We start from the raw sequence: 43,698 nt of genomic DNA, 5'->3' as shown, positions 1-43,698 counted from the left end.
GCGCGGCGCTGGCGCTGATGCCTTGGTCGTTCGCCCGCCTTCGGAAGACCGCAGGCCCCGTCATCGTCACGATCAACTTGGCACGTTTCCGCGCGGGGGAGGCGTCCCTATTCGTCTGGGAGGCGTTCGTGTCCGGCCTCGGCAAGGGAACCTCGCATCACGACGATGCGCTCCTGGCGGTGCAGGCCTTCGTCGCCCGCTGGCCCAGCCTGACTAGCGACATCCTGCCCGAACCTGCGCTGAACCATGCGGTGTCGGCAGCCCTGGCGTCCGGGCTGCGGGTCGAGGTGGCGGAGATCGCGATGCCTGCCGTAGTGGTCGGGGTTACCCCGATGACCGTCGCCGATCCAGCGAGAACCTGAGGGACGGCGGCCTTCTCCGTTCGGAGGCCGCGGGCGGACCTATCTCTGTGCCGGATCGTACGTCCGGCGCGGGCTGAACGGCGCATTTAGCCCCCGCTGCAGATTGAGATGGTCACCGCAATCGCGCCGGCCAAGTTTCTGTGAGATCGCGGGTGCAGAAGTCTACAATTGTAGACGGTCGGTATTACGTGGCATCATCTGGCTGATGTAGCAGGTTCTAAAAATTTTGATTTGCCTCATTCTGAAAAAACTGCTTCAAAGTCTTGAAGGTTTGCTTGGCGGCAAGCCTCCCGACACGCCAATGTCGGCGCCCGGCTGAAGATGTGACGCTCCCTTCGTCACCTCTCGGCCGGGCCTTTTCGAAGGGGCTTCATCAATGAAAAACATGCTGTACGCCGCCGCGGCGCCGTCAAACGCGAACGTCATTTCGCTCGCAGAGGTGCGTGCGCATAAACCGGACGTTCTCATAGACGTGCGCCGGGACTTGTCCCTTGTAAAATTCCAAGGGGGGACATCTGCCAATCCCGAAAATGCGAGCCGAAGCAACGGTTTGGAGTCGGCAACGTCCCCGATAGTACCTCGTTCTGCGAAGCGCGCCCGTGTCCCTCATGCTCCAAGAAGGAATGGCGCGACCAGCGCTCCGAGTGACGCTCAAGTCGGCCGTGCGGAATTAGTCGCATACATCGAAGGGAAGACGGATCGGACGCTCAAAAAGCTCTTTCCGAAGACTGCTAAGGAGCACCGGACCATTCGGGATAAAACCCGTCGGAAAAATGCCAAGTTTAGCCTCGATCGAAGTCTGCACGAATTCTCGGCTTTTTTACTCGAGCTTGGCTCATGCCCAGACGATAGCTTCTCCGTCGATAGAATTGATGTGTTGAATTTGAGGTATGAGCCGGGAAATATCAGATGGGCTTCTCCGCGAGCGCAGGCAAACAACAGAGCAAACAACGTCCGCATCACTTGGAGAGGCGAGTCCCGCACCCTTGCCGACTGGGCGCGCAGGACAGAGATCGCGTACGAGACACTTAAAAAGCGTTGGCAGCGTCGGACCGAAGGCGATCAGCTTTTCCGTGGAAGCAAGGTCCTGAAGTACCGCGTCGATGAAGTTATCGCTCCTCCGGTACTTACCACAGCCTGCGTTGTGGAAGCTGCATCCAAAGTAACGAACCCACCGCCTATCGCAGGTCCGTCCTGCGTGGGGGTCTCAGTACCTGAACAACCCAAGATCGGAAGTGATGGGTGGCCTGAGGGCATCCAAGGGATGAGATGGGATGCTGGCTATCAGCGATTTGTCTCAGAACTCAAACGGCGAAACGGTCGAGCCAACTTCACTAAGGCTGAATTCTTTGCGTGGATCGTCGGCTGCCAAGTAAATGCTGCCCGGCGCGGCATACTCGCCCGCTATCCCTATATATTTTTCCGTGACCAGCTTTCTGCCGAGGATCTGATGCAGCTTGATAGCGTGGCCCGACATGACTCATGTGTAAAGGCCTTCTTCCAGCTTACGCCTTACCTCAAGTGCGCGCTGCTCCAGTACGTCAAAGAGCGCCCCGCTGACTTCAATATGGCACTGCTCCGAGGCTTGCAGATCAGTAAACCGTGTATCGACCCACACGATGCCGTTAGCATCTTTCCAAAGGAGGGGTCGAATGACTGATCCCTCCCGTGCTCTATCGGTGATGACACTCCTTCACCGGTTAGCCGACGCCACAGTGACGGCGTACAACCGTGACCGTAGACAGAACCCGGAGCGCTTCGTCGGCTGCACGGACGGATTAGGCCCTGATTTTCTCTTTGTGGAAAACGTCGCGCGTCTTCTCGGCTGTAACGTAGATCACGTTCGCCGTGTACCTCGCAGCGAACTTCCCGCATCGAAAATTGGCCAGCGTCTTGTCTACGCCCGGGCCGACGTCGAGGCGTACATCCGCTCTAAACGCGACACCGGCACAGCACGACATGTCGCCACCCGTGGTCCGCAAAAATTGCAACTGGTTGCAGCGGATCAAGCCACACGAGCCACCCCCTTTGATCCTGTCGCTCGTGCCAAGCGATTGTTGAAGGAAGGTCAACCTGGATGACGAAGGCCAAGAACGAGTCTCTAAAGATCGGTCCCTTCCGCATTGCCCCCCACGTCCGTGCCGGTGCGTTGACTGGCGCTTGGCTGATTGACCTTCCCCCTCATGTGTCACCAAGTGGAAAGCGGGAGCGCAGGTTTGTCGAAACGAAGTCGGCCGCGACTGCTGAGGCGAAGCGGTTGCTTCGAGATCTCCAATTGGACGAGGCTCTTTCGGGGATGGGGAGAAAGGCGGCTGGCATCACATTGGCAGAACTGTCTGAACGATGGCTCCAAGAGCAAGCTGACCGCGTTGCAACCGGGAAGAAGCGTGCTCGGTCGTTGGAAAGCGACGCCCAGCGGATGAGGAACCTTCTCGTCCACCTCGGTCTGAGGGACGTGGAGCACATCACTGCCGCCGAGATCGTCAGGTATCAGAAGGCAGCACTCGAGAAGCGCTCTCCAGCGACCGTCAACGCCGAAGTGCGCTTGGCGAAGACCCTTCTCCTATTCGCCGCGGACAAAAACCTAATTGGCCGTGCACCGAAAGTTGAGCCCATTCCCGAACCGCGAAAGCGGCTCAACCTCCCCACAATCGATGAGATGAACGCAATCCTAGCCCATCTGCCCACCCGCACAGGGCTTCTTGTCCGCTTCCTTGCCGAGACTGGCTGCCGGAAGTCAGAGGCGTTCAATCTGGAATGGAGCGATCTTTGCCCCGAACAGGGGCTGGCGATGATTCGATCAAAGGATGGATGGACGCCGAAGACAGCGCATTCCGATCGGGACGTATTTCTCGCACCAGCACTCGTGCAAGCCCTTCAGGAAGCGCACAGAGACGCAAGAAGTGCCGCGTTGGCTCACGGCAAGCAGATCTCTCGATGGGTCTTCCCAGGGCGAGGAGGGGTCCGCATCACCGACTTCGAAAAAGCCCTCGCCGCGGCTGTGAAACAAGCAGGCGTTTTCCGCGACGGCAAACCGATGCACATCACTCCGCACATGCTGCGCAAGGCCAATGCGACATGGCTGAAACAGAGAGGGGTGGATGATGGCCTTCTTCAGCCTCACCTTGGCCATGCGCCTGGCAGCCGGGTCACCGCACGAAGCTACGTTCACCTTCCAGCGGATGCACTCCGAGCAACAGTGATCGACCTGGATAAGGAGCGACGGCGGAGCGAGAACGGAGCGAGGAGCCGAGCCGTGAAATAGCGCTTTTCCGCTGCTCCCAAGTTGGCAGCATCTGGCAACCAAGCTCGAAAAGCTGCCTGCGGATATCCGCTAAGTGTTTGTGAAGAATGGCGCGCCCGAAAGGATTCGAACCTCTGACCCCCAGATTCGTAGTCTGGTGCTCTATCCAGCTGAGCTACGGGCGCCTGTCGGACTGGGCTGGCTTCAGTGCCGCCCCGGCCGTGAGCGGGTGTCTAAGGGGTCGTATCAGGCTTGGCAAGCCCCTTTCTCGCAGAGGCCGGGTTTCGGTTTCGATGCAGCGCCAAGGGCCATTATGGGTCGCCTCGATCGCTGTCTTGCGGGGTGCGCGCGCAGCCCACGGATGAGAATTGAGCCCATTCGCCCAGGCGGCATGTCCGGGATTCCGGCACGCAGTAGGGACCGGGACGACGGGACGCCGAGTGGCGCTTGAAACCGCGGACGATCTATCCTTCGATGCAGATAAGGAAATTTCAGCTCTGGCGCAGGCCGTGTCCTCGGGTATCGTAGGTGGAACAGCATCCGGCCAAGCGCACGGCCGGAACGGTTGCGAGCGAGTCTGATGGTGCTTGTCGACGACAGACGAGAGGAGGCGGATCCAGCACGCGATCCGCTGCTGCTCGACAACCAGCTCTGCTACGCGCTCTATGCGGCCGCCCACCGTATGACGAAGGCCTACCGCCCGCTCCTCGAGCGCATCGGCCTGACCTATCCACAATACCTCGTCCTGCTCGTCCTGTGGGAGCAGGACCGCGTCACCGTCTCGGAGATCGGACGGCGCCTGCGGCTTGATTCCGGCACGCTGACCCCGGTGCTGAAGCGCCTCGAAGGGGCCGGCCTCCTGCTGCGCAACCGGCGCCAATCGGACGAGCGCGAGGTCGAGATCGCGCTCACGCCGGAGGGCCGCGGTCTCCGGGACGAGGCCGCGCAGGTGCGCGAGAGTGTGATGTGCCAGCTCGCGCTGAGCGAGCCGGAGGTGCGGGCGCTGCGCACCGACCTCAACCACCTGATCGAGTGCCTCGGCGGGAACGACTGAGACGCCGCGGGCCGCCCGCTCGCCCCCGGGTCGGCTCAGGCGAAGGAAAGCACGGCCCAAGCATGGGGCGGCACGAGGACGCGGGCACCGGCCGCGCCGGGATCGATCACCTGCCCGTCACCCGCCTCGACAGCCCGCCCCCGCGGGGCCGGCAGGGCGGCCGGCGCGTCGTCGAGGTTGAGCGCCAGCAGGAGCCCTTGGCCGTCGGCCTGCGGACAGGCCACCATCTGCCGGTTGGCCAGATGGTCGATCCGGATGCGCGCCCGGTGCAGCCAGGGATGGGCACGCCTCAGCCCCGCCAGTTCCCGGTGCAGGCGATAGAGTGGCCAGCCCTCGGCCGGGAGCTCGGCGGGCGTCGCCGGAAATTCCGGCCGGATCGCGTCGTCGCCGCCCGCCCGCTCCTCCTTGATCCCGACGAATCCCTGCTCGTCGCCCGCGTAGATCGCGGGCACGCCGCCGCAGGTGAACAGCACGGCGAGCGCCGCGCCCAGATGGCGCGGGTTCGCCAAGCGGCTGGCGATCCGTGTCACGTCGTGGTTGCCCACGAAGGTGAGGGGCACGAAGCGGTCGAGGAAGCCGTTATGGCGCTCCAGCGCGTGGGCCAGCTCGTAGAGGTTGCGGTCGTTCAGGGCGCTCCAGATCGCCTTCCAGAGCTCGTACTGGGTCACGGCATCGAGGCCGCTCTCCGCCACGAACCCTGCGTAGTCGCCGTGGATCACCTCGCCGACCAGATAGGCCTCCGGGTGGGTGGCGCGCACCCGCGGCAGGATCCGGGCCCAGAAGGCGGGCGGCACCGCGTAGGCGGCGTCGAGCCGCCAGCCGTCGGCGCCCCGCGCCAGCCAGTGCGTCATCACCCCCTCGACATAGGTCGCGACCTCCGGCTCGTCGTGGTTCAGGGCGACGAGCTGCCGGTGCCCTTCGAAACAGGCGTAATCCGGCTCCGCGCCGGGCCCGCGCGGCCAGGACAGGCGGAACCAGTGGGCCCGGGGTGCTTCCGGGCCCAGGCGCAGCACCTCGGCGAAGGCCGGGAAGTCGCGCCCAACGTGGTTGAACACGCCGTCGAGCAGCAGGCGCAGGCCGCGAGCGCGGGCCGCCGCCACCAGCGCGTCGAAATCGGCGTCGTCACCGAGCCGCGGATCGATGCGGAGATGATCGATCGTGTCGTAGCCGTGGGTCGAGGCGGCGAAGATCGGGCCGAGAGCGAGGCCGGTCGCCCCCATCTCGGCGGCATAGTCGAGCCAGGCCTCGAGGCGCCGCAGCCGGGGCACCGGCTCGGCCTGCTCCGGCGCCGCGCGGGGGGCGCCGACGAAGCCGAGCGGGTAGACGTGCCACCACAGGGTAGTCTCGATCCAGGCCGCCACCTCACCTCCGCGCGTCGCGATCCCTGGGCGCAGAAAGATGCGCGGAGCGGGTTGGTTGCCGTGATTGGCTTCGAAAGGCCGTTACGGTCGCGGCTTCATACGATCGGGATCCCCCTTCCGATCCCGACGGCTCCCCCGATCCCAGCGCCTTCGGTGGTCCGGGCCTTTCAGGCGCCCAGCATCTTGCCGGGGTTCATGATGCCGAGTGGATCGAGGGCGCGCTTCAGGGCGCGCATCGCGGCGAGAGCCTCCGCGCCGTGCTCGGCCTCGAGGAAGCGCATCTTCTTCTGGCCGACGCCGTGCTCGCCGGTGCATGTGCCGTCCAGGCCGAGGGCGCGGGCGACGAGCCGGTCGATGAAGCCGGTGGCCCGGGCGACCTCGTCGCCATCCTCCGGGTCGACCAGAAGCTGGGCGTGGAAATTGCCGTCGCCGACATGGCCGACGATCGGGGCGAGGAGACCGCTCTCGGCGATGTCGCGCTGGGTCTCGGCGACGCATTCGGCGAGATGCGAGATCGGCACGCAGACGTCGGTGGCGACCGCCCGCGCGCCGGGCCGCAGCGCGAGCGCCGCCCAGTAGGCGTCGTGGCGCGCCTGCCAGAGGCGGCTGCGGGCCTCGGCCTCGGTTGCCCAGCTGAACGCGCCGCCGCCCTCCGCCGCCGCGATTTCCCCGAAGCGCTCGGCCTGCTCGCGCACGCCGGCCTCGGTGCCGTGGAACTCGACCAGCAGCAGCGGCGTCTCGGGCAGGCTCAGCTTCGAGTAGGCGTTGCTGGCCCGCACCTGTACGGCGTCGAGCAGCTCGATGCGGGCGACCGGCAGGCCGGACTGGATCGTCAGGATGGTGGCGTCGCAGGCCGCCTTCACACTCGGGAAGGAACAGTGCCCGGCGGCCGTCGCCTCCGGGATGCCGCTGAGGCGCAGGGTCAGCTCGGTGATGATGCCGAGCGTGCCCTCGGCACCGACGAGGAGGCGGGTGAGGTCGTAGCCCGCCGCCGATTTCCGGGCGCGGCTGCCGGTGCGGACGATCTCGCCGCTCGGCAGGACGGCGGTGAGGCCGAGCACCGCATCCCGCATCGTGCCGTAGCGGACCGCGTTGGTGCCCGAGGCCCGCGTGGAGGCCATGCCGCCGAAGGAGGCGTCGGCGCCCGGATCGATCGGGAAGAACAGGCCCTGGTCGCGAAGGCTCAGGTTCAGCGCCTTGCGGGTCAGCCCAGCCTCGACCACGCAGTCGAGATCCTCGGCATGGACCGCGCGGATCCGGTCCATGCGCGACAGGTCGATGCTGACCCCGCCGTAGGGCGCGTTGACATGGCCCTCCAGCGAGGAGCCCGTACCGAACGGGATCACCGGCACGCGGTGCGCCGCGCAGAGCCGCACGATCGCCTGCACCTCCTCGGTCGTGTGCGGGAAGACCACGGCGTCCGGCGGCTGGCTCGGCGCCCAGGTGAGCGTGCTGGCGTGCTGCGCCCGCAGGGCTTCCGCCGTCGAGAGGCGCGCGCCGAAGCGCTCCCGCAGGCCGGCGACGACGGCGGCGAGGGCGTCCGGAGCGGGGCGACGCGAAGAGAGGGGGACGTGTGCGGTCATCGATGATCGGGGCCCGTGGGCGCGGCTGTCGGTCTGACGGGTGTAGAGCGGATAACCGGCGCGGGGAAACCGCACCGGCGCCGGCGTCAGTGCTCGGCGATCCAGCGGCCGAGGGCGTTCGCGGCGTTGAGCATGTGGGCGCGCATGCGGCGGGCCGCGGCCTCGCCGTCGCCCTCAGCCATCGCGGCCAGGATCTCCCCGTGCTCGGCGTGGGAGCGCGCCATGCGGGCGTCCTGGCGCAGTTGCGTCCGGCGGAAGGCGACGAGCCGGGTGCGCAGGGCCAGCGCCTGCTCGGCCATGAAACCGTTGTGGGTCGCCCCGTAGAGCGTTTCGTGGAAGACGAGGTTGTGGGCGTCGTAGGCGTCGAGGTCGCCGCGCGCGATCATCTCCGCGGCGTGCTCGTGCAGTTCCATCAGCCGGCCGCGCTCCAGAAGCGTCATCCGGTAGGTGGCCAGCCGGGCGCACATGGCCTCGAACTCGGCGGTGGTCTCGAACATCTCGGTGATGCGCTCCGAGGTCATGCGCGTCACCACCGCCCCTTTGCGCGGGCGCACCTCCACGAGGCCGTTGAAGGCGAGCTGGCGCAGGGCGTCGCGCACGGGGGTACGCGAGGCGCCGAAGCGGTCGGCCAGTTCCTGCTCGTCGAGGGCGGTGCCGGCGGCGAGGTCGCCGGAGACGATCGCGTCGGTGAGCGCGTTCCGGATGCGATCCGAGATCAGGCCGCGCTCCTCGACACCGGCGCTGTCCATGACTTCCTCCTGCCGCGCTTCGACATGCATGTTCTTGACATCGGAGCGCTTCGGAATACCGATAGCGTTTGTTCGAGGCCTTGTGAATGCACAAACGCCAGTTTACGCGCAGTGTGAATGCGAGAGGCAGGGCAGGCAGCGATGACCGACTGGCGCAGCGAGGCGAGACTCCGCGACGACCGCATCGCGGCAGGCCGTGCCCAGGCGGACGGCAAGGTGGTGCCGGCCACGCGGGCCGTCGACCTGCTGGAGGCGGTGCTGCGCCCCGGCGACCGGGTCTGCCTGGAGGGTGACAACCAGAAGCAGGCCGACTGCCTCGCTCGCGCGCTCGCGGCCTGCGACCCGGGCAAGGTCCACGACCTGCACATGGTTCAGTCGGGGATCGTGCTCCCCGAGCACCTCGACGTGTTCGAGACGGGCATCGCGCGGCGCCTCGACTACTCCTATTCCGGCCCGCAGGGCGGGCGCATCGCCCGGATGCTCTACGGCGGGCAGATCGAGCTCGGGGCGGTGCACACCTACCTGGAGCTGTTCGCCCGCTACTTCGTGGACCTGACGCCGAACGTGGCGCTGATCGCGGGCGTCTCGGCCGACCGGGAGGGCAACCTCTACACGGGCCCGAACACCGAGGACACGCCGACGGTGGTGGAGGCGACCGCCTTCAAGAACGGTGTCGTGATCGCGCAGGTCAACGCGATCGTGGACAAGGTGCCCCGCGTCGACATCCCGGGCGACCGGATCGACTTCGTGGTCGCGGCGGATAAGCCCTTCTACGTCGAGCCGCTCTTCACCCGCGACCCGGCCGCGATGACCGAGACGCAGGTGCTGATGGCCATGATGGCGATCAAGGGCATCTACGCGGAGTACGGCATCCGCCGGCTCAACCACGGCATCGGCTTCGGCACCGCGGCGATCGAGCTCCTGCTGCCGACCTACGGCGAGCGGCTAGGGCTGAAGGGCCGGATCGCCACGCACTGGGCGCTCAACCCGCACCCGACCCTGATCCCGGCGATCGAGTCGGGCTGGGTGCAACAGGTCCACTGCTTCGGTTCCGAAGTCGGCATGGACCGCTACATCCGCGAGCGGCCGGACATCTTCTTCACGGGCCGGGACGGCTCGCTCCGCTCGAACCGCGCCTTCTGCCAGACGGCCGGGCTCTACGCCTGCGACCTGTTCATCGGCTCGACGCTGCAGATCGACCTCTCGGGCCATTCCTCGACGGTGACGCAGAACCGGGTGGCGGGCTTCGGCGGCGCGCCCAACATGGGATCGGACCCGCACGGGCGGCGCCACCCTTCCGACACCTGGATGAAGGCGGGGCGGGAGGCGCAGATCACGGGCGACCCGATGCTGATGCGCGGGCGCAAGCTCGTGGTGCAGCTCGTCGAGACCTTCGGCGACAAGCTGGTGCCGACCTTCGTCGAGCGCCTGGACGCGATGGAGCTGGCGAAGAAGACCGGGCTCGAACTGGCGCCCGTGATGATCTACGCCGACGACGTCACGCACATCGTCACCGAGGAAGGCATCGCCAACCTCCTCCTCTGCCGGGACGCGGACGAGCGCGAGCAGGCGATCCGCGGGGTCGCGGGCTACACCGAGATCGGGCGCGGGCGCGATCGGGCCAAGGTCGAGGATCTGCGCGCCCGCGGCATCGTGCGCCGGCCGGAAGACCTCGGCATCGAGCCGCTCGATGCCGACCGGGCCCTGCTCGCCGCCAAGTCGATCAAGGACCTCGTGCACTGGTCGGGCGGTCTCTACGAGCCGCCGGCGAAGTTCCGGAATTGGTGAGGCCGCCATGGAATCCCTGACCTTCCGCCACACCACCGCAAAGCCGCTCGCCGGCACGGTGCCGAGCACGATCACGGGCGTGGTCGCCTCGGGCAATCTCGAGGTCCTGCTGGAGCGGGTGCTGCCACCCGACACCTGCGAGGTCGCGATCGAGACGCCGATCGCCGGGTACGGCCCGGTCTGGGAGGCGGTGGTGGCCGATTTCGTCGCCCGCGCGCAGCCCGGCGGCATCCGCATCAGCATCAACGACGGCGGGGCGCGGCCCGACACCGTGTCCCTGCGCCTGCTCCAGGGCGCCCGGCTGATGGAGGCCTGATCATGGCTGCACAGATGGCCGCGAGCACCGACCCGCAGGCGCTGAGCTGGTACGAGGCCACCGCCCGACAGCGCGTCGTCGCGCTCGCCGATCCGGGCACGTTCACCGAGTTCCTGCCCCCGACCGAGCGGCGGATGAGCCCGCACCTGCCGCTCTTCGACCTGCCGCGCGCCTTCGACGACGGCATCGTGGTGGGGCGGGCGAGGCTCGACGGGAGGCCCGTCCTCGTCGCCGCCCAGGAGGGCCGCTTCATGGGCGGCGCCTTCGGCGAGGTGCACGGCGCCAAGCTGATCGGGCTGCTGCGCGCCGCGCTCGACGTGCGGCCCGCCGCCGTGCTGATCCTGTTCGATACGGGCGGCGTCCGCCTGCAGGAGGCCAACGCGGGCGAGACCGCGATCGCCGAGGCGATGCGGGCGATCGCGGAGGTACGTTCGGCGGGCGTGCCGGTGATCGGCCTGATCGGTGGCCGGGCGGGCTGTTACGGCGGCGGCGGGCTCATCGCCGGCACCTGCTCGCGGCTCGCCGTCTCCGAGGGTGGGCGCATCTCGGTCTCGGGCCCGGAGGTGATCGAGACCAACCGGGGCGCCGAAGAATTCGATTCCCGCGACCGGGCGCTGGTCTGGCGCACCATGGGCGGCAAGCACCGCCGGCTCATCGGCGGCGCCGACGCCTTCGCGGCCGACACGGTGGCGGCCTTCCGGGCCGCCGCCCTCGACCTGATCGGCCGCGCGCCCGCCTTCGACCTCGCGACGCTGGAGGCCGAGCAGGCGCGGCTGGAAGCCCGGATCGCGCGCTTCGGGGATTGCCGGGACGCCACCGAGATCTGGGCGCGCCTCGGCGTCAACGATCCGGACGCGGTGCCGGCCATGACCACGGCGGCCTTCGACGAGACGGTCGCGCGGGTGGAGGAGGCGCACCATGACGCTCGCTGAGATCCTCGCCGCCCTCTTTCCGGGAGGCCACGATGTCCGGGTCGCGGACGGCCTCGTCACGGGACGCGCCCCCTTCGGCGGGACCGAGGCCACGGTGATCGGCATCGACGGGGACACGCCACTCGGCATCGAGGGTGCGCTCACGCTGTCGCGCAGCGTGCTCGACGCGGTTCGGGCGGGCACAAAGGGCCCGATCCTCGTGCTGGTCGATTCCGACAGCCAGCGCATGAGCCGGCGGGACGAGTTGCTCGGGCTCAACGAGTGCCTCGCCCACCTCGCCAAGGCGCTGCTGCTCGCCGACAGGTCCGGCCACCCGACGGTCGGGCTGCTCTACGGCCATTCGGCGGCGGGCGCCTTCATCGCCACGGCGCTGGCGACGCGGGTCCTGGCGGCGCTGCCCGGCGCCAACCCGAGCGTGATGGACCTGCCCTCGGTCGCGCGCGTCACCAAGCTGCCGCTGGAGACCCTGCAGGAGATGGCGAAGTCGACCCCGGTCTTCGCGCCGGGCCTCGACAACATGGTGGCGACGGGCGCGGTGCACGCGGTGCTCGATCCCGCCCGTCCGCTCGACGGGCAGATCCGCGACCTGATCGCCGACCTGACGACCGAGGATGTCCGCGACCGCCTCGGCGCCGCGCGCGGCGGGCGGCCGGTGGCGCAGGCCGTCGCCGCGCAGGTCGCGGCCGAGGCGCGGCGTGGCTGACGGCTTCCGGCGCCACGACCTCGTCCGGGTCGAGGCGAGCGCCTTCGCGCATCTGCTGCGGGGGCGGCCCGACCTCGACGGCGCCCCGGACGTGGCCGACTGGGCCGTCCGCGGCCGGCCGCTGATCGTCCGCCGCTACGGGCCGGGCGAGGACAGGTCGCTGGTGCCCCTCGGGTTGCCCCTGCCACCGGCGGCGGGCAAGCGCCGCATCGGCCTCGCCCTGCCCTTCCCTACGCTCGCGCCGCTGCCCGCGCCGACCCTGGCGCAGGCGCGCGGGAGCGCGCCGGAGGCGTGGCAGCCGACGATCGAGGCGCTCCTCGCGCTCGGCACGGCGAACGGCCTCGTGCCGCGCCCGTTCGGGGCGCTGCTCTGGCAGGCGCTGACAGGGCTCGCCTATCTCGCCCCGACCTCGGACCTCGACCTGCTCTGGCCGGTCACGGAGGTGCCGCCGGGCTTCCTCGCCAGTCTCGCACAGATCGCGGCGGCCGCGCCGATGCGGATCGACGGGGAAGTGATCCTGCCGGACGGGGCCGGGATCCACTGGCGGGAGCTGCACGAGGCGGGCGGCGCGGTGCTCGCGAAGCATCGCGACCGCCTGGAGATGCGCGACGCGGCGGGACTGCGCGCGCAGGTGGCGGCATGACGGGCGCGGCCTTCCCGCGGGACGCGGCGCTGTCCCGCACCGGCGCCCTCCCCTCACCCGCCGTCCCGCCAGGCCCCCTCCCCTCCTCCGAGGCGGGCTTGCCCGACTCGGAGATGTCGGGGCGGGAGGTCAGCGGCGCGTCCTGCGCGCGGCTCGCCGCGCTGGCCGTCGCGGCGCTCCGGCTCGAACTCGACACATATCCCAAGCCCGGCCTCGTCAGCCGGGTCGACAGCGGCAGCCACGCCGACATGGATGCGGAGACCTTCGCGGCGAGCGCGGACACCCTCGAACCCCACTTCGCCGCCCTTGCCCGCGCCGGGGCGGCAGGCCTCGCCATGCCGGCCCTGCGCCGGATCGGCCTTGAGGCCGAAGCCGCGATGCGGGCGGCGACGGGGGGCGTGAACACCCATCGCGGGGCTATCTTCGGCCTGGGGCTTCTCGTCTCCGCCGCGGGGGCGTTGGGGCCGGACGCGCGACCGTTGTCCGCGGGGGCGCTCGGCGCCCATGTCCGCGGCCGCCACGCGGCTGGAATCCTCGACGGACCGGAACTCCTGCACGCGCCGGGCGCCCGCGCGCGGCGACGCCACGGGGTCGGCGGCGCCCCGGCCGAGGCGGCCGCGGGCTTCCCGACCCTCTACCGGATCGGCCTGCCGGCGCTGCGGCGCGCGCGCGCCCTTCGTCCCGGCGACGGCAACGCCGCTCGGGTCGGCTGCTGCCTCGCACTGGTCGCCGCGCTGGAGGACACCAACCTGCTGCACCGGGGCGGCGCGGCGGGCTACCACTTCGCGCGCGAGGCCGCCGCCCGCTTCGATCGGGAGGGCGGCCTCGCGCGCGCCGATTGGTTCGCGCGGGCGGAGGCGCTGCACCACGCCTTCGTCGCCCGCCGCCTCAGTCCCGGCGGCGCGGCCGATCTCCTCGCCATGACGCTGTTCGTGGACGCGATCGAGGCGGCTGCGTGACGCTCGCGCTCCTGCTCTCCGGCCAGGGCGGCCAGAACCCGGAGATGTTCGCCCTCACCGCCGATGCCCCGGAGGCCCGCGCGGTCTTCGAGGGCGCGCGCCCGCTTCTCGGCGGGGTCGATCCGCGGGACCTCGTCCGGCAACCGGGCGCGGACCTGCACGGGAACCGGACCGGGCAGATCCTGTGCTGCGTCGCAGCGCTCGCCGGCTGGCGGTTGATCGCCCCGGTCCTGCCCGCCCGCACGATCGTGGCCGGCTACAGCATCGGCGACCTCGCCGCCTGGGCTCCCGCGGGCCGCCTCACCCCCGAGGCGGTGCTGCGGCTCGCCGCCGCCCGCGCCGACGCGATGGATGCGGCCTCGGGAGCGGGATTCGGGCTCGCCGGCATCCGGGGCATCGCCCTCGACAGGGTCGCGGCGATGGCCGGGCGCCACGGCTGCCATCTCGCCATCCGCAACGCCGCCGACAGCGCCGTGGTCGGCGGCCCGCGCGACGCCCTCGAAGCGCTGCGCGTCGAGGCGCTGGCCGCCGGTGCGCAGAGGGCGGTCCTGCTCGACGTGCGCACGCCCTCGCACACGCCGCTGCTTGCGGCAGCGAGCGCGCGGTTCGCCGAGCAACTCGCCTCGGAGGTGCCGCTTCGTCCCGCACCCGGCGCGCCGCGCCTCGTCGCCGGCCTCGACGGCGCCGCGGTGTTCGCGGCCCAGACCGGTCTCGACAAGCTTGCCCGCCAGATCTCCGAGACGATCGACTGGGCCGCCTGCCTCACCGCCGCCCGCGAGTTCGGCGCCGACGCCGTCCTGGAACTCGGCCCGGGCCACGCGCTCGCCACGATGGCCCGCGACGCCCTGCCGGAGGCGCGCGTGCACGCGCTCGCCGATTTCCGCTCGGCCGACGGGGTGCGGGACTGGATCGCCGCGTCGCAGCATGCTTGAAGCCCGCCGGACGCGAGCGCGGGGGCATGTCCGGCGATGAGCGCGGCGCGCGTGGGGGACCCGGCCTGTCCCCTTGAGATCATCCGCCGGATGCCGGTCCGAGACCGCGGCCGGCCCCGGCTGCTGTTCGTGCACGGCATCTCCGTCGGCGCCTGGATCTGGGACGAGCACGTGCTGCCCTGGTTCGCCGAGGCCGGGTTCGAGGCCTGTGCCCTCAGCCTGCGGGGGCATGGCGCGAGTTGGGGCCAAGACGGCATCGCCGAGTGGCGGCTCGCCGACTACACGGCCGACCTCGACCAGGTCGCCCGCAGCCTCGGCGGGCCGCTCGTGGTGGTCGGCCACTCCCTCGGCGGCGCGGTCGTCCAGAACTGGATCCGGACCGGCGGCCGGCCGCTCGGCATGGCGCTCCTGGCCTCCGTGCCGCCCTGGGGTCTCGCGCTCTCGGCCCTGCGCATGGGCCTGTCGACCCCCGCCCTGTTCCGCGCGGTGCTGGCGATGAGCCTGCACGGGGCGCGGGCCGCCGATCCGGCGATCCTGCGCGCCGGCCTGTTCTCGGACGACGTGGACAAGTCAAGTTTCCGCCGCTTCGTGGCCCGGGTCGGCGAGGAATCGCGGCTGGTCGGCCCCGAGTTGCAGGGCTGGCCGCCCTTCGCGCCCCTGGCCTGGCAGGCGCCCCGCAGTTTCGTGCTGGGCGGGGCGGACGACCGTTTCATCCCGGCCGACGAGGTCTGGCGCACAGGCGCCTATTACGGCTGCCGCCCCCACATCGTGCCGCGCCTCGCCCACGCGCTGATGCTCGAGCCGCGCTGGCAGGACGCCGTGCTCCCGTTGCGGGATTGGCTGCTCACCCTGCCGCGCGGCTGAGGCTGGCCGGCACGGGCGCGCGTGATCCCGGATCCCAAAGGTCGTGACCTTCGGCGGGTCCGGGGTGAGCCCTGAGGGGAGTCTCGGTCAGGCGGGCTTCGGCAGGCGTACCTTGAGCTGATCAATCACCCAGAGCCAGCGCCCCTCCGGCCCGCATCGGGCGACCTCGACCGAGAGGGCGCCGTTCGGCAGGGTGGCGAAGGTCAGCGCGAGGTCCCCCTTGCGGACCGGCGGCAGCACCGTGGCGGCCGGAAACTCGGAGCGGCGCGCCAGCAGGTCCGTGTAGAAGCGCCGGATCTCGGCGTGGCCGGTCGCCACGACGTCGCCGGCCGCGAGCACCGCATCGGGCTCGTAGAGCGCCACCAGCCCCTCGACGTCGCCCGCGTTGGCCCGCTGGTTGAACAAGGCCGCGAGCTCTTCCGGCGCCCCGGCGCCCGATCCTGCCTGCTGCATGGTGCGTCTCCCTCACTCCGTCGCGTCTTCACCGAAGCCCGTCGCGTGCAGGCGTGTTCCACCGCTGTCGCTGACCGAGACGGCGACCGGGATGCCGGCCTTCACGCTCTCCGAGACGGTGCAGAAGCGCTCGAATTGTTCGAGCACCCGGTCGATCCGGTCGAGCGCGCGCGCCTCGGCCCCGAGCGTGATCGCGACGTCGATGCCGACGATCCGCAGGCGGCCCTCTGCGTTGCGCGCGATCCGGCAGCGGGCCCGCGTCTCAAGTCCTTGGGCCTCCTGGCGGAACTTGCCCAGCGCGAAGACGAGGCTTGCCGAGAGGCAGTTCGCGACGCCCGCGACGAGCAATTGCTCCGGGCAGGGCCCGGCACCGCGACCGATCGGCTCCGCCTCGTCTACCGTCAGAGCCGGGAGCGCGCCCCCGAAATCGAGCTCGAACCGGTAGGCGGAGACCTGACGAAGGATGATGCCCGGTCCTTCTTCCATCGCAGCTTCCCGTCAGCCCATGTTGTGGGATACAGTCCACCAACGCGCCGACCACCGCAAGGTGGCGCGAGGCGGCCGCGTGCATGGTGCATTGCGACAAGCTCTCGCGAAGTAACCGGAGCCGTCAGCGGCTCGATTACAAAACCCTGCAAGTCTTACATCAGCTCCGTCGAAGCTGCCTTGACCACCCGGACCATTCTGGCATACCACATTCCAATCGGTTGGGGCGATACACCGGCCCTGCACCGATCCGAAAGCGGCCCGCATCTCAGAGAAGCGTGGCATGGACCGTCACACCAGCGACGATCCCGGCTAGCGCCTCCGTAGCGGCCCACACGCATAGATCCGGCCGGACGCGAGCAAGCGCCCGCCCCACACGACGGCAAGCACGCGACAGCGGAGGCAGGATGAGCCGCGACGTCGATTACGCACAGGTCGTGGCGGCTTCCGGTGACGCGGTCGTCGTTTCCGATCCGGAGGGCGTCATCACGGTCTGGAGCCCGGCCGCGGAGCGGATCTTCGGCTTCTCCGAGGCCGAGGCGCTCGGGCAGACCCTCGACCTGATCACCCCGGAGCGCCACCGCCGCCGGCACTGGACCGGCTACGCGGAGACCATGCGGACGGGCGTGACCCGCTACGGCAGCGAGGTGCTGCGCGTGCCGGCCCTGCACAAGGACGGCCGTCCGCTGTCCATCGCCTTCACGGTCGGCCTGATGAAGGCGGCCGACGGTGAGGTGATCGGCATCGTCGCGGTGATCCGCGACGACACCACCCGCTGGGAGGAGGAGCGCAAGCTCCGGCGCCGCCTAGCGGAACTCGAACCGGTCCCCGCCTGAGGGGCCGGTCTGACAGGGCACGACACGAACGCGGACGGAGCCGCCGGGTACGATTCGGAGCACCAAGACTTCGATTAATCCACGTTTTCGTAGTCAAGCACTCGATAAACAATCGCTAGGGAGACGCTTCAGATGAGCAAGCCGCTCGAGGGGATCAAGATCATCGACTTCACCCACGTCCAGGCGGGACCCGCCTGCACGCAGCTCCTGGCCTGGTTCGGGGCCGACGTGATCAAGGTGGAGCGGCCGGGCGCCGGCGACGTGACCCGCACGCAGCTGCGCCACGTGGACGATGCCGACGCGCTCTACTTCACGATGCTGAACTCCAACAAGCGCTCGCTGACGCTCGACACCAAGACGCCCCAGGGCAAGGAAGTCCTGGAGAAGCTGATCCGCGAATCCGACGTGATGGTCGAGAATTTCGGCCCCGGCGCACTGGACCGCATGGGCTTCTCCTGGGCGCGCATCCAGGAGCTGAACTCCGGCATGATCCTCGCCTCGGTGAAGGGCTTCTCGGACGGCCACCACTACGAGGACCTGAAGGTCTACGAGAACGTGGCCCAGTGCGCGGGCGGCGCCGCCTCGACCACCGGCTTCTGGGATGGCCCGCCCACCGTGTCGGCCGCGGCGCTCGGTGACTCCAACACCGGCATGCACCTCGCCATCGGCATCCTCACGGCGCTGCATCAGAAGAACAAGACCGGCCAGGGCCAGAAGGTCGCCGTCTCGATGCAGGACTCGGTGATCAATCTCTGCCGCGTGAAGCTGCGCGACCAGCAGCGCCTCGACGCGCTCGGCTACCTCGAGGAGTACCCGCAGTATCCGCATGGCGAGTTCTCGGACGTGGTGCCCCGCGGCGGCAACGCGGGCGGCGGCGGTCAGCCGGGCTGGGTGCTGAAGTGCAAGGGCTGGCAGTCGGACCCGAACGCCTACATCTACTTCACGATCCAGGGCCATGCCTGGGCCCCGATCTGCAAGGCGCTCGGCAAGCCCGAGTGGATCGACGATCCGGCCTACAACACGCCGCGCGCGCGCCAGGACAAGATCTTCGAGATCTTCGCCTTTATCGAGGATTGGCTGGCCGACAAGACCAAGTTCGAGGCGGTCGACATCCTGCGCAAGTTCGACATCCCCTGCGCGCCGGTGCTCTCGATGAAGGAGATCGCCGCCGATCCGTCGCTGCGTGCCAGCGGCACGATCGTGGAGGTCCCGCACCCGAAGCTCGGCAAGTACCTGACGGTCGGCAGCCCGATCAAGTTCTCGGGGATGGAGGTCGAGGTGAAGGCCTCGCCGCTGCTCGGCGAGCACACCAGCGAGGTGCTGCAGGACCTCGGCTACACGCTCGAGCAGATCAAGTCGCTGCAGGAAGCGCGCGCCGTCTGAGCCCGCATCCGCAAAACGGCCCACAAGGCGCGTGAGACCAAGGCGGCGCGTCCCTACGGGACGCGCCGCTTTTTTCTGCCCCTGCACTCTGGATGCCCGCATGCCGCCCAGCCTGCGCCACCTCATCCCGGACCTCGCGCCGATGCCGGCCCGCGAGCGCCTGCGCGCGGCGGTCGGCGCGCTTGTGGGCATCCTCGCGACGGGATTGATCGGCCGGGCAGCGCTCGGGCCGAGCTCCGCCCTGCCGGCTCTGATCGCGCCGATGGGCGCCTCGGCGGTGCTGCTATTCGCCGTGCCGGCGAGCCCCCTGGCGCAGCCCTGGTCGATCCTGGGCGGCAACCTGATCGCCAGCCTGGTCGGGGTGACCGTGGGTCGGCTGGTGCCGGATCCGGCGCTCGCCGCCGCGCTGGCGATCGGGGTGGCGATCGCGCTGATGGCCGCGCTTCGCTGCCTGCACCCGCCGAGCGGGGCCGTGGCGCTGACCGCGGTGCTCGGTGGATCGGCGATCCACGACCTCGGCTACGGTTTCGTGGTCTGGCCGGTCGGGGCCAATTCCGTGCTTCTGCTCGCCGCGGCGCTGCTGTTCAACAACCTGACCGGCCGCACCTACCCGCACCGGCCGGCTCAAGTCCCGCGCGACCACGGCACCGCCGACCCGGCGCCGTCGACCCGCACCGGCTTCTCCTCGGCCGACCTCGATGCGGTGCTGGCCGAGTACGGACAGGTGCTCGACATCGGCCGCGGCGATCTGGAGGCGATCCTGCGCCGGGCGGAACTCCGCTCCTACCGGCGCCGCTCGGGCGGCACGACCTGCGCCGACGTCATGTCCCGGGACGTGGTCGCCGTGGCGCCGGGCGCTTCGCTGCACGAGGCGCTCGACCTGCTGCGCCGCCACCGCATCAAGGTGCTGCCGGTGACGGACGAGCGCGCCCAGGTGCTCGGCATCGTCACGCAGACCGACCTGCTCGACAAGGCGGTGTGGGACCGGGGCGGGCCGCGGATCGGCCTGGCGCGTCGCCTCGCCCTCACGCTCAGCCGCGGGCGGGCGCCCTATGGCTGCGTCGAGGACATCATGACCACCGCCGTCGAGACGGTGCGACCCGAGACGACGGTCGCCGAGGTGGTGCTGCGCATGGCGGATGCGGGGCTGCACCACCTGCCGGTGGTGGATCGCTGGGGCAATCTCGCGGGCATCGTCTCGCAGTCGGACCTGGTGGCGGCGCTGCTGGCCGAGGCCGCCGAGGAGCCGGAGCCGGAACAGGCCCGGCTGCCGGCGCTGGCGGCGACCCCGGCCTGAGCGCCAGCGCCGTCATACGGCGGCGGTCTCAGCAGGGGCGTCCAGGAAGAAGGATACGGCCCGGGCCACCACCGCCGGGTCGTAGGCGTGGGGCCCGTCATACTCGACATAGGTGAGATTGTAGCCGGCCTCCCGCAGGAGCCGGGCATGCCGGCGCGCGCTGCGATCGATCGGGATCTGCTCGTCGCGGGTGCCGTGCGAGAGGAAGATCCGGGGCGCGCCTGCCTGGGCCTGCACGGAGAAGAAGCCGGCCGAGGACACGATGAGGTGGCGCGCCAGATCGCCGTTGGTCAGCCCGAGCGAGAGCGCGTAGCTGCCCCCGTCCGAGTGGCCCGCGAAGGCGATCCGGGCGGGATCGAGGAGGAAGCGGGCGCCCACCGCGTGGAGCGTGTCGTCCAGGCGCTCGCGGTCCGGCCCGTTGCCACCGATCACGAGATCCCAGGTCGGGAACAGAGATTGCGGCGCGAGCAGCAGGAAGCCGCGCGTGCGCGCGTGCCCCTCCAGCATCGGCAGGATCTTCTCGGCGCTGCCCCCGCCGCCGTGGAACAGCACGCAGAGCGGCGCGGCCCTGTGCGGGTCCAGGCCGTCGGGCACGCAGAGCACCGCGTCGCGGGTCTCGAACAGGCCGAGCGCGTGGCGGCCGGGGGGCAGCGGTGGTTCGGTTGGCAACCGGGGGCGGAAGCTCAGGCGGCCGGCGAGGCCGGGATCGAGCAGCGGACCGTCGAGCATGAAGCCGTCTCCACAAACGGGCGCGCCGCGGCTGGGGACCAGCCGCGGCGCGCGAGGATCAGGGTTCGGATCGGCCCGTCAGGCCTTCTTCTTGAGCTGGCTCTGCGGGTTGAGGCTGCCGATGTTGCCGCTCTCGCTGCCGGCCTGGGGATCGATCACCGCGTTGATGAGCGTCGGGCGGCCCGAGTCCATCGCCTCATCGACGGCCCGCTTCAGCTCGTCCGGAGTGGTGACGTTCACGCCCACGCCCCCGAAAGCCTCCATCATCCGGTCGTAGCGCGAGTCCTTCACGAAGACCGTGGTGCCGGGATCGCGTCCGGTCGGGTCCGTGTCGGTGCCGCGGTAGATGCCGTTGTTGTTGAAGACCACGATGCAGACCGGGAGGTCGTACCGGCAGATCGTCTCGACCTCCATGCCGGAGAAGCCGAAGGCCGAGTCGCCCTCGACGGCCAGCACCGGCTTGCCGGTCTCGACGGCCGCGGCGATCGCGAAGCCCATGCCGATGCCCATCACGCCCCAGGTGCCCACGTCCAGACGCTTGCGCGGCTGGTACATGTCGATGACGCCGCGGGCGAGGTCGAGGGTGTTGGCGCCCTCGTTGACGAGGATCGCGTCTGGCCGCTCCTTGATGACGGTCTTCAGGGCGCCGAGCGCGCCGTGGAAGTCCATCGGCGCCGCGTTGCGACGGAGCTTCTGCTCCATCTTGGCGACGTTGGCCTCCTTCTTGGCCTTGAGCGTGTCGAGCCACGCGGCTGGGGGCTGCTGCCAATCCTTGCCCATCCCGTCGAGGAGCGCCTGCACGCAGGAGCCGATATCGCCGACGACCGGGGCGACGATCTCGACGTTGGAGTCCATCTCCTTCGGCTCGATGTCGATCTGGATGAACTTCTTCGAGCCCGGCGCGCCCCAGGTCTTGCCCTTGCCGTGCGACAGGAGCCAGTTCAGGCGGGCGCCGACCAGGAGGACGACGTCGGAATCCTTGAGCGCCGTCGAGCGGGCGGCACCGGCCGAGAGCGGGTGGGTATCGGGCAACAGGCCCTTGGCCATGCTCATCGGCACGTAGGGGATGCCGCTCTGCTCGACGAGAGCCCGCACCGCCTCGTCGGCCTGGGCGTAGGCCGCGCCCTTGCCGAGCACGATCAGGGGGCGCTCGGCGGTCTTGAGCACGTCGAGCGCGCGCCGGACGGCGTCCTCGCCCGGGCGCTGGGCCGGGGCCGGATCGATCACCTTGACCAGCGACTTCTCGCCGGCCGCGGCGTCCATCACCTGCGAGAACAGCTTGGCGGGCAGGTCGAGATAGACGCCGCCTGGGCGGCCCGAACAGGCCGCGCGGATGGCGCGCGCCACACCGATGCCGATGTCGCAGGCGTGCAGCACGCGGAAGGCCGCCTTGCAGAGGGGCTTGGCGACGGCGAGCTGATCCATCTCCTCGTAGTCGCCCTGCTGCAGGTCGACGATCTCGCGCTCGGAGGAGCCGGAGATCAGGATCATCGGGAAGCAGTTCGTGGTCGCGTTGGCGAGCGCGGTCAGGCCGTTGAGGAAGCCCGGAGCCGAGACGGTGAGGCAGACGCCCGGCTTCTTGGTGAGATAGCCAGCGATCGCCGCGGCGTTGCCCGCGTTCTGCTCGTGGCGGAAGGAGACCACCCGCATGCCGCGGCCCTGCGCGAGGCGGCCGAGATCGGTGATCGGGATGCCGGGCACGCCGTAGATCGTCTCGATGCCGTTGAGCTTCAGAGCATCGATGACGAGGTTGAAGCCGTCGGTGAGTTCCGGCTCGCTGGCGGCAGGGCTTTCGATGTGGTCACTCTGCTCCTCGACGCGGTCGAGCGCGATCCGGTCGTGGGCTGTCGGATCTTGGGCGTTGCGGTCCATGGTTTCCTCCTGCGTCTCGTCCGCGGCGCCGCCTTCGGGCGGTCTGATCGGGTGGGTCGGCACGGTCGGCATCCGGGCCGACCGGGGCTTCGTGAAGCATCGCCGAAGGTCTCGGGCCGCCTTGACCGGACCGAGATTGGCGGCGAACATCCGTCCCGCCGGCTTCCACGCCGCTCAGGCCGGGATCTCGCAGCGCGAGACCATCTTCGATCGTTTTGGTCTACTGTATACCAGGCGAGACTGTGCCGATTCGCCTGAGGTGTCAATTGGCATGCCAGAGGCGGAGTGACAGAGCGCCGGTTTCGTCTAGCTGGGCGGCGGGCGGGCCGAACGTGGCCCAACAGTGCGTCCTGAAGGTGGCGCTGCCGTTTCGCGCATCCCTGCTCTCCTCGAGCGAGGGGACCGGCGCCTCAAGAGGCGTCCACGCTCTTCCGTACGCGCGTTGGCGGCTTGGCCCGTCCGCCACATGCGATCGCCTTGTCCCTTACACGGGAACGAGAGGCATCCTTCTCTCGGACGCCGGGAGCGTCGGCGAAAGGCAACCCGAGATCTAGGGAAGGACGTGCCACGCAGCGGGGCGATCCCCGGCTATGCTGCAGCGCTGCGCACACTTCGATCGTCCTGGAGGGCCCTGGCGGCAACCCGGCCACGCTCCACGCGATTGGGCACACGGGACAGTCCGGACCTGAGGCCGGACGCCCCTATCAAACGAGAGCGGCCTCGGACCGGATCAGGAGATGATCCAGGTCAAACAGAACAGGGCTGCGAAGAAAGCCCCCGATGTGACCGTCACGGCCACGACTTCACGATGCTGAAGGAGAAGGTTTTCGGGAGAGGGCGACATGGCGACGAACTGGCGTTTTTCTCTACGCCACCATAGCGCTCCCCGGGCGCGTTTGCGACGGCGCGAAGTGGTTAACAAAGCATGAAGACCGAGCTTGTCGCCCCCCCGCAACACAGGAGCCCCGCCCTCGGGAGCGGGTCGCGCGGAGGCCGTCTGGCCGTCACTGGGCGAGTTGGCCGACGCTCAGGATCGCGCCCATTACCGAGACGATCAGGCCGCCGATCAGGCCGCCGATCACCACCGTGACGAGGGGCGTGAGCAGGGCGAGCAGACGGTCGATGCGCTGTCGCGTCTGCGTCTCGTGCATCTCGGCGGCGTGGACCAGCACGGGCCCCAGCCGGTTCACCTGCTCGCCGCTGGCGATGAGGTTGAGGGTCGAGGGCGCGTGGGGGCGCAGAGCGGCGAGGCCGGAGGCGAGGCTGCCGCCCTCGGTGAGGCGGCGCCCGGCCTGCGCCAGCGCGTCCCGGAACACCCGGTTGCCGGCGATGGGGCGCGTGGCCGCGACCGCGTCCGGGATCGGCACCTCGGCCTGGAGCAGCGTGCCGAGCACCCGACAGATCCGCCCGAGCTCGATCCCCACCACGATCTCGCGCACCAGGGGCAGGCGCAGAGCCAGCCGTGCCCGGAATGCCGCGAAGGCCGGTGCCGGCCAGAACCGGACGAGGACGAGACAACCGAGCCCAATACCGGCGAGTAACCCGGGCCACCACCGTGCGATACCATCGCCGAAGGCGGCGGCCGCGCGGATCGCGAGCGGCGGCGCTTGGCCGCTGCCCTCGAAAAGGGGGGCGAGCGCCGGCACCAGCACGCCGACGATCATCGCCACGGTGCCGATCGCCATCAGAACGAGCAGGCCCGGGTAGATCATCGCCGAGACAAGGTGGCGGCGCACCGCGTCGCGGCGCTCGATCGAGCCGGTAAGCGAGGCGATGACGTCGGTGAGCGTGCCGGTGGCCTCGCCGGCCCGGACGATGTCCACCATGTCGCGCGGGAAGGCCTGCGGATGGGCCGCCATCGCCCGGGATAGGGAAGCCCCGCCGACCACCCGTTCGAGGAGGTCGGCCAGCACCGGCCGGAGCGCCGCCGAGGCCTGCCGCTCGACGAGACGCAGGGACCGGTCCACCGTGAGCCCGGCGCCGAGCAGCGTGCCGAACTCGCGCAGGAAGGCGATGCGGGCGGCGTCGTTCACCCGGTCGCGCCCGAACAGGTCGCGGTTCCAGAACGCCGCCGACCCGGACACGGCGGCCTCGATCGCGAAGACCTGGAGCCCCTCGGCCCGAAGCGCCGCCACGGCGCGCTGCCGGCTCTCGGCCTCGACCTTGCCCGAGCGGGCGCGCCCGTCCGCCGCGTAGGCCCGGTAGGCGAAGCGCGGCATCAGATCTGCCCTTCCAGCACCCGCCCGATCTCGTCGAGGGTGGTGTCGCCCGCGAGCACCCGGGCGCGGCCGGTCTCGGCGAGGCTCGCCATGCCGGCCTCCCGGGCCGCCGCCGCGATAGAGGCCTCGCCCGCCCGGTCGGCGATGAGCCCGCGCAAGGTGCCGTCGAGCGGCATGATCTCGGAGACGACCATCCGGCCGCGATAGCCGGTGCCGTTGCAGGCGGGGCAGCCGCAGACCCGCTTGAGGCTGAGCGGCACGCCCGCGGGGACGCGCAGGCGCAGCCGCTCCGGCTCGGTCGCGGGGGCCGATTCCGCGCAGTCCACGCAGAGCCGGCGCACGAGGCGCTGAGCGACGACACCGTTCAGCGTGGCGGCGATCAGGTAGGGCTCGACGCCCATGTCCATCAGCCGGGTGATCGTGGCGGGCGCCGAGTTGGTGTGCAGCGTCGAGATGACGAGGTGCCCGGTGAGCGAGGCTTGCACTGCGATGCGCGCGGTCTCGCCGTCGCGGATCTCGCCGACCATCACCACGTCCGGGTCCTGGCGCAGGATCGAGCGGAGCGCCGCCGCGAAGTCGAGGCCGATGCCGGGATGCGCCTGGACCTGGTTGACGCCGGCCATGCGGTACTCGACCGGGTCCTCGACGGTGACGACCTTGAGGTGCGGGCCGTTGATGCGCCGCAGCGCCGCGTAGAGCGTCGTGGTCTTGCCCGAGCCGGTCGGGCCGGTGACGAGGACGAGGCCGTTCGGGCGGCCCGTCATCGCCTCGATCCGGGCGATGGCGGGCGCGTCGAAGCCGAGCGAGGTGAAGTCCTCGACCCGGCGCGAGCCGTCGAGCACGCGCAGCACCACGCTCTCCCCGTGGGCGGTCGGCAGCGTCGAGACGCGGATATCGACCTCCTGGCCGCGGTCCGGCGCCTTCATGCGCCCGTCCTGCGGCAGGCGCCGCTCGGCGATGTTGAGGCCGGCCTGGATCTTGATGCGGGTGGTGAGGGCGAGCTGCACGGATTTGGCGAGGCGCTCGGCCTCGACCAGCACGCCGTCGACCCGGTAGCGCACCCGCATGTCCGCCTCCTCCGCCTCCAGGTGGATGTCGGAGGCCTGGAGTTCGAAGGCCTTGCGCACGAGGCGGGCGGCGAGCCGCACGATCGGCGCCTGGCTCGCGACGTCGGCGAGCCGCGCGACGTCGTCGCCCGCGCCCGCGTCGTCGGTCTCGCCCAAGTCGGCCAGGTCGCCGTAGACGGCGCGGTGCGCCCGCTCGAAGCTGCCGGGGCCGACGAGGCGGCGCGCCACGCGCCGGTCTGTGAGGTGTTCGAGGGCGGCCGGCACCTCCGCGTCGAAGGGATCGACCACCGCGAGGACGAGCCGGTCGGCTTCGACGGCCAGCGGCAGCACCCGGGCGCGGGCGCAGAAATCGGCTCCGATCGCCTCGGGCAGGACGGGCGTGCCCGGCACCTCGTCCTCGTGGAGAATCGGGAGGCCGGTCGCCTCCGACAGGGCGGTGACGAGGGTCGCCTCGTGGATCAGGCCAAGCTCGGTCAGCAGCACCGGCAGCGGGCGGCGGCCCGGCAGGTCGAGAGCCGCCAGCGCCCGCTCGTGCGCGCCCGCGTCGAGCGCCTCGGCCTCCGCGAGATAGGCGAGGACGTCGCGGGCGGCGCCGAGCCGCTCGCGGTCGGGGCCGCGCCGGTCGGACAGCGCGCGCCTGGGCCGGCTCTTGGCACCCCAGATGCTCAGCATCGTCACCGACCTCCCGGATGCCGCATCGTCGGCCGCGCGATCACCCTGCGGCACGAGCCTTAAGGGCGCGGAAACGCCGCGGCCTTTATACCTGTCGGGATGTCAGGGCCTGCCGGGCCGGGAGCCGATCGTGAGCGTCCACCCCACCGTACCGGCCGCGAGATCGCCCGTTCGGCGCGGCGGCCTGGAGCCATTCCCGATCGCGTCGCAACCGGGAATGGCTCCAGGCCCCTGTTGTGACGCGCTCTCGTGCACCGCACCGGCATCCACTTCGGCGGAGAGCGCTCTCGCCGTGGCCGAACGTCCGTGAGGGCGCGCTTGCCCGATCTTCCCGGCCTGCTGCCGGGACGTCCGCTCCTCGTCGGCCTCGCCGGGCTCGCGCTGGCGCTCGGGCTCGCCTGCGGGCCCGTGCTGGAGGCGGTCGAGGCCGGGGGCCAGATCACGGCGGCCCGCGAGCGCCTCGCCCGGATGCGGGACGCCGCGGCCCGCACGCCCGCGCCCCTTCCGCTCGCCGGCCCCGACGCCAACGCCGTGCTCGCCCGCTTCCGCACCCGTCTGGAGGGGCTGGCGGAGGGCCGCGCCGCCCTGGTCGACGGGACCGAGATCGAGATCGACCCGGCCGGGCCGAGCCTGCCGCGCCTGCGCGCGACGCTGCGAGGCACGGCGGAGGGCCTGCACGGCCTGCTGCACGCCCTGGAGAGCGAGGCGCCCCTCGTCGCCGTCGAGGCGGCCGAGATCGTGGTCGCCCGGGCCGCCGATGCCGAGAGCGGGCGGCCGACCCTGATGCAGGTCGCCCTCACGGCGCGCGGGATGGTCGATGCGACGGCCGACGCTTCGGCCCAGCCTCCGGCCGCGTCCGCGGGCACCCGGCCGTGAGGGCCCTGCGCGGCCCGTTCTCCAGTACCGGCAGGCTGCCCAGGGCCCTGTTCGGGGCCTCGGCGCTCGTCGCGCTGGCCGCCTTCGCCCTGCCGGCATCCTGGTCGGCACCGGATGAGCCCGCTCCGGTCCCGACCCCAATCCTCGCAGCCTCGCCCGCGGGCGAGGCGCCCTTGCTGCGTCCCCTCTTCGACCCCGGGCGGCGGCCCTGGACGGCGCGCGGCAGCCGCGAGGCGGTCCTGGCGCCCGACCCGCCCCGGCCGGTTCTGACTCTGCGCGGCATCCTGTTCGACGGCGGCGCGCCGCGCGCGCTCATCGACGACGGCAGCGGCGACCTGGGCTGGCTCGCCCGCGGGCAGGGCCGCGGCGACTGGCGGATCACCGCAATCGAGCCCGGCGGGGTGACGCTCACCCAGCGCGGCCAATCCTACACCACCGCGTTCATGGGCCAGCCCGCGATCCTGCGCCCGGTCCCGGTGCGGATCGAGGCGGGCGTGCCGGCGCTGCGACCCTGAGGGGAGCGGGCCGGGCGAGGACTCGCGCGGATTCCGGGTTACGATTTCGGATGATGGGCTGCCCCCTCCCCGCGCGCAGCCAGCATATTCACACCTCTTCCGAACGAAGCGCGGGTCCCCTCTCCCGAAGGGGAGAGGTCTGCTCTCGGAGAGAGCCGGGCGAGGGGCCCGGAGCGTGCCGGAGAGATCGCTGCGGTTCCGCGGCGATGGCCAGCCCCATCCTGAAAGTTCTCGTCCCTCACCCCAGCCCTCTCCCCCAGGATAGAGGGGGCGCGACGCGGTTCAGGCCGGAGCCGAGGCAGGTGCCCTCCAACATGCGATTGCCCCGTCTGCGGAGGAGGCTGGTCCCTGCGTTAGCAGGGGCCGGTCGGGATGAAGTCCCGCAGAGAAGGGAGCGACGGTGCAGAACAGGGCTCGGCCCTTCATGCAAGCCGCGCCTTCTTCGGAAGCCGGGTTCCCCTCCCCCGACCCGGCCTGACGGCCGGCCCACCCTCCCCCGCAGAGGGGGGAGGACGCGCGATCAATCCACCATCCGGCGCAGGATGCCCATCGTCCCCTCCGGGTGGGCCGCCAGCGGCGGCGGCGGGGGGACCGGGCGTACCGGCATCATCGCTCGGAACTGCTGGCGGAAATCCTCCGCGATGCGGTCCGCCTCGGCCGTGCCGCGGATCACGCGGGGGCGGATGAACACGATCAGCTCGGTGCGCACCCGCGTGTCGATCCGGTTGCGGAAGGCGGGCCCGACCAGCGGCAGGTCGCCCAGCAGCGGCACCGCCTCGTTCGTGATCTGCGCCTTCTCCTGCACCATGCCGCCGATGGCGAGGCTGTGGCCGTCGCTCACCGCTACGCTGGTGGCCACCCGGCGCTGGCGGATGGTGGGCGAGTTGATGGCCGAGGTCGTCGTCCGCACGACGTCGCTGACCTCCTGGTTGATATCGAGCACCACGAGGCCGTTCTTGTTGACCCGCGGCGTGACCGAGAGGATCACGCCGGTATCCTTCAGCTCGATCTGGTTGAGGATCGGGGCGTTGCCGGCGAGCGCGCTCTGGCCCGACTGCTTCACGATCGGCACCTGATCGCCGATCTGCAGCTTGGCCGTGCGGTTGTCGAGCACCGTGATGTTGGGCGAGGAGATCACGTTGACCCGCGTCATGCCCTGGAGGGCGTTGAGCACCACGTTGAAGTCGGCGGCGTTCATCAGGTAGTTGAAGCCCGTCACGCCGCGGGCCGCCGCCTCGATCAGCGCCGCGGTGCCGCTCTTCTCGCCGAGCGCGCCCACCGTCCCGCCCTGGGCGAGGTTGAGGCGGTCGCCCCGGTTCTTCAGGAACCACTGCACGCCGAACTGCAGCTCGTTGGTGAGCGTGACCTCGGCGATCACGGTCTCCAGGAGCACCTGGGTCGGCATCGCGTCGAGGCGGCCGAGGATGCGCAGGATCTTGTCGTACTGGTTGCGGGTCGCCGAGATGACGAGGCTGTTGTTGGCCTCGTCCGCCACGATGCCGATGACGTCGCGGCGCGCCCCGTAGCCGTACCCCCCCGGCGCGAGGCCCGGATCCGTGCCGTAGCCGGCCCCGTAGCCGCCGGCGCCCCCGCCCGGCATGCCGCCCCAGGCACCGCCCGGCATCGCACCGGAGACGCCGCCCGACATCCCGCCGGAGACGCCCCCCGACAGATTACCCGACAGGCCGCCCGACGCGCCGCCGAACCCGGGGCCGCCCCCGTGCGCGGCCAGGCTGCCGGCCGCCCCCGGGCCGGTAGCGGCCGCGCCGGGATCCGAGGAATCGCCACCGAAGCCGCCCGAGGCCGAGGCCGCGCCGCCCGGCACCGCCCCGGCGCCGGCCGCCCCGTATGCCGAGCCACCCATCGGGCCGCCATAGCCGTAGGTCGTGCCGCCGTAGCCGCCCGCACCGCCGAGGCCGCCGTAGCCCGACGCGACGTTGACGCTGCTGCCGGTCTCGGCCGCGACCACCCCCTGCAAAACCGCCGCGAGCTCCTTGGCCGAGCGGTTCTGGATCCGGTAGACGAAGAGCTGGCGCTCGCGCTCGGCCGCCAGTCCCTCCAGCTGCTCCAGCCAGACCCGGGCACGGTCGAGATAGGCGGCGCGCGAGCTGACCACGAGGATCGCGTTGAGCGGCTCGTTGGGGATGAAGCGGATCACGTCCCCGGTGCCCGACGCCTCGCCGCCGAAGATCTGGGTGAGGTCGCGGGCGAGGGTGGCGGGGTTTGCGCTGCGCACCGGCAGCATCGCCGTGGACATGCCGCGCATCCAGTCGACGTCGAAGACCGCGATGGTCTGGCGCAGCGCCTGGATCTGCCCGGCATCGCCGTTGAGGATCAGGAGATTGCGGGCGCGGTCGGCCCGCAGCACCACCTCCCGTGGCGCGACCGCCGCGAGGATCGCCTGCATCTCGGCGGCCGAGATCCAGCGCAGCGGCACGGCGACCGCGCCGGCTTCCGCCCCGCGCCCCTGGACCGGCTGGATGCCGAGGCCGCCGGCCGCGGGCACGATCTGCGCCGTGCGCCCGCGGCGGCGCAGCGCCAGCCCGCGGCTCGAGAGCGCCGTCTCGAACAGCGCGAGCAGGGTCTCGCGGGGGACCGCGCCGCCGGTCTGGAGCGTGATGGTGCCGGCGGCCCGCTCGTCGAGCGCGTAGCCCCAGCCGAAGGTGTCGGCCAGCACCGCCCTGGCGGCGACCGCGAGCGGGACCTCGACGAGGTTGAGGCTGACCGGCGGCCCCGGGATGGGCTCCCGCACCGGGGCCTCGCCCGCGATGAAGCGGTCGTCGCCGCGCAGCACCAGACCGGTCGCGGCCTGGGCACCGGGCCCACGCTGCACCGGCTCGGCCGCCAGGACGGGGCCGAGCAGGAAGCAGGCGAGCGTCACACCGAGGACATGTGCACCTCTCGCCATGTCCCCGCCGACCCCCGCACCCGCCCAGCTCGTTCGAGGGAACGCTAGGAGTTTATGGTTAACGCGGTGTTGAAGCCGGCCTATCCGCCCGGCGAGGACAGTGTGCGCACGAAATCAGTCCGGAATATACAGTCTTAAGTTGTATAGCCTGCGCGCAAACCGGACGCGACAGGTGCGCAATTCCGGATCGTCCGGTCCTCAGTTGCTCGCGACGTCGGTCCCGTCGCCGGTACCGCCGACCTTGCCGTCGCTGCCGAGCGAGTAGACCTCGTAGGGGATCCCGGCCGCGCCGGGGGAGCGGTAGAGGTAGGGCTGGCCCCACGGATCGGTCAGGCCGCGGGCGTCGCGCACGTAGGGGCCGCGCCAGCCGGGGCCGGTCGGCTGGACCAGGGCCTGCAGGCCCTGCTGGCTCGTCGGGTAGGTGCCGAGATCGAGGTAGTAGAGTTCGACCGCCTGGGCGATGTTCTTGACCTGAATCCGCGCGGTCTCGCCCTTGGCCCGGCCGAGATAGCCGAGCACCTGGGGCGTCACCATGGTGGCGATCATCCCGATGATCGCCAGGACCACGAGCAATTCGACGAGCGAGAAGCCGGCCTGAGCCGGATTCGGCTCATGGCCGGCCCGCACACGACCTTCGGTTGTATTGTCGATCATCGTCCATTCCGGCCTGAAACGAGAGGCCAGCGCAGGATGATCCCGCTTCCTAAAGAACCTTTCACCGGATGACGGAAGGAGACGAACAATCGCCCCGGTCGAGAACTGTCGTTTTCGATCTTTGTTATCGAATTGCTGCGAGAAGCGTCCCACGGACCGTCGTGTCAGGTGCTCGAGCGCGAGGAGGATCCATGCACCGCCCTGCCGTGGCCGCGCTGCTCGGCCTCTCCCTGGTGGTCGGATCCGCCGCGGCCGAGCCCCTGACGCTGCCTCTGCCGGCGCCTCTTCCGCCGGTGCGCGTGCTGACCCTCCTCATCGCCCTGCATCTCGTCGGCCTGTGCTTGGGCCTCGGCGGCGCGACGATGCTCGATTTCTGGATCCTGCGCTGGATGCGCTGGGGCAGCCTGCCGCGCGAGATCGCGCGCATCTTCCTGTTCATCAGCAAGGTCGTGAGCGTCGGCATCGCCCTGCTCTGGTTCTCTGGCCTCGGCTTCCTGATGGTCTACGCCTTGGAGAGCCCCGAGAAGCTCCAGAACCCGAAGCTCTGGGCCAAGATGACGGTGGTGGCGGTGCTGACGCTGAACGGGCTGCTGATCCACGCGCTGGTCCTGCCGGGCGTGCTGCGCGACGTCGGCCGGCCGATGCTCGACGGCATCTCGGGCACCCGCACCGGCGTGTTCCTCGTGTCGGGGGCGGTCTCGGGCGTGTCCTGGTACACGGCCTTCGCGCTCGGCCTGATGCGCGAGCTGAACGGCACCGTCGCCTACGGGCTGCTGATCGGCCTCTGGACCGCCGGCATGGTCGCGGCCTCGCTCGGCGCGTACCTGTTCTGGCTGCACCTGCGGGAGTGGAGCGCGCGGCGACGGCACAGGCCGCCTGCGGACGCCCCCGCCGCCGGCGCGCTCACCCCGCCTGCCGGAGCGCGGATCCCGGCCGGCCAGATCGTGCCGGTCTATGCTCCCGCCGCGCTGCGGGCCTGAGCCGAATGCTCTCGGCCCCGATGCTCTCGGCCCATTGGCCCGCGTGGCTGCCCGTCCTGCTGCCCGTCCTGCTGCCCTTGCCGATCACGCTGGCCGCGGCGGCGATCGATCTGCGCCGCCGGATCATTCCGGATCTCCTGAACCTCACCCTGCTCGGTCTCGGCCTCGCGGTGGCGGCCTGGGAGGATCCGGCTCTCTCCAGCCTCGCCGAGCGGCTCGCGCAGGTGGCCCTCGCCTTCGGGCTGTTCTGGGCTCTGCGCGCGCTCCATGCGCGGCTGCGCGGTCGCATCGGCCTCGGGCTCGGCGATGTGAAGTTCATCGCCGCCGCGACGGCCTGGATCGGCCTCGTCGGCCTGCCGCTCCTCATCCTGACCGCCAGCCTCGCGGCGCTCGTCGGTGTGCTCGTCGCGATCCTGGCCGGCGGCCGGATCGACCGCGCCGCCCGGCTGCCCTTCGGTCCGTTCCTGGCCCTCGGACTGCACGCCGTCCTGGCGGCCGAGCACGCACTCTGATGCCGGGAGGCCGCCGGTCCGCACCTCGACCGCACGCCGTGCGCCGGGTCCGAGGCTTCACCCGATCTCCCGCACGGCCGGCCGGCACCGGCAAGGCGGTGCCGCCGGCCTGAAGGCACGACGATCAGGCCGCGTCGCCGTCATCCGCGTCGAGGATGGTTTCCAGATCACCCACCAGAGCGTCCAGCTGGTCCGGCGTCGCCTTGAGCTTGAGCTTCGTGCCGTCCTGCGTCTCGACGGCAATCTCGACATGGTCGTCGACGCGCGCGGCCAGCGCCTCCTTGATGGTGTAGGTCGTCACGTCCTTGGCCATGAAGCCGTCCTTTGCTGAAGCTGACGGCTGGGCAAGAGAGCCGGCGCGCCGATGGTTCCGCGCCCGCGACACTGGTCCCCGCGGCGGGGCCGGCCTGCCCGGAGCGGCCGGCCAAAGACGCCACCGGACGCGCGGCCGGACGCGCGCACAGTGGCGCGAACCGCCGCGACGCGATTAGGTGGACGCCCGAGGGTGGACCTGACGCTGCGGGATGCGGACCGATGGATGCCGTGTTGCCGACCGACCTGCTGCACCTCCAGGACAAGGCGGGCGACGCGGCGCGCCTGCTCCGCCTCCTCGCCAACGAGAAGCGCCTGCTCATCCTGTGCCTGCTGGTCGCCCGCGGCGAGATGGACGTGACGAGCCTCGCCGGAGCGGTCGAGCTCAGCCAATCGGCCCTGTCGCAGCATCTCGCCAAGCTCCGCGAGGACGGGCTGGTCGCCTTCCGGCGCGAGAGCCAGACGCTGCATTACCGGCTGACCGACCCCCGGGCCGCGCGGGTGCTCGCAACCTTGAAGGACATCTTCTGCCCCGACGCCCCTTGAACGCGCGATCGGATCGGCGCTCACCTGGCCCGCGGCTCCCATCCGCTTGACCTATATTAGAGCCCGCTAATAAACTCGCCCTCCGCGTCCGGCGCGTACGGCCGGAATACCGATACAGGGCAGACCCCGCGCCCGCGGAAAGCGGTTCAGGAGAGACCCTGATGGACGGCTTCACGCCCCTCGGCGCCATCCTCGGCGGCGTCATGATCGGCGCTTCGGCGGCCCTGCTCCTCGTTCTCAACGGACGCATCGCCGGCATCAGCGGCATCCTCGGCGGGCTCCTCGCCGCGCCGACGCGCGAGACCGGGTGGCGGGTCGCCTTCCTGTCGGGCCTGATCCTCGCGCCGCTCGTCTACGCGGGCTTCGGGGGGGCTTGGCCGCAGGCGCCGGTCGGCACCTCGTTCCCGCTCCTGATCCTCGCGGGCCTGCTGGTCGGGTTCGGCGCGCGCCTCGGGGCCGGCTGCACCAGCGGCCACGGCGTCTGCGGCATCGGCCGCGGCTCGCCCCGCTCGCTCGTCGCGACCGGCACCTTCATGGCCGTCGCCGTCCTGACCGTATTCGTCACCCGCCACCTGACCGGAGCCTGAGCCATGGCCAGGATCGCCGCCGCTCTCGCCCTCGGCCTGCTGTTCGGGCTCGGCCTCATCGTCTCCGGCATGAGCAACCCCGCCAAGGTCCTGGCCTTCCTCGACGTGGCGGGTCGCTGGGACCCGAGCCTCGCCCTCGTCATGGCGGGCGCCGTCGCCGTCTCCGCGGCCGGCTACCGTGTCGCGCGGTGGCGCGGCCGGCCGGTGCTCGCGCCGCGGCTGGAGATCCCAACCCGGCGCGACCTCGACCCGCGTCTCCTCGCGGGCGCCGCCCTCTTCGGTGTCGGCTGGGGCTTGGCCGGCCTGTGCCCCGGGCCGGCCCTGACCCTTCTCACGATCGTGCCGGCCGAGGCCCTGACCTTCGTGGCCGCGATGGTCGTCGGCATGCTGCTGTTCCGCCTGCTGCCGGCCGGCACCACACGGCCGGCCCCGACGCATGCGGGCGCGTCCGCGGACGCGTGATGCCGGGCCTGTCGGCCCGTGCACCGCTCAGGATCCCGCGGCCAGCCTGGCGACCGGCAGCCGGTGGGATTGCCGCCACGCATCGGGGTCCTGGAAGACGCCCGACCAGAGCCCGAGCCGGCGGCCCCAGGCGCGGGCGCCGGCCTCCGCATAGGGGTGCGGGTCCTGCCGCGCGGCCATGGCGTAGCCCCGGCCGACCATCCAGGCGCCGAGATCCTCGTCGCCGACGCGGCAGAGCGCCGTCGCGATGCCGTCCACCGCCGCCGCCCGCGGCTCGCAGGTCACGGAGGCGTCGCCGATCCGCTCGGCCAGGGCCTGCGCCGCCACCCGGCCGCACTGGTAGGTACGCTCGTGCGCGTCCCAGCAGGTCTGGTCGCGATCGGGCGCCGAGAGCGCCTGGAGACGCACGCGACGATCCGCGATCATGAGGCTGCCGCCGTCGAGGACCGTCGCGGAGCCGGACAGGAATTCGCCGGCCCGCGCCGGCGGGGAAGCCGAGAGCGCCGCGCCGAAAAGCGCCGCGCCGAGGAGCGCGGTTCCGGCCAAGGCCAGGGGCCGGCCGCCGCGGCGCCGGTCATCGGGGGGGCAGAGCACCGTACCGGCCAAGCCTGCCGCGCAGGCCAGGAGCACGCCGACGATCATGGACATGGAAGGAGCCTTTCAGCGATCTCGCGATGCCGCTCCTCTGCCAGCCCGCGGACCCGGCAGCCTGACGGCGCCTGTCAGCCTTCCGTCAGGCAAGGGCGTATAGGGTGAGGGTCGCCATGTCGCCCGCCCGCCTGCACCCGCCGATCCTCCGCCGCACCGCGCTCGCCCGTGCCGTGCTCGCCTCTGTGGTGCTGGTCTGGGGCGCTCCCGCGGCCCGGTCCGCCGAGGACGCCGACCGGGCGCGCCGGGCCCTGGAGCAGGGCGAGATCCGCCCCCTGGAGGAGGTTTTGAGCGCCGCGCGCGCGGCGGCCCCCGGCGACGTGGTCGCGCTCGACCTCAAGCGGAGCGACGGCCGCTGGTACTACAAGCTGCGGATCCTCGGCACGGACGGAAAGCGGCGGACGCTGAAGGTCGATGCCGCCTCGCTGCGGATCCTCGACAGGGACGAGGACGACGATGACTGACGCCCTCCATCGCGGGTGCGCGCCGTGAGGATCCTGATCGTCGAGGATGAGCCGCGCATCGCCGCGGACCTGAAGCAGGGGCTGGAGCGGGCGGGCTACGTCGCCGAGATCGTGACCGACGGCGAGGCCGCGTGGTTTCACGCCGAGGTCGAGAGCTACGACGCGATGGTGCTCGACCTCGGCCTGCCGCGCCTCGACGGGCTCGGCGTGCTGCGCCGGCTGCGCGGGGCCGACATCCGCCTGCCCGTCCTGATCCTGACCGCGCGCGACGGCTGGCGCGAGCGCGTTGAGGGCATCGACGCGGGGGCGGACGATTACCTCACGAAGCCCTTCCGCATGGAGGAATTGGTGGCGCGGCTGCGCGCGATCCTGCGCCGGACCGCCGGGCACGCCTCGCCGGTGCTGCGCGCCGGCCCGGTCGAGCTCGACACGCGGACGCGCACCGTCAGCGTGGACGGCCGCGAGATCGACCTGACGGCGCTGGAGTATCGCCTGCTCGCCTTCCTGCTGCACCGGCCCGGCGAGGTGGTCCCGGCCGGCGCCCTGCTCGACCACCTGCACGGCACCGGCAGCGAGCGCGAGGCGAACGCGATCGAGGCCCTGCTGACGCGCCTGCGGCGCAAGATCGGCGCCGGGGTGATCGAGACGCGCCGCGGCCAGGGCTACCTCGTTCCCGCCCGGGATCCCGGCAGGGACACCGGCGGGGACGCGCGGTGAGACCGCGATCCCTGCGCCTGCGGCTCGGCCTGGCGGCCGCGACCCTGATCGCGCTCGCGCTCGTTCTGGCGGGGATCGGGCTGACGCTGATCTTCGACGCGGTGCTCGAAGCCCGCACGGCGGACGAGCTCGACCGGGCGGCGAAACAGATCGCCGGTGAGGTCAGCCGCGCCCCCGACGGCAGCCCGGTGCTGGCGCGCGAGCCGACCGACCCGCGCTACGCCGCGCCCTACGGCGGCCTGTACTGGCAGGTCGAGGCCGGCAAGCAGCTCCTGCGCTCCCGCTCGCTCTGGGACAAGCGCCTCGGCGGTCCGGCGGAGCCCGCCGCGCCGGACGACGCGCGCACTCTCGATCTGCCCGGCCCGGACGGCGGCTCGCTGATCGCCGTGGAGCGCTCGGTCGCGATCGGATCCCGTGAGGGCGAGACGCGGCTGCGCATCGTCGTCGCCGAGGACCGGCGCGATCTCGCCGGGAGCCGCGCGACCTATCTGCGCCTGCTCGTTCCCTCGCTCGGCGCGCTCTTTCTGCTCCTCACCGGCGCGATGGCGCTCTTCGTGCAGCGGGCGCTCGGGCCGTTCCGCACGCTCCAGGCGGATCTGCGCGCCGTCCACGCGGGCGAGCGGGCGCGCCTGCCGCTGCACTTTCCCGACGAGGTCCGACCGCTCGTCCTCGACCTCAACCGCCTGCTCGACGCGCAGGAGCGCGCCCTGGTCCGCGCCCGCGCGGGCGCGGCCGACATGGCCCATGGCCTCAAGACGCCGCTCGCAATCCTCGACGCGCTGGCCCGGCGCATCGGCGGCACCGAGCCGGACCTCGCGGCCGAGCTGGCCGGGCAGGCGCGCGCGATGGGCGGGCAGGTCGAGCGGGCCCTCGCGCGGGCGCGCGTCGCGCCGCCGGGCGACCTGCGGCGACGGGCCTGCCCGGTGGCCCCCGCGATCGAGCGGCTCGTCGCGACCCTGCGGCGCCTGCCCGAGGGCGAGGGCCTCGGATGGAGCGTCTCGCTGCCGGCGGGACTCGCCTATCCGGGCGAGGAGGGCGAGTTGATGGAGGCCGCGGGCAACCTCCTCGACAACGCGCGCAAATGGGCGCACCGGCGCGTGCGCGTGGCCGGGTCCCTCGGTCCGGACGCCGCGCGCCTGACGATCGAGGATGACGGGCCGGGCATGAGCGAGGCGGCAATCGCGGGGCTCGGCCGCGGCGTGCGCTGGGACGAGAACCGGCCGGGGACCGGCTTCGGGCTCGCGATCGCCCGGGACATCGCCGACGCGGCCGGCGCCGAGCTCACCTTCGGCCGCTCGGGGCTGGGAGGCTTGCGGGCCGAGCTGACCTGGCCGCAGCCCGGCGCGGGCCGCTCTGCAAACGCCGAGGCCGGGACGTAGGGATGCCCGCGCGCGGGCTCGGTTCCGTGCGAGAGGCCGTGCGGGGGAGGCCGTCATCGCTGACGGTGTCACGGATCCGCGACCGGATGTGCGGCCCCGGCGGGCAGAACCTGACAGACGGGTTCACGCCGGCCCGGGCGGGCCGGCGCGTCCCCGATCGGTGCCGCGATCAGTGCCGCGGCAGGGTGTGCAGCGCCCGCAGGAAGGCGTCGACATCCGCGCGGGTGTTGTAGAAGGCGAGCGAGGCCCGAACCGACTGGTCGACGCCGAAGCGGCGCAGGGCCGGCAGGGCGCAGTGATGGCCCGAGCGCACGGCGATACCGTGGGCGTCGAGATGGTGGGCCACCGCCTCGTTCTCCTGTCCCTCGATCGTGAAGGACATCACGCTGGCCTTCTCCCGCGCTGTGCCGATCAGGCGCAGGCCCTTCACCTCGGCCAAGCCCGCCTGCGCGTAGTCCAGCAGGTCGTGCTCGTAGGCGGCGATCGCCGGCAGGCCGATGCTCTCCAGGTAGTCGAGGGCCGCACCGAGACCGACGGCGCCCGCGATGTCCGGGGTTCCGGCCTCGAACTTCTCGGGCGCCCCCTTGTAGACGGTCCGCGCGAAGGTGACGTCCTCGATCATGTGGCCGCCGCCCTGCCAGGGCGGCATCGCCGCGAGCAGGGCCGTCTTGGCGTAGAGGGCGCCGATGCCCGTGGGCCCGAACACCTTGTGGCCGGAGAAGACCAGGAAGTCGGCATCGAGCGCCTGCACGTCCAGCGGTATGTGCGGCGAGGATTGCGCCGCATCGACCAGCACCGGCACGCCGTAGGCGTGGGCCAGCGCGATGATCTCGCGGATCGGGTTCACGGTGCCGAGCGCGTTGGCCACATGCGTCACGGAGACGATCTTCGTGCGGCCGGAGAGCAGGGCCGCGTACTGCTCGAAGATGATCTCGCCCCGGTCGTTGACCGGGATCACCCGGATCGTCGCCCCCGTCCGCTGGGCCAGCAACTGCCAGGGCACGATGTTGGCGTGGTGCTCGATGGTCGAGAGGATGATCTCGTCGCCGGGCCCGATATGGGCGCCCCCGTAGGAGGCGGCCACGAGGTTGATCGCCTCCGTGGTGCCGCGCAGGAAGACGATGTCGTCCTTGGTCGGCGCGTTGAGGAAGCGGCGGACCGCCTCCCGGCCGCCCTCGAACAGGTCGGTGGAGCGCGCCGCCAGGGTGTGGGCGGCCCGGTGGATGTTCGAGTTGTGCCGCCCGTAGAACTCCGAGGTGGCGTCGATGACGGCCTGCGGCTTGTGGGTGGTCGCGGCGTTGTCGAGCCAGATCAGCGGGTGGCCGTTGACGCTCTGGTGCAGGGCCGGGAAATCCCGGCGGACATGCTCCACGTCGAAGGGCGCCGCGACGGGGCTCGACCCGTGCGCGATCGCCCGCGGCGCGGGGCCGGGATGCCGGGACGGCTCGACCCGCGGGGCAGCCGGCGCCTTGCGGGCCGGGCCGGGGCCGAGGTTCAGGAAGTAGTAGTCGGACGGGTTCGCCGCGGCCGGCTCCGGCGCCCGCGAGAGGCGGCCGGTCCGGCGGACGCTCTCCTGCGCCTCGTCCACGCCGCTCCGGGTGGGATCGGCCGGCACCACACCCGGGGCGAGCGCGTGCGCGAAGGCGTTGGCGCGCGGATGGTCCGCCGCGATCTGCCGGTGCAGGTCCGGCCCGCCCGGGACGGACGCGGCGAGCGCCGGCACGCCCGGCAGCGAGAAGTCCGGCAGGGCCGGCCGCGGGATCGCTGGATGGACCGGCGGGATCGCGGCAGCGTCGGCGAAGGCCGGACCTGCGGGCGCGAGGCTCGACAGGGTCGGGCCGGACAGGCCCGGCAAACCGACCGGCGGGGCCCCGAACGAGCGGGCGGCCAGCGCCGAGACGTCCGGCTGGAAGCCGGAGGGCAGGCCGCCGGCCGGCCCCGAGGGGACGCCGACGGCACCGCTCGGCGTCGGCGCGCCTCCGAAGCCTTGAGGCAGGCTCTCGAGGGCCTGCGGCACCTGCGGGCCGGCGGGCAGCGCCGGGGCGAAGGGCTGGCTCGCGGCCTGCCCCTGCCCGTAGATCTCGCGGGCGAGGCGCCCGACGAGATCGGCGTGGAGGTTGCCCTGGGCGAGCTCGCCCGGGTTCCCCGAGGGGATGCCGATGGCGGGAAATCCCAACGCCGTCGCCTCAGGCGTAGTCATGGTAGTTGCCGAGCAGCACGTTATCGAGACGAGCGATGGCGTCCTCGACCAGCACGGCGGCCGAGAAGTAGCGGGTCACGAGGTGCGAGGCGATGGAGTGGTCGTTGGTGCCCATGTAGCGCACCGACAGGCCGGGCTCGATCTCGCCGGTCACACCGGATTTCTGCAGGCCGACCACGCCCTGCTCGCCCTCGCCGACGCGCAGGAGCAGGATCGAGGTGGTCTGGGCACCCGTCACCGGGTCGATGTCGATGGGCAGCTTGTCGCTCGGGACCAGCGGCACCCCGCGCCAGGTGATGAAGGGCGCCCCGAACAGATGGACCACGACCGGCGGCACGCCGCGGCGGGTCGCCTCCCGGCCGAAGGCCGCGATGGCCCGGGGATGGGCTACGAAGAAGGCCGGCTTCTTCCAGACGAGCGTCAGCAGCTCGTCGAGGTCGTCCGGGGTCGGCGGCCCGCCGCGGGTCGGGATGCGCTGGCGCGAGCCGGCCTCGTGGAGCAGGCCGAAGGCCGAGTTGTTCAGAAGCTCCCACTCCTCGCGCTCCTTCACCGCATCGACGGTGAGGCGGATCTGCTCGCGGAGCTGGTCGATCTCGTTCGAATACAGATCCGTGACGCGGGTATGCGTGTTGAGGATCGTCTGGATGGTCGAGAGGTGGTACTCGCGCGGATCGATCTCGTAATCCACGAAGGTGGTGGGCAGGCGCGGCTCGCCGGTGTGCACGGCCAGAAGCTCGATGCCCTGCTCGCCGTAGGAGTTGGTGTGACCCTTGAGCCGGTCGCGCTCCTCCTGGTACTGGCCGATGCGCGTGCGGATCGCCTCGTCCTCGATCGCGGCGCGGTCGAGGGTGAGCAGCGTCACGGCCGAGAGCGCCTTCACCGCCGGGGCGGGCGCGGCCTCGTCCACGAGGTCGCCGTCGCCGAAATAATCGCCCTTCGTGGCAAGGCCCTGGCGCAGGCGGCCCTTGTAGGGCCCCGATAGCGTCAGCTCGACGGTGCCGTCGGCGACCACCACGAGACTCCGGTCGGCCGCGCCCTCCTCGCGGATCACCTCACCGGCCTGATGCCGGCTCTCCTTGAACTTGCCCGCGAGCGCTGCGAGTTCGGCATCGCCCAGACGGCTGAACAGCGGCACGGCGCGGAGCGATCCGGAGCGGATGGCGCGGCCCTTGTCCTCGGAGACCAGATCGATGCGGCCGCCCTTGGCCAGCACCACGGCGCGGCGGTTGACGCGGTAGACGCCGCCGGGCACGTCCACGAAGGGCAGGAGCCGCAGGAGCCAGCGCGGGGTGTTGGCCGCGTTCTGGACCGAGGTGACGGTGGCCGTCGCAAGGTTGCGTGCCGCTGTGGCGCTGACGCTCAAACCCGGTCCGCTCATCGTTCATCGTCTCCTAGTCAGGGCTGGGCACGCCGCATCGACCCGCGCGTCGGCGGGCGGCCCCGTCGTCAGGACGGGCCGGGCGCAAATCGTCGTGGGATCGGCCCGGCTGAAATGCCGTTTCCGACCCAATGAAATGGGATATTCCCGGACAACCAATCAGTATTGGCCGCTAGTTCCACGATTCGGCCTGCGCCGCATCGCGAGAGTATCAGTGGCCGGCACCGGCCAAGCAGTCAACGAAATGATATTCCTATTTATCGCCGTATCTTGGCATAGCAACCCAATTTAACCCCGAAACATGGGACGCGATCGGCCCCGAACGGGGAAAGCGGAGAACGAGATTCTCCGCACCCCCGCCTGCACGGAAGGATGTCGGCAGCATCGTTTCAAAAGAAGGATTTTTCGCCTGGCGTCAGATTCCGTCACCGAAGCCGAAGGACTGGTCCATGCTCAGCGCCGGCTCCTCGGTCGCCCGCAGGCGCGACACGACACGGGCCGGCACGCCCGCGACGGTGGTGTGCGCGGGCACGTCGCCCAACACCACTGCGGCCGCGGCCACCTTGGCGCCCTCGCCGACATGGACGTTGCCGAGCACCTTCGCGCCGACGCTGAGAAGCACGCCGCGAGCGATCTTGGGATGGCGATCGCCGCTCTCCTTGCCGTTGCCGCCCAGCGTCACCGACTGGAGGATCGACACGTCGTCGGCCACCACCGTGGTCTCGCCGATCACCACCCCCGTGGCGTGATCGATGAACACGCCGGAGCCGATCCGCGCCGCCGGGTGGATGTCGCAGCCGAACACCTCGGAGATGCGGCTCTGGACATGCAGCGCCAGGGTCGCCCGGCCCTGGTGCCAGAGCCAGTGGCCGATCCGGTAGGCCTCGAGGGCGGCGAAGCCCTTGTAGAACAGGAAGGGGTCGAGATAGCGCCGGCAGGTCGGGTCGCGCTCGCGGATGGCGACGAGGTCGCGCACCGCGTGGGCGCCCGCCTGCGGATCCGCCTCGAAGGCGGAGAGGCAGAGGTCGCGCATCGACAGGCGGGCAAGATCGCCATCGCCGAGGCGGTGGGCGAGGCGGTAGGCCAGGGCCTGAGCGAGGCTGCGCTGGTCGAGGACGGTCGCCTGGATGATGCCCGCGTAGAGCGGCTCCTCGATCAGGGCGGCCTCGGCCTCGGCGCGCAGCTCGGCCCAGACCTCTGCCTCGCCGATGCTGCGGCTGGTCACGCGGAGGGGCGGCTGGAGGGCGGCGAGCGCGATCACGGTAGGCTCGTTCAGTGCACGCGCCGGAACAGGTCCGGCAGGTAGCGCTCCAGCACCTCGTGGCCCTCGAACTGGACGTCGACGGTGCGCGGGCGCCCATCCTGCCCATGGATGCCGACGATCCGCCCCCTGGCGTGGCGCCAGATCCCGAGAGCTTCGGCGAGGTCGAGCCGCTCGAACACCACGTGGTCGCCCCGTCCGATCGTTGCCGAAGCCATCGCGTCCTCCTCACCGTCAGGGCTGGATCCTGCAGCTCGATCGTGCGCCGCAGGCCGGGCGGGACCGGGCGATGCCCCGTCCCGAGAAGGCCGTCCCACCCGCGCCTCGACGGGGGAGAACATTTCGTTCGCGGCGTGGCCGAAAGAGAGCATGTTTTTGAATAAGCCCTTGTTTCAACTCGATAATTTACGATTCAACGGGGTTTGACAAGGCAGGTTCCAATACGCCTTCGGCAACATCCTCGGCGCGGGCTCGGCTCAGCCCGGCTTGGCCGGCGCCTCGCGGAGTTGGGGGGACGCCCTTCGGTTATCGAGAGAGGTTCAGAGCCACGTCGTTGCAGAACCGGCAGAGGCCGGCTCCGTCAGTGTGGACGTGCTCCGGTCATAGGAGACCGCGCGGGCCGCCGCGCCTGCTGGCAACCGGATTAGGAGAGGGTAACGATCGAGCAGCGGGATATGACCGATCGCAGGAGGCTTCCCGGCGCATGACCGATCGGTAACGTTGGCCGCCGAACGCGAAAAAGCCGCCTCCTTGCGGAAGCGGCTTCTCGTATGTCTGAGATCGTGCTGAGGGAAT

General features: G+C 71.1%; 43 protein-coding genes and 1 tRNA gene. 26 read left to right on the top strand and 18 right to left on the bottom strand.

Annotated features, from left to right (window positions below; all coding sequences use genetic code 11):
- From MFF54_RS22610 to MFF54_RS22595, 4 genes are all read left to right on the top strand, one after another.
- On the top strand, window positions 1-362 hold a 362-nt coding region (locus tag MFF54_RS22610), incomplete at its 5' end, for a hypothetical protein (protein ID WP_238306511.1).
- A gap of 385 nt (window positions 363-747) precedes the next feature.
- Window positions 748-2,022 (top strand): hypothetical protein, encoded by a 1,275-nt coding sequence (locus tag MFF54_RS22605; RefSeq protein ID WP_238306510.1) that lies wholly within the window; start codon window positions 748-750, stop codon window positions 2,020-2,022.
- A complete protein-coding gene (locus MFF54_RS22600) occupies window positions 2,015-2,443 on the top strand; it encodes a helix-turn-helix domain-containing protein (RefSeq protein WP_238306509.1) in 429 nt (142 codons plus the stop codon). Before MFF54_RS22605 ends, MFF54_RS22600 begins: the two co-directional genes overlap by 8 nt.
- Window positions 2,440-3,627: a tyrosine-type recombinase/integrase gene (locus tag MFF54_RS22595; protein WP_238306508.1), complete on the top strand. Its 1,188-nt coding sequence runs from the start codon at window positions 2,440-2,442 to the stop codon at window positions 3,625-3,627. The genes MFF54_RS22600 and MFF54_RS22595 overlap by 4 nt, the downstream gene beginning before the upstream one ends.
- Window positions 3,628-3,714: 87 nt before the next feature.
- On the opposite strand, the gene MFF54_RS22590 is transcribed toward MFF54_RS22595, so the two are convergent.
- Window positions 3,715-3,791: transfer RNA gene (locus MFF54_RS22590), tRNA-Arg, on the bottom strand.
- Between the two features lie 395 nt (window positions 3,792-4,186).
- Between MFF54_RS22590 and MFF54_RS22585 the strand changes: the two genes are divergently transcribed.
- Complete coding sequence (locus MFF54_RS22585) at window positions 4,187-4,660, top strand: MarR family winged helix-turn-helix transcriptional regulator (protein ID WP_238306507.1); 474 nt, start codon at window positions 4,187-4,189, stop codon at window positions 4,658-4,660.
- A 35-nt stretch (window positions 4,661-4,695) separates the two neighbouring features.
- Here the strand turns inward: MFF54_RS22585 and MFF54_RS22580 are convergent, their stop codons facing one another.
- The 3 genes from MFF54_RS22580 to MFF54_RS22570 all read right to left on the bottom strand — a co-directional run bounded on the left by MFF54_RS22580 (window position 4,696) and on the right by MFF54_RS22570 (window position 8,353).
- Window positions 4,696-6,021: an alpha-amylase family protein gene (locus tag MFF54_RS22580; protein ID WP_238306506.1), complete on the bottom strand. Its 1,326-nt coding sequence runs from the start codon at window positions 6,019-6,021 to the stop codon at window positions 4,696-4,698.
- 167 nt (window positions 6,022-6,188) lie between these two features.
- Entirely contained in the window at window positions 6,189-7,604 is a 1,416-nt protein-coding gene (locus MFF54_RS22575) for an FAD-linked oxidase C-terminal domain-containing protein (RefSeq protein WP_238306505.1), read from the bottom strand.
- Window positions 7,605-7,690: 86 nt separating this feature from the next.
- A complete protein-coding gene (locus MFF54_RS22570; RefSeq protein WP_238306504.1) occupies window positions 7,691-8,353 on the bottom strand; it encodes a GntR family transcriptional regulator in 663 nt (220 codons plus the stop codon).
- A 141-nt stretch (window positions 8,354-8,494) separates the two neighbouring features.
- Here MFF54_RS22570 and mdcA point away from each other — a divergent pair, with 141 nt between their 5' ends.
- The 8 genes from mdcA (at window position 8,495) to MFF54_RS22530 (ending at window position 15,490) form a co-directional block, all read left to right on the top strand.
- Window positions 8,495-10,141, top strand: a complete 1,647-nt coding sequence (gene mdcA, locus MFF54_RS22565) for a malonate decarboxylase subunit alpha (RefSeq protein ID WP_238306503.1) — start codon at window positions 8,495-8,497, stop codon at window positions 10,139-10,141.
- 7 nt (window positions 10,142-10,148) lie between these two features.
- Window positions 10,149-10,457 carry a malonate decarboxylase acyl carrier protein gene (gene mdcC / locus MFF54_RS22560; RefSeq protein WP_238306502.1) on the top strand — a complete coding sequence of 103 codons (309 nt, stop codon included), beginning with the start codon at window positions 10,149-10,151 and terminating at the stop codon, window positions 10,455-10,457.
- Between the two features lie 2 nt (window positions 10,458-10,459).
- Window positions 10,460-11,389 carry a biotin-independent malonate decarboxylase subunit beta gene (locus MFF54_RS22555; protein WP_238306501.1) on the top strand — a complete coding sequence of 310 codons (930 nt, stop codon included), beginning with the start codon at window positions 10,460-10,462 and terminating at the stop codon, window positions 11,387-11,389.
- Window positions 11,376-12,092, top strand: a complete 717-nt coding sequence (gene mdcE / locus MFF54_RS22550) for a biotin-independent malonate decarboxylase subunit gamma (RefSeq protein WP_238306500.1) — start codon at window positions 11,376-11,378, stop codon at window positions 12,090-12,092. The genes MFF54_RS22555 and mdcE overlap by 14 nt, the downstream gene beginning before the upstream one ends.
- Window positions 12,085-12,735 carry a malonate decarboxylase holo-[acyl-carrier-protein] synthase gene (gene mdcG / locus MFF54_RS22545; protein WP_238306499.1) on the top strand — a complete coding sequence of 217 codons (651 nt, stop codon included), beginning with the start codon at window positions 12,085-12,087 and terminating at the stop codon, window positions 12,733-12,735. The genes mdcE and mdcG overlap by 8 nt, the downstream gene beginning before the upstream one ends.
- 113 nt (window positions 12,736-12,848) lie before the next feature.
- Window positions 12,849-13,694 (top strand): triphosphoribosyl-dephospho-CoA synthase MdcB, encoded by an 846-nt coding sequence (mdcB, locus tag MFF54_RS22540; RefSeq protein ID WP_238306513.1) that lies wholly within the window; start codon window positions 12,849-12,851, stop codon window positions 13,692-13,694.
- Window positions 13,691-14,626, top strand: coding sequence for an acyltransferase domain-containing protein (locus tag MFF54_RS22535; RefSeq protein ID WP_238306498.1), 936 nt, complete (start codon window positions 13,691-13,693; stop codon window positions 14,624-14,626). Before mdcB ends, MFF54_RS22535 begins: the two co-directional genes overlap by 4 nt.
- A 36-nt stretch (window positions 14,627-14,662) precedes the next feature.
- On the top strand, window positions 14,663-15,490 hold the full coding sequence (locus tag MFF54_RS22530) for an alpha/beta hydrolase (protein WP_238306497.1): 828 nt from the start codon (window positions 14,663-14,665) through the stop codon (window positions 15,488-15,490).
- Between the two features lie 87 nt (window positions 15,491-15,577).
- Here the strand turns inward: MFF54_RS22530 and MFF54_RS22525 are convergent, their stop codons facing one another.
- Both MFF54_RS22525 and MFF54_RS22520 read right to left on the bottom strand, forming a co-directional pair.
- Complete coding sequence (locus tag MFF54_RS22525) at window positions 15,578-15,943, bottom strand: YybH family protein (RefSeq protein ID WP_238306496.1); 366 nt, start codon at window positions 15,941-15,943, stop codon at window positions 15,578-15,580.
- A gap of 12 nt (window positions 15,944-15,955) precedes the next feature.
- The gene (locus MFF54_RS22520) at window positions 15,956-16,429 is read right to left on the bottom strand and encodes an OsmC family protein (RefSeq protein ID WP_238306495.1); all 474 of its coding nucleotides are present in this window, start codon (window positions 16,427-16,429) and stop codon (window positions 15,956-15,958) included.
- A gap of 407 nt (window positions 16,430-16,836) precedes the next feature.
- On the opposite strand from MFF54_RS22520, the gene MFF54_RS22515 reads away from it, so the two are divergent.
- The 3 genes from MFF54_RS22515 (at window position 16,837) to MFF54_RS22505 (ending at window position 19,945) form a co-directional block, all read left to right on the top strand.
- Window positions 16,837-17,265 (top strand): PAS domain-containing protein, encoded by a 429-nt coding sequence (locus MFF54_RS22515; RefSeq protein WP_238306494.1) that lies wholly within the window; start codon window positions 16,837-16,839, stop codon window positions 17,263-17,265.
- A 132-nt stretch (window positions 17,266-17,397) separates the two neighbouring features.
- Window positions 17,398-18,648, top strand: a complete 1,251-nt coding sequence (gene frc, locus MFF54_RS22510; protein ID WP_238306493.1) for a formyl-CoA transferase — start codon at window positions 17,398-17,400, stop codon at window positions 18,646-18,648.
- Between the two features lie 100 nt (window positions 18,649-18,748).
- Window positions 18,749-19,945, top strand: a complete 1,197-nt coding sequence (locus tag MFF54_RS22505) for an HPP family protein (RefSeq protein WP_238306492.1) — start codon at window positions 18,749-18,751, stop codon at window positions 19,943-19,945.
- Window positions 19,946-19,957: 12 nt separating this feature from the next.
- Here MFF54_RS22505 and MFF54_RS22500 read toward each other — a convergent pair whose 3' ends face one another.
- From MFF54_RS22500 to MFF54_RS22485, 4 genes are all read right to left on the bottom strand, one after another.
- Entirely contained in the window at window positions 19,958-20,674 is a 717-nt protein-coding gene (locus MFF54_RS22500; RefSeq protein ID WP_238306491.1) for an alpha/beta hydrolase, read from the bottom strand.
- A gap of 78 nt (window positions 20,675-20,752) precedes the next feature.
- Window positions 20,753-22,546 carry an oxalyl-CoA decarboxylase gene (gene oxc, locus MFF54_RS22495; RefSeq protein ID WP_238306490.1) on the bottom strand — a complete coding sequence of 598 codons (1,794 nt, stop codon included), beginning with the start codon at window positions 22,544-22,546 and terminating at the stop codon, window positions 20,753-20,755.
- 1,004 nt (window positions 22,547-23,550) lie between these two features.
- Window positions 23,551-24,765, bottom strand: a complete 1,215-nt coding sequence (locus MFF54_RS22490; RefSeq protein ID WP_238306489.1) for a type II secretion system F family protein — start codon at window positions 24,763-24,765, stop codon at window positions 23,551-23,553.
- Window positions 24,765-26,504 carry a GspE/PulE family protein gene (locus MFF54_RS22485; protein WP_238306488.1) on the bottom strand — a complete coding sequence of 580 codons (1,740 nt, stop codon included), beginning with the start codon at window positions 26,502-26,504 and terminating at the stop codon, window positions 24,765-24,767. Before MFF54_RS22485 ends, MFF54_RS22490 begins: the two co-directional genes overlap by 1 nt.
- 318 nt (window positions 26,505-26,822) lie before the next feature.
- Here MFF54_RS22485 and MFF54_RS22480 point away from each other — a divergent pair, with 318 nt between their 5' ends.
- Both MFF54_RS22480 and MFF54_RS22475 read left to right on the top strand, forming a co-directional pair.
- The gene (locus MFF54_RS22480; RefSeq protein ID WP_238306487.1) at window positions 26,823-27,380 is read left to right on the top strand and encodes a GspMb/PilO family protein; all 558 of its coding nucleotides are present in this window, start codon (window positions 26,823-26,825) and stop codon (window positions 27,378-27,380) included.
- Window positions 27,377-27,895, top strand: coding sequence for a hypothetical protein (locus MFF54_RS22475; protein ID WP_238306486.1), 519 nt, complete (start codon window positions 27,377-27,379; stop codon window positions 27,893-27,895). Before MFF54_RS22480 ends, MFF54_RS22475 begins: the two co-directional genes overlap by 4 nt.
- Before the next feature lie 520 nt (window positions 27,896-28,415).
- Here MFF54_RS22475 and gspD read toward each other — a convergent pair.
- Window positions 28,416-30,803, bottom strand: a complete 2,388-nt coding sequence (gene gspD / locus MFF54_RS22470; RefSeq protein ID WP_238306485.1) for a type II secretion system secretin GspD — start codon at window positions 30,801-30,803, stop codon at window positions 28,416-28,418.
- Window positions 30,804-31,001: 198 nt separating this feature from the next.
- Window positions 31,002-31,457 carry a type II secretion system major pseudopilin GspG gene (gene gspG / locus MFF54_RS22465; protein ID WP_238306484.1) on the bottom strand — a complete coding sequence of 152 codons (456 nt, stop codon included), beginning with the start codon at window positions 31,455-31,457 and terminating at the stop codon, window positions 31,002-31,004.
- A 191-nt stretch (window positions 31,458-31,648) separates the two neighbouring features.
- Between gspG and MFF54_RS22460 the strand changes: the two genes are divergently transcribed.
- Both MFF54_RS22460 and MFF54_RS22455 read left to right on the top strand, forming a co-directional pair.
- Window positions 31,649-32,437 (top strand): hypothetical protein, encoded by a 789-nt coding sequence (locus tag MFF54_RS22460; protein WP_238306483.1) that lies wholly within the window; start codon window positions 31,649-31,651, stop codon window positions 32,435-32,437.
- 5 nt (window positions 32,438-32,442) lie between these two features.
- Window positions 32,443-32,949: a prepilin peptidase gene (locus MFF54_RS22455; RefSeq protein WP_238306482.1), complete on the top strand. Its 507-nt coding sequence runs from the start codon at window positions 32,443-32,445 to the stop codon at window positions 32,947-32,949.
- 124 nt (window positions 32,950-33,073) lie between these two features.
- Here the strand turns inward: MFF54_RS22455 and MFF54_RS22450 are convergent, their stop codons facing one another.
- Window positions 33,074-33,262, bottom strand: a complete 189-nt coding sequence (locus MFF54_RS22450; RefSeq protein ID WP_238306481.1) for a hypothetical protein — start codon at window positions 33,260-33,262, stop codon at window positions 33,074-33,076.
- A gap of 221 nt (window positions 33,263-33,483) precedes the next feature.
- Here MFF54_RS22450 and MFF54_RS22445 point away from each other — a divergent pair, with 221 nt between their 5' ends.
- Genes MFF54_RS22445 through MFF54_RS22435 form a run of 3 tightly spaced genes read left to right on the top strand, consistent with a single transcriptional unit; the run spans window position 33,484 to window position 34,856 of the window.
- A complete protein-coding gene (locus MFF54_RS22445) occupies window positions 33,484-33,807 on the top strand; it encodes an ArsR/SmtB family transcription factor (protein ID WP_238306480.1) in 324 nt (107 codons plus the stop codon).
- A gap of 53 nt (window positions 33,808-33,860) precedes the next feature.
- Window positions 33,861-34,394 carry a YeeE/YedE family protein gene (locus tag MFF54_RS22440; protein WP_370880311.1) on the top strand — a complete coding sequence of 178 codons (534 nt, stop codon included), beginning with the start codon at window positions 33,861-33,863 and terminating at the stop codon, window positions 34,392-34,394.
- Between the two features lie 3 nt (window positions 34,395-34,397).
- The gene (locus MFF54_RS22435; protein WP_238306478.1) at window positions 34,398-34,856 is read left to right on the top strand and encodes a DUF6691 family protein; all 459 of its coding nucleotides are present in this window, start codon (window positions 34,398-34,400) and stop codon (window positions 34,854-34,856) included.
- A 27-nt stretch (window positions 34,857-34,883) separates the two neighbouring features.
- On the opposite strand, the gene MFF54_RS22430 is transcribed toward MFF54_RS22435, so the two are convergent.
- Window positions 34,884-35,504 carry a thermonuclease family protein gene (locus MFF54_RS22430; protein ID WP_238306477.1) on the bottom strand — a complete coding sequence of 207 codons (621 nt, stop codon included), beginning with the start codon at window positions 35,502-35,504 and terminating at the stop codon, window positions 34,884-34,886.
- A 116-nt stretch (window positions 35,505-35,620) separates the two neighbouring features.
- On the opposite strand from MFF54_RS22430, the gene MFF54_RS22425 reads away from it, so the two are divergent.
- The 3 genes from MFF54_RS22425 to MFF54_RS22415 are packed head-to-tail and all read left to right on the top strand — an operon-like array spanning window position 35,621 to window position 38,064.
- Window positions 35,621-35,968, top strand: a complete 348-nt coding sequence (locus tag MFF54_RS22425) for a PepSY domain-containing protein (protein WP_238306476.1) — start codon at window positions 35,621-35,623, stop codon at window positions 35,966-35,968.
- Between the two features lie 24 nt (window positions 35,969-35,992).
- Entirely contained in the window at window positions 35,993-36,685 is a 693-nt protein-coding gene (locus MFF54_RS22420) for a response regulator transcription factor (RefSeq protein ID WP_238306475.1), read from the top strand.
- On the top strand, window positions 36,682-38,064 hold the full coding sequence (locus tag MFF54_RS22415; protein ID WP_238306474.1) for a sensor histidine kinase: 1,383 nt from the start codon (window positions 36,682-36,684) through the stop codon (window positions 38,062-38,064). The genes MFF54_RS22420 and MFF54_RS22415 overlap by 4 nt, the downstream gene beginning before the upstream one ends.
- A 169-nt stretch (window positions 38,065-38,233) precedes the next feature.
- Here the strand turns inward: MFF54_RS22415 and MFF54_RS22410 are convergent, their stop codons facing one another.
- The 4 genes from MFF54_RS22410 to MFF54_RS22390 form a co-directional block, all read right to left on the bottom strand.
- On the bottom strand, window positions 38,234-40,264 hold the full coding sequence (locus tag MFF54_RS22410) for a cysteine desulfurase (protein ID WP_238306473.1): 2,031 nt from the start codon (window positions 40,262-40,264) through the stop codon (window positions 38,234-38,236).
- A complete protein-coding gene (locus MFF54_RS27685) occupies window positions 40,251-41,642 on the bottom strand; it encodes a family 2B encapsulin nanocompartment shell protein (RefSeq protein WP_283206312.1) in 1,392 nt (463 codons plus the stop codon). The genes MFF54_RS22410 and MFF54_RS27685 overlap by 14 nt, the downstream gene beginning before the upstream one ends.
- A gap of 415 nt (window positions 41,643-42,057) precedes the next feature.
- On the bottom strand, window positions 42,058-42,903 hold the full coding sequence (cysE, locus tag MFF54_RS22395; protein ID WP_238306472.1) for a serine O-acetyltransferase: 846 nt from the start codon (window positions 42,901-42,903) through the stop codon (window positions 42,058-42,060).
- Window positions 42,904-42,914: 11 nt separating this feature from the next.
- Entirely contained in the window at window positions 42,915-43,121 is a 207-nt protein-coding gene (locus MFF54_RS22390) for a hypothetical protein (protein WP_238306471.1), read from the bottom strand.
- Between the last annotated feature and the right edge of the window lie 577 nt (window positions 43,122-43,698).

This window comes from Methylobacterium gregans (assembly GCF_022179245.1).
GTDB lineage: Bacteria > Pseudomonadota > Alphaproteobacteria > Rhizobiales > Beijerinckiaceae > Methylobacterium > Methylobacterium gregans.
The sequence above is the reverse complement of the archived record's forward strand: the minus strand, read 5'-3'. Positions and strand labels throughout refer to the sequence as shown.

Coding starts and splice junctions, on each gene's coding strand:
- MFF54_RS22600 (WP_238306509.1), top strand. CDS start 2,015: ATGACTGATCCCTCCCGTGCTCTATCGGTGATGACACTCCTTCACCGG.
- oxc (WP_238306490.1), bottom strand. CDS start 22,546: ATGGACCGCAACGCCCAAGATCCGACAGCCCACGACCGGATCGCGCTC.
- MFF54_RS22500 (WP_238306491.1), bottom strand. CDS start 20,674: ATGCTCGACGGTCCGCTGCTCGATCCCGGCCTCGCCGGCCGCCTGAGC.
- MFF54_RS22430 (WP_238306477.1), bottom strand. CDS start 35,504: ATGTCCATGATCGTCGGCGTGCTCCTGGCCTGCGCGGCAGGCTTGGCC.
- MFF54_RS22445 (WP_238306480.1), top strand. CDS start 33,484: ATGGATGCCGTGTTGCCGACCGACCTGCTGCACCTCCAGGACAAGGCG.
- MFF54_RS22605 (WP_238306510.1), top strand. CDS start 748: ATGCTGTACGCCGCCGCGGCGCCGTCAAACGCGAACGTCATTTCGCTC.
- mdcA (WP_238306503.1), top strand. CDS start 8,495: ATGACCGACTGGCGCAGCGAGGCGAGACTCCGCGACGACCGCATCGCG.
- gspG (WP_238306484.1), bottom strand. CDS start 31,457: ATGATCGACAATACAACCGAAGGTCGTGTGCGGGCCGGCCATGAGCCG.
- MFF54_RS22575 (WP_238306505.1), bottom strand. CDS start 7,604: ATGACCGCACACGTCCCCCTCTCTTCGCGTCGCCCCGCTCCGGACGCC.
- gspD (WP_238306485.1), bottom strand. CDS start 30,803: ATGGCGAGAGGTGCACATGTCCTCGGTGTGACGCTCGCCTGCTTCCTG.
- MFF54_RS22390 (WP_238306471.1), bottom strand. CDS start 43,121: ATGGCTTCGGCAACGATCGGACGGGGCGACCACGTGGTGTTCGAGCGG.
- MFF54_RS22585 (WP_238306507.1), top strand. CDS start 4,187: ATGGTGCTTGTCGACGACAGACGAGAGGAGGCGGATCCAGCACGCGAT.
- MFF54_RS22485 (WP_238306488.1), bottom strand. CDS start 26,504: ATGCTGAGCATCTGGGGTGCCAAGAGCCGGCCCAGGCGCGCGCTGTCC.
- MFF54_RS27685 (WP_283206312.1), bottom strand. CDS start 41,642: ATGAGCGGACCGGGTTTGAGCGTCAGCGCCACAGCGGCACGCAACCTT.
- MFF54_RS22450 (WP_238306481.1), bottom strand. CDS start 33,262: ATGGCCAAGGACGTGACGACCTACACCATCAAGGAGGCGCTGGCCGCG.
- MFF54_RS22595 (WP_238306508.1), top strand. CDS start 2,440: ATGACGAAGGCCAAGAACGAGTCTCTAAAGATCGGTCCCTTCCGCATT.
- MFF54_RS22515 (WP_238306494.1), top strand. CDS start 16,837: ATGAGCCGCGACGTCGATTACGCACAGGTCGTGGCGGCTTCCGGTGAC.
- MFF54_RS22425 (WP_238306476.1), top strand. CDS start 35,621: ATGTCGCCCGCCCGCCTGCACCCGCCGATCCTCCGCCGCACCGCGCTC.
- MFF54_RS22490 (WP_238306489.1), bottom strand. CDS start 24,765: ATGCCGCGCTTCGCCTACCGGGCCTACGCGGCGGACGGGCGCGCCCGC.
- MFF54_RS22435 (WP_238306478.1), top strand. CDS start 34,398: ATGGCCAGGATCGCCGCCGCTCTCGCCCTCGGCCTGCTGTTCGGGCTC.
- mdcC (WP_238306502.1), top strand. CDS start 10,149: ATGGAATCCCTGACCTTCCGCCACACCACCGCAAAGCCGCTCGCCGGC.
- MFF54_RS22410 (WP_238306473.1), bottom strand. CDS start 40,264: ATGACTACGCCTGAGGCGACGGCGTTGGGATTTCCCGCCATCGGCATC.
- mdcE (WP_238306500.1), top strand. CDS start 11,376: ATGACGCTCGCTGAGATCCTCGCCGCCCTCTTTCCGGGAGGCCACGAT.
- MFF54_RS22460 (WP_238306483.1), top strand. CDS start 31,649: ATGCACCGCCCTGCCGTGGCCGCGCTGCTCGGCCTCTCCCTGGTGGTC.
- frc (WP_238306493.1), top strand. CDS start 17,398: ATGAGCAAGCCGCTCGAGGGGATCAAGATCATCGACTTCACCCACGTC.
- MFF54_RS22555 (WP_238306501.1), top strand. CDS start 10,460: ATGGCTGCACAGATGGCCGCGAGCACCGACCCGCAGGCGCTGAGCTGG.
- MFF54_RS22455 (WP_238306482.1), top strand. CDS start 32,443: ATGCTCTCGGCCCCGATGCTCTCGGCCCATTGGCCCGCGTGGCTGCCC.
- mdcB (WP_238306513.1), top strand. CDS start 12,849: ATGTCGGGGCGGGAGGTCAGCGGCGCGTCCTGCGCGCGGCTCGCCGCG.
- MFF54_RS22520 (WP_238306495.1), bottom strand. CDS start 16,429: ATGGAAGAAGGACCGGGCATCATCCTTCGTCAGGTCTCCGCCTACCGG.
- MFF54_RS22525 (WP_238306496.1), bottom strand. CDS start 15,943: ATGCAGCAGGCAGGATCGGGCGCCGGGGCGCCGGAAGAGCTCGCGGCC.
- MFF54_RS22530 (WP_238306497.1), top strand. CDS start 14,663: ATGAGCGCGGCGCGCGTGGGGGACCCGGCCTGTCCCCTTGAGATCATC.
- MFF54_RS22570 (WP_238306504.1), bottom strand. CDS start 8,353: ATGGACAGCGCCGGTGTCGAGGAGCGCGGCCTGATCTCGGATCGCATC.
- MFF54_RS22505 (WP_238306492.1), top strand. CDS start 18,749: ATGCCGCCCAGCCTGCGCCACCTCATCCCGGACCTCGCGCCGATGCCG.